51 protein-coding genes and 1 other RNA gene (2 of these 52 only partly in view) are annotated in these 57,671 nt (G+C 52.2%); 14 read left to right on the forward strand and 38 right to left on the reverse strand.

What is annotated here, in order from left to right; translation table 11 throughout:
- A protein-coding gene (locus ACFOUO_RS08505; RefSeq protein WP_380704180.1) for an AAA family ATPase crosses the window boundary here: on the forward strand, positions 1–1,201 show its 3' portion. The gene continues 134 nt to the left of window position 1, outside the view; 1,201 of the gene's 1,335 nt are visible here — the last part of the coding sequence; its start codon lies off the left edge, out of view; the stop codon is at positions 1,199–1,201.
- Between the two features lie 24 nt (positions 1,202–1,225).
- Here the strand turns inward: ACFOUO_RS08505 and ACFOUO_RS08510 are convergent, their stop codons facing one another.
- The 4 genes from ACFOUO_RS08510 to hisS all read right to left on the reverse strand — a co-directional run bounded on the left by ACFOUO_RS08510 (position 1,226) and on the right by hisS (position 5,210).
- Positions 1,226–1,813: a 5' nucleotidase, NT5C type gene (locus tag ACFOUO_RS08510; RefSeq protein WP_380704182.1), complete on the reverse strand. Its 588-nt coding sequence runs from the start codon at positions 1,811–1,813 to the stop codon at positions 1,226–1,228.
- A gap of 75 nt (positions 1,814–1,888) precedes the next feature.
- Positions 1,889–2,068: non-coding RNA, 6S RNA (gene ssrS / locus ACFOUO_RS08515), on the reverse strand.
- 75 nt (positions 2,069–2,143) lie between these two features.
- The gene (gene aspS / locus ACFOUO_RS08520) at positions 2,144–3,922 is read right to left on the reverse strand and encodes an aspartate--tRNA ligase (protein ID WP_380704184.1); all 1,779 of its coding nucleotides are present in this window, start codon (positions 3,920–3,922) and stop codon (positions 2,144–2,146) included.
- 19 nt (positions 3,923–3,941) lie between these two features.
- Positions 3,942–5,210, reverse strand: coding sequence for a histidine--tRNA ligase (gene hisS, locus ACFOUO_RS08525; RefSeq protein ID WP_380704186.1), 1,269 nt, complete (start codon positions 5,208–5,210; stop codon positions 3,942–3,944).
- Between the two features lie 480 nt (positions 5,211–5,690).
- Between hisS and ACFOUO_RS08530 the strand changes: the two genes are divergently transcribed.
- Positions 5,691–5,816, forward strand: a complete 126-nt coding sequence (locus tag ACFOUO_RS08530) for a hypothetical protein (RefSeq protein ID WP_380704188.1) — start codon at positions 5,691–5,693, stop codon at positions 5,814–5,816.
- 336 nt (positions 5,817–6,152) lie between these two features.
- Here the strand turns inward: ACFOUO_RS08530 and ACFOUO_RS08535 are convergent, their stop codons facing one another.
- Both ACFOUO_RS08535 and ACFOUO_RS08540 read right to left on the reverse strand, forming a co-directional pair.
- Complete coding sequence (locus tag ACFOUO_RS08535) at positions 6,153–6,917, reverse strand: YheC/YheD family protein (protein ID WP_380704190.1); 765 nt, start codon at positions 6,915–6,917, stop codon at positions 6,153–6,155.
- A gap of 222 nt (positions 6,918–7,139) precedes the next feature.
- Positions 7,140–8,360 (reverse strand): threonine synthase, encoded by a 1,221-nt coding sequence (locus tag ACFOUO_RS08540; protein WP_380704192.1) that lies wholly within the window; start codon positions 8,358–8,360, stop codon positions 7,140–7,142.
- A gap of 237 nt (positions 8,361–8,597) precedes the next feature.
- On the opposite strand from ACFOUO_RS08540, the gene ACFOUO_RS08545 reads away from it, so the two are divergent.
- On the forward strand, positions 8,598–9,467 hold the full coding sequence (locus tag ACFOUO_RS08545; RefSeq protein WP_380704194.1) for a glycerophosphodiester phosphodiesterase: 870 nt from the start codon (positions 8,598–8,600) through the stop codon (positions 9,465–9,467).
- A 155-nt stretch (positions 9,468–9,622) separates the two neighbouring features.
- Here ACFOUO_RS08545 and ACFOUO_RS08550 read toward each other — a convergent pair whose 3' ends face one another.
- On the reverse strand, positions 9,623–10,786 hold the full coding sequence (locus tag ACFOUO_RS08550) for a cation:proton antiporter (protein WP_380704806.1): 1,164 nt from the start codon (positions 10,784–10,786) through the stop codon (positions 9,623–9,625).
- A 351-nt stretch (positions 10,787–11,137) separates the two neighbouring features.
- Positions 11,138–12,673, reverse strand: coding sequence for a coproporphyrinogen III oxidase (locus ACFOUO_RS08555; protein ID WP_380704196.1), 1,536 nt, complete (start codon positions 12,671–12,673; stop codon positions 11,138–11,140).
- A gap of 717 nt (positions 12,674–13,390) precedes the next feature.
- Here ACFOUO_RS08555 and ACFOUO_RS08560 point away from each other — a divergent pair.
- Positions 13,391–14,746 carry a YjiH family protein gene (locus ACFOUO_RS08560; protein WP_380704198.1) on the forward strand — a complete coding sequence of 452 codons (1,356 nt, stop codon included), beginning with the start codon at positions 13,391–13,393 and terminating at the stop codon, positions 14,744–14,746.
- A gap of 59 nt (positions 14,747–14,805) precedes the next feature.
- Here the strand turns inward: ACFOUO_RS08560 and tkt are convergent, their stop codons facing one another.
- The 7 genes from tkt to ACFOUO_RS08595 form a co-directional block, all read right to left on the reverse strand.
- Positions 14,806–16,824: a transketolase gene (gene tkt / locus ACFOUO_RS08565; protein ID WP_380704200.1), complete on the reverse strand. Its 2,019-nt coding sequence runs from the start codon at positions 16,822–16,824 to the stop codon at positions 14,806–14,808.
- Positions 16,825–16,908: 84 nt separating this feature from the next.
- The gene (dtd, locus tag ACFOUO_RS08570; protein WP_380704202.1) at positions 16,909–17,355 is read right to left on the reverse strand and encodes a D-aminoacyl-tRNA deacylase; all 447 of its coding nucleotides are present in this window, start codon (positions 17,353–17,355) and stop codon (positions 16,909–16,911) included.
- A 25-nt stretch (positions 17,356–17,380) separates the two neighbouring features.
- Positions 17,381–19,531 (reverse strand): RelA/SpoT family protein, encoded by a 2,151-nt coding sequence (locus ACFOUO_RS08575; RefSeq protein WP_380704204.1) that lies wholly within the window; start codon positions 19,529–19,531, stop codon positions 17,381–17,383.
- Between the two features lie 168 nt (positions 19,532–19,699).
- Positions 19,700–20,065, reverse strand: coding sequence for a hypothetical protein (locus ACFOUO_RS08580; RefSeq protein WP_380704206.1), 366 nt, complete (start codon positions 20,063–20,065; stop codon positions 19,700–19,702).
- A 73-nt stretch (positions 20,066–20,138) separates the two neighbouring features.
- On the reverse strand, positions 20,139–22,205 hold the full coding sequence (locus tag ACFOUO_RS08585; protein WP_380704208.1) for a transglycosylase domain-containing protein: 2,067 nt from the start codon (positions 22,203–22,205) through the stop codon (positions 20,139–20,141).
- Positions 22,206–22,335: 130 nt separating this feature from the next.
- A complete protein-coding gene (locus ACFOUO_RS08590; RefSeq protein WP_380704210.1) occupies positions 22,336–25,902 on the reverse strand; it encodes a UvrD-helicase domain-containing protein in 3,567 nt (1,188 codons plus the stop codon).
- A complete protein-coding gene (locus ACFOUO_RS08595; protein WP_380704212.1) occupies positions 25,902–29,162 on the reverse strand; it encodes a PD-(D/E)XK nuclease family protein in 3,261 nt (1,086 codons plus the stop codon). The genes ACFOUO_RS08590 and ACFOUO_RS08595 overlap by 1 nt, the downstream gene beginning before the upstream one ends.
- A gap of 118 nt (positions 29,163–29,280) precedes the next feature.
- On the opposite strand from ACFOUO_RS08595, the gene ACFOUO_RS08600 reads away from it, so the two are divergent.
- Positions 29,281–29,469: a hypothetical protein gene (locus ACFOUO_RS08600; RefSeq protein WP_380704214.1), complete on the forward strand. Its 189-nt coding sequence runs from the start codon at positions 29,281–29,283 to the stop codon at positions 29,467–29,469.
- A 75-nt stretch (positions 29,470–29,544) separates the two neighbouring features.
- On the opposite strand, the gene ACFOUO_RS08605 is transcribed toward ACFOUO_RS08600, so the two are convergent.
- From ACFOUO_RS08605 to ACFOUO_RS08615, 3 genes are all read right to left on the reverse strand, one after another.
- The gene (locus tag ACFOUO_RS08605; protein ID WP_380704216.1) at positions 29,545–29,979 is read right to left on the reverse strand and encodes an NUDIX hydrolase; all 435 of its coding nucleotides are present in this window, start codon (positions 29,977–29,979) and stop codon (positions 29,545–29,547) included.
- Positions 29,980–30,071: 92 nt separating this feature from the next.
- Positions 30,072–32,987: an AAA family ATPase gene (locus ACFOUO_RS08610; RefSeq protein WP_380704218.1), complete on the reverse strand. Its 2,916-nt coding sequence runs from the start codon at positions 32,985–32,987 to the stop codon at positions 30,072–30,074.
- Entirely contained in the window at positions 32,987–34,123 is a 1,137-nt protein-coding gene (locus tag ACFOUO_RS08615) for a metallophosphoesterase family protein (protein ID WP_380704220.1), read from the reverse strand. The genes ACFOUO_RS08610 and ACFOUO_RS08615 overlap by 1 nt, the downstream gene beginning before the upstream one ends.
- A 124-nt stretch (positions 34,124–34,247) precedes the next feature.
- Between ACFOUO_RS08615 and ACFOUO_RS08620 the strand changes: the two genes are divergently transcribed.
- A complete protein-coding gene (locus ACFOUO_RS08620; RefSeq protein WP_380704222.1) occupies positions 34,248–34,691 on the forward strand; it encodes a hypothetical protein in 444 nt (147 codons plus the stop codon).
- Between the two features lie 51 nt (positions 34,692–34,742).
- Here ACFOUO_RS08620 and ACFOUO_RS08625 read toward each other — a convergent pair whose 3' ends face one another.
- Both ACFOUO_RS08625 and greA read right to left on the reverse strand, forming a co-directional pair.
- On the reverse strand, positions 34,743–35,120 hold the full coding sequence (locus ACFOUO_RS08625; RefSeq protein WP_380704224.1) for a hypothetical protein: 378 nt from the start codon (positions 35,118–35,120) through the stop codon (positions 34,743–34,745).
- Positions 35,121–35,270: 150 nt separating this feature from the next.
- Complete coding sequence (greA, locus tag ACFOUO_RS08630; RefSeq protein ID WP_380704226.1) at positions 35,271–35,750, reverse strand: transcription elongation factor GreA; 480 nt, start codon at positions 35,748–35,750, stop codon at positions 35,271–35,273.
- A 506-nt stretch (positions 35,751–36,256) separates the two neighbouring features.
- Here greA and ACFOUO_RS08635 point away from each other — a divergent pair.
- On the forward strand, positions 36,257–37,078 hold the full coding sequence (locus ACFOUO_RS08635) for a CPBP family intramembrane glutamic endopeptidase (RefSeq protein ID WP_380704228.1): 822 nt from the start codon (positions 36,257–36,259) through the stop codon (positions 37,076–37,078).
- Between the two features lie 19 nt (positions 37,079–37,097).
- Here the strand turns inward: ACFOUO_RS08635 and ACFOUO_RS08640 are convergent, their stop codons facing one another.
- Positions 37,098–38,072 (reverse strand): 2-hydroxyacid dehydrogenase, encoded by a 975-nt coding sequence (locus ACFOUO_RS08640; RefSeq protein WP_380704230.1) that lies wholly within the window; start codon positions 38,070–38,072, stop codon positions 37,098–37,100.
- 245 nt (positions 38,073–38,317) lie between these two features.
- On the opposite strand from ACFOUO_RS08640, the gene ACFOUO_RS08645 reads away from it, so the two are divergent.
- Positions 38,318–38,488: a hypothetical protein gene (locus ACFOUO_RS08645; protein ID WP_380704232.1), complete on the forward strand. Its 171-nt coding sequence runs from the start codon at positions 38,318–38,320 to the stop codon at positions 38,486–38,488.
- A 63-nt stretch (positions 38,489–38,551) separates the two neighbouring features.
- Here the strand turns inward: ACFOUO_RS08645 and ACFOUO_RS08650 are convergent, their stop codons facing one another.
- The 3 genes from ACFOUO_RS08650 to asd all read right to left on the reverse strand — a co-directional run bounded on the left by ACFOUO_RS08650 (position 38,552) and on the right by asd (position 41,312).
- On the reverse strand, positions 38,552–39,766 hold the full coding sequence (locus ACFOUO_RS08650; protein ID WP_380704234.1) for an MFS transporter: 1,215 nt from the start codon (positions 39,764–39,766) through the stop codon (positions 38,552–38,554).
- Between the two features lie 75 nt (positions 39,767–39,841).
- Positions 39,842–40,444, reverse strand: coding sequence for a rhomboid family intramembrane serine protease (locus ACFOUO_RS08655; RefSeq protein ID WP_380704236.1), 603 nt, complete (start codon positions 40,442–40,444; stop codon positions 39,842–39,844).
- Between the two features lie 22 nt (positions 40,445–40,466).
- Entirely contained in the window at positions 40,467–41,312 is an 846-nt protein-coding gene (asd, locus tag ACFOUO_RS08660) for an archaetidylserine decarboxylase (RefSeq protein ID WP_380704238.1), read from the reverse strand.
- An 87-nt stretch (positions 41,313–41,399) separates the two neighbouring features.
- Between asd and ACFOUO_RS08665 the strand changes: the two genes are divergently transcribed.
- Entirely contained in the window at positions 41,400–41,702 is a 303-nt protein-coding gene (locus ACFOUO_RS08665) for a gamma-type small acid-soluble spore protein (RefSeq protein ID WP_380704240.1), read from the forward strand.
- Positions 41,703–41,747: 45 nt separating this feature from the next.
- On the opposite strand, the gene ACFOUO_RS08670 is transcribed toward ACFOUO_RS08665, so the two are convergent.
- Both ACFOUO_RS08670 and ACFOUO_RS08675 read right to left on the reverse strand, forming a co-directional pair.
- Positions 41,748–42,353, reverse strand: coding sequence for a DUF502 domain-containing protein (locus ACFOUO_RS08670; RefSeq protein WP_380704242.1), 606 nt, complete (start codon positions 42,351–42,353; stop codon positions 41,748–41,750).
- 15 nt (positions 42,354–42,368) lie between these two features.
- Positions 42,369–44,354, reverse strand: coding sequence for a peptidoglycan D,D-transpeptidase FtsI family protein (locus ACFOUO_RS08675; protein ID WP_380704244.1), 1,986 nt, complete (start codon positions 44,352–44,354; stop codon positions 42,369–42,371).
- 188 nt (positions 44,355–44,542) lie between these two features.
- On the opposite strand from ACFOUO_RS08675, the gene ACFOUO_RS08680 reads away from it, so the two are divergent.
- A complete protein-coding gene (locus ACFOUO_RS08680) occupies positions 44,543–45,835 on the forward strand; it encodes a S8 family peptidase (protein WP_380704246.1) in 1,293 nt (430 codons plus the stop codon).
- Between the two features lie 77 nt (positions 45,836–45,912).
- On the opposite strand, the gene ACFOUO_RS08685 is transcribed toward ACFOUO_RS08680, so the two are convergent.
- Complete coding sequence (locus ACFOUO_RS08685; RefSeq protein ID WP_380704248.1) at positions 45,913–47,049, reverse strand: S8 family peptidase; 1,137 nt, start codon at positions 47,047–47,049, stop codon at positions 45,913–45,915.
- Positions 47,050–47,139: 90 nt separating this feature from the next.
- On the opposite strand from ACFOUO_RS08685, the gene ACFOUO_RS08690 reads away from it, so the two are divergent.
- Positions 47,140–47,673: a hypothetical protein gene (locus tag ACFOUO_RS08690; protein ID WP_380704250.1), complete on the forward strand. Its 534-nt coding sequence runs from the start codon at positions 47,140–47,142 to the stop codon at positions 47,671–47,673.
- 43 nt (positions 47,674–47,716) lie between these two features.
- On the opposite strand, the gene ACFOUO_RS08695 is transcribed toward ACFOUO_RS08690, so the two are convergent.
- From ACFOUO_RS08695 to ACFOUO_RS08725, 7 genes are all read right to left on the reverse strand, one after another.
- Entirely contained in the window at positions 47,717–48,082 is a 366-nt protein-coding gene (locus ACFOUO_RS08695; RefSeq protein WP_380704252.1) for a hypothetical protein, read from the reverse strand.
- 218 nt (positions 48,083–48,300) lie between these two features.
- Positions 48,301–48,933, reverse strand: coding sequence for a cyclase family protein (locus ACFOUO_RS08700; RefSeq protein WP_380704254.1), 633 nt, complete (start codon positions 48,931–48,933; stop codon positions 48,301–48,303).
- Between the two features lie 74 nt (positions 48,934–49,007).
- Positions 49,008–50,510: a glucose-6-phosphate dehydrogenase gene (gene zwf / locus ACFOUO_RS08705; protein ID WP_380704808.1), complete on the reverse strand. Its 1,503-nt coding sequence runs from the start codon at positions 50,508–50,510 to the stop codon at positions 49,008–49,010.
- Between the two features lie 433 nt (positions 50,511–50,943).
- Complete coding sequence (locus tag ACFOUO_RS08710) at positions 50,944–51,474, reverse strand: hypothetical protein (protein WP_380704256.1); 531 nt, start codon at positions 51,472–51,474, stop codon at positions 50,944–50,946.
- A 59-nt stretch (positions 51,475–51,533) separates the two neighbouring features.
- Positions 51,534–53,087 carry an acyl-CoA synthetase gene (locus tag ACFOUO_RS08715; RefSeq protein WP_380704810.1) on the reverse strand — a complete coding sequence of 518 codons (1,554 nt, stop codon included), beginning with the start codon at positions 53,085–53,087 and terminating at the stop codon, positions 51,534–51,536.
- A 160-nt stretch (positions 53,088–53,247) separates the two neighbouring features.
- Complete coding sequence (locus ACFOUO_RS08720) at positions 53,248–53,460, reverse strand: small, acid-soluble spore protein, alpha/beta type (RefSeq protein WP_380704258.1); 213 nt, start codon at positions 53,458–53,460, stop codon at positions 53,248–53,250.
- Positions 53,461–53,648: 188 nt separating this feature from the next.
- A complete protein-coding gene (locus tag ACFOUO_RS08725) occupies positions 53,649–53,801 on the reverse strand; it encodes a hypothetical protein (RefSeq protein ID WP_380704260.1) in 153 nt (50 codons plus the stop codon).
- A gap of 281 nt (positions 53,802–54,082) precedes the next feature.
- On the opposite strand from ACFOUO_RS08725, the gene ACFOUO_RS08730 reads away from it, so the two are divergent.
- Positions 54,083–54,238, forward strand: coding sequence for a hypothetical protein (locus tag ACFOUO_RS08730; protein WP_380704262.1), 156 nt, complete (start codon positions 54,083–54,085; stop codon positions 54,236–54,238).
- An 8-nt stretch (positions 54,239–54,246) separates the two neighbouring features.
- Positions 54,247–54,468: a hypothetical protein gene (locus ACFOUO_RS08735; RefSeq protein WP_380704264.1), complete on the forward strand. Its 222-nt coding sequence runs from the start codon at positions 54,247–54,249 to the stop codon at positions 54,466–54,468.
- 142 nt (positions 54,469–54,610) lie between these two features.
- Here the strand turns inward: ACFOUO_RS08735 and ACFOUO_RS08740 are convergent, their stop codons facing one another.
- On the reverse strand, positions 54,611–55,054 hold the full coding sequence (locus ACFOUO_RS08740) for a hypothetical protein (RefSeq protein WP_380704266.1): 444 nt from the start codon (positions 55,052–55,054) through the stop codon (positions 54,611–54,613).
- Positions 55,055–55,365: 311 nt separating this feature from the next.
- Between ACFOUO_RS08740 and ACFOUO_RS08745 the strand changes: the two genes are divergently transcribed.
- Positions 55,366–56,193 (forward strand): hypothetical protein, encoded by an 828-nt coding sequence (locus tag ACFOUO_RS08745; RefSeq protein WP_380704268.1) that lies wholly within the window; start codon positions 55,366–55,368, stop codon positions 56,191–56,193.
- Between the two features lie 20 nt (positions 56,194–56,213).
- Here the strand turns inward: ACFOUO_RS08745 and ACFOUO_RS08750 are convergent, their stop codons facing one another.
- The 3 genes from ACFOUO_RS08750 to ACFOUO_RS08760 all read right to left on the reverse strand — a co-directional run.
- Positions 56,214–56,504 carry a cell division topological specificity factor MinE gene (locus tag ACFOUO_RS08750; RefSeq protein ID WP_380704270.1) on the reverse strand — a complete coding sequence of 97 codons (291 nt, stop codon included), beginning with the start codon at positions 56,502–56,504 and terminating at the stop codon, positions 56,214–56,216.
- A 23-nt stretch (positions 56,505–56,527) separates the two neighbouring features.
- Positions 56,528–57,328 carry a septum site-determining protein MinD gene (gene minD, locus ACFOUO_RS08755; protein WP_380704272.1) on the reverse strand — a complete coding sequence of 267 codons (801 nt, stop codon included), beginning with the start codon at positions 57,326–57,328 and terminating at the stop codon, positions 56,528–56,530.
- A 302-nt stretch (positions 57,329–57,630) separates the two neighbouring features.
- Positions 57,631–57,671: the 3' portion of a YkvA family protein gene (locus ACFOUO_RS08760; protein ID WP_380704274.1), read on the reverse strand. Its footprint extends 352 nt past the window's final position; only the last 41 of its 393 coding nucleotides appear in the window; its start codon lies off the right edge, out of view — the gene reads right to left on this strand; it ends in the stop codon at positions 57,631–57,633.

Consider the following 57,671-nt stretch of genomic DNA (forward strand, 5'->3'; position numbering starts at 1 on the left):
TTCCATCGAGGCAGACCAGCTTTCCTCCATTATCCTGTATGGACCTCCTGGGACCGGCAAAACCACGTTGGCCAAGGTGATCGCCGGTACAACCAAGGCCCACTTTGAACAACTGAATGCCGTTACATCCGGGGTAGCCGACATTCGACGCCTTACCCAAGAAGCGAAAGAACGTCTCGGAATGTACGGCACGCGAACCCTCCTCTTCATCGACGAAATCCACCGCTTCAACAAATCCCAGCAAGATGCCCTCCTCCCCTATGTCGAGGATGGGACCATCATCCTGATCGGCGCGACGACGGAAAACCCTTCCTTCGAGGTTAATTCCGCCTTGCTCTCCCGCTCCCGTATCTTCCAGCTGCAACCCCTTTCCGAGAAGGAGCTGACCGGTCTGGCGGAACGTGCTCTTGCAGACGAAGAACGAGGCCTCGGTTTATACGGGGCGAAGGTTGACCGAGAAGCTTTGGAGCATATAGTCCGAATTGCCGGGGGAGATGCTCGCAATGTTCTCAACGCCCTGGAACTAGCAGTCGTCACTACCCCTCCGGATGAAGACGGAACCCGCCACATTACCTTAGAGGTGGCAGAAGAATCGATTCAACAGAAAGTAATCCGTTATGATAAAGGCGGCGATCAGCACTATGACATCGTTTCCGCCTTCATCAAGAGCATGCGCGGTTCCGATCCCGATGCCGCCCTCTACTACTTGGCTAAGATGATCCACGCCGGTGAAGATCCCCGCTTCATCGCCCGCCGGGTTTTCATCCATGCAGCTGAAGACGTAGGCATGGCAGACCCTAGGGCGCTGTTGGTCGCTTCTGCCGCTGCACAAGCCGTGGAACACATCGGTCTCCCTGAAGCGCAGATTCCGCTCGCGGAAGCCGTCATCTATATTGCTACCGCTCCTAAGTCCAATGCCGTCGTCCAGGGAATATCCGAAGCGATGGAAGCCGTAAAACGGGAATCCCGCGCGGAGGTTCCTCCTCACCTGCGGGACGCCCATTTCCCAGGGGCCAAAGACCAGGGACGGGGCCAAGGCTATCGATACCCCCACCATTATCCACGGGGCTGGGTAGATCAACAGTACCTCCCCGACGAACACGGCGACAAGTCCTTTTATCACCCCACAGACCACGGATACGAAGGAAAGCTGAAAGAGTACATGGCCTGGGTGAAACAACCCGGTGAAAAAAAACCGTAAACCATCATTTAAGACCGCAGCCCCTTAATGGAGCTGCGGTTTTTCGACTTTCTCGTATTTTTCCACCCATTGATAAGCCTCGTTCCAACTGGTGATACGGGGAACATCACCGGGATAATCCCGATTATACACGGCATCCATGATGACCGTCGGAACCCCGGCCCTGATCAGCCGGTCCAGGTGCTGGGGAGCATCTTCAAAGAAAAGGCCAACACCCAAACGTTGTGCCACCTTGGCTTTATCCTGGGAATTCATATGAAGGTTTTCGCCGTCGTAGGGGAAGTTGTGTTTTTTCAACCACGTCTTGGTTACCTCGGTAATGTGAGGCATTCCCGGTCGGGCGGTAATGAAGATGATATCGTGTCCTCGCTCTCTGAGATCGGTCAACACCGTAGATGCATTCTCCAGGGGGACACCCAAGGAGTATATTTTCGGCTCCAGCTTTCGCCATAAACGGCGTCCCTCTTTTCGGTCCAATCCGAAAGCGGTATCCAAATGAAATTCTCGCAGATCTTCACATTGTACCGTTCGACCCAGCTCATCATTGAAGCAACGAACCGCCGCTTCCTGAGTGTTCTTGATGGTTCCGTCAATATCCACGCCGATAATCATAGCAGACTCCTTTGATATGGACTTCCGATTCCCATCTATTATCCCACAGAGGAGCTGATTTTTTCATACAAAAAAAAGAGCCCCAATTATGCCGTGGTTCTCCTTAGTTTTGAACCTGCTCTCGCAGGTGGGTGCCCTGCACCGATGTTAACAGGTCCCTTCAAAGGGGCATCTGCGCTCATCGGTGACTCAGGCTCCCGCAGTAAAAGGTGTTGGCTCAAAACTGTCGGTGGATCACGAACATCTTAGGGCTCTCTTTTGTGTTTTTATGTTACCACAGCGCTCTCCCGATTATCAAGGGGAAAGATCGTGGCAGAACCGTCCATTTTCTTAATCTTTCGTCGTTTTTTCTTTCCGAAGCGAAATGTGCAATTCGGCAAGCTGACTCTCCTCCACCCGTGACGGGGCTTGTGTTAACAAGCAACTGGCACTGGCCGTTTTAGGGAAAGCGATGGTTTCCCGCAGGTTGGTACGACCCGCCAACAGCATGACGATCCGGTCGAAGCCGAAGGCAACACCGCCATGAGGGGGAGCTCCGTATTCAAAAGCATCCAACAGGAACCCGAATTTCTCCTTCGCTTCTTTCATGGTGAACCCCAGTGCCTCAAACATCGCCTCCTGGACTTCTCGCCGATGAATACGTTGGCTGCCACCTCCGATCTCATAGCCGTTAAGTACCATATCGTAAGCTTTGGCCCGAACCTTACCGGGGTCCGTTTTCAATAAGGGGATATCTTCCTCTACCGGGCTGGTAAAGGGGTGATGTTCCGCAAACCAACGACCGGCATCCTCGTCATAAGAAAGGAGCGGGAATTCAGTCACCCAGACGAAGCGGAATTCTCCCTCCGGGATGAGACCCAGTGTCTTCGCCAAGCGTAAGCGGAGCTCGCCCAGCACTTCAGCGGATTTTTTCGGGGCATCGGCGACAAAGAAAAGAAGATCGCCTGTTTCCGCCTGTGTCGCATTCATGATGTCGTGCCACTCGGCTTCATCGAGGAACTTGGCCACCGGACCTTTGGCTCCTTCTTCTTTAACGGCAATCCAGGCCAACCCCTTGGCGCCCAACTCCTGTGCTTGGGAGCCCCACTCATCAATCTGTTTCCGACTCCAGCCGGCCTGGCCCTTGACGTTGATTGCCCGAACGCGTCCTCCGTTGGCCACGGTGGAAGCAAAAACCTTGAATCCACTCTCTTTGGCGACATCGGACAAATCGACCAGCTCCATGCCAAACCGAAGATCGGGGCGGTCGGTACCAAACCGTTCCATCGCTTCCCTATAGGTGAGGCGTTGGAAGGGACGTTCCACTTTGTGCCCGATTGTTTCTTCGAACAGGGTAGCTACCATCTCCTCCATCATGGACAAGAACGTTTCCGGCTCCAGAAAAGAGGCTTCAATATCGATCTGAGTAAATTCTGGTTGCCGATCCGCCCGGAGGTCTTCGTCCCGGAAACAACGTACAATCTGAAAATACCGTTCCATTCCGGAAACCATCAATAGCTGCTTAAAGATCTGCGGGGATTGAGGAAGGGCATAGAATTCCCCGTCGTGAACCCGGCTCGGGACGAGATAATCCCGAGCGCCTTCAGGGGTGCTTTTGGTTAACATCGGAGTCTCCACTTCGATAAACCCATGATCAGACAGATATCGGCGCGCAATCTGCATCGCCTGGTGCCGAAGCAACAGGGTCCGCTGCATCACCGGCCGTCTGAGGTCGATATAGCGATGTTTCAGGCGGGTCGTTTCATCCACTTCCACCTCATTCTCGACAGCAAAGGGCGGGGTCTTGGCCTCATTGATGATCTCCAGCTCTGAAGCCTGAACTTCAATCTCTCCCGTCTTCATCTTGGGGTTGACCGTGCTTTCAGCCCGAGCCATTACACGTCCCCGGACGGCGACTACGTATTCACTCCGTACCTTATCCGCGATTGCAGCCGCCTCCCCTGACATTTCGGGGTTGCACACCACCTGAACAAGGCCTGAGCGATCCCGCAGATCTAAGAAAATAAGTCCTCCCAGATCCCGCCGCTTCTGCACCCAACCGTTTAGTATGATGGTCTCTCCCACGTGTTCTGTAGTTAGTTCCCCGCAGGGATGGGTACGGTACAACATTTCGGTTCCTCCTTTGCCTCTAACCCTTACGCACCTGGCGCACGTATTCCACTAGCTTGTTAAGCTGGATCGCCTCTTGTTCCCCTGTCGCCATCTCCTTGACGACAATACGGTTTTCCTTTAGTTCGTTCTCACCTAGGATAGCCACAAATCGGGCATGGGCTCGGTCCGCCGCTTTCAGTTGTCCTTTCATCTTCCGGTCCAAATAATCCCGTTCAGCGGAACAGCCAGCCTGGCGTAGCTCCTTTAGGAGCGTGATAGAACATTTTTTCGCCTCTTCCCCGAGGGTAACCAGAAAACAGTCTACTTCCTTGGAGAGGGGGAGTTCTACTTTCTGGGATTCCAATGCCAGCATCACGCGTTCCAAACCGAGGCCAAAACCGATCGCCGGCATCTCAGGCCCTCCGATCTCTTCCACGAGACCATTATAGCGGCCGCCCCCTCCGACAGATCCAGCTTGACCACCCTGTCCTTCTAGAATGAATTCAAAAGCCGTCTGGGTGTAATAATCCAGGCCCCGCACTAAACGAGTATTCAGTCGATAATCCACCCCGAGCAAATCCAGGCTTTCTTTTACTGACTCGAAGTGAGGACGACAATTTTCACAGAGATGATCCACCATTCGAGGAGCGTGCTCCGTTACCCGTTGACAGCTTTCGTTTTTGCAATCCAGGATGCGCATAGGATTTCGGTCCAGGCGGGACAGACAATCCTTGCATAGCGCTTCCTTGTGAGGGGTGAGGTACTCGATCAGCCTCGTCCGGTGAACCGGGCGGCACTCGGGGCAGCCGACGCTGTTCAGATCCACCTTTACCCCTTCTAGCCCCACAGAACGGTAAAATTGCCAGCCCAGATCGATCAACTCCGCATCCAGAGCCGGATCCGTCGTACCGAAGACTTCAATACCAAACTGATGGAATTGGCGCTGCCGTCCGGCTTGAGGACGCTCATAACGATACATCGGACCAATATAAAACCATTTTGTCGGCTGGGGTTCCCCAAATATTTTCTTTTCTACGAAGGATCGAACCACCCCAGCAGTTCCCTCCGGTCTCAGCGTAAGACTGCGCCCTCCCCGATCCGTAAAGGTGTACATTTCCTTCTCCACGATATCGGTGGTTTCCCCCACACCCCGTTGGAACAATTCCGTCTGCTCGAAGATCGGGGTACGAATCTCAGAGAAATGGTAACGACGGCATAGATCTCGCGCTTTTTCTTCGATGTACTGCCATTTTTCCACTTCACCTGGCATCAGATCCACTGTGCCCCGGGGAATACGAAAATTCACCCTCTACGCCTCCTTTTTATCCGTGAATATAAAAAATCTCCCGCCACTGACCTTATTGTCAGGGACGAGAGATTGGGTTCACAATTCCCGTGGTACCACCCTTGTTGAAGGCGCCGATGTTGACGCCTCCCGCTCAATATAACCGGGTATCGTCCGGTTGACGTCCAGGTCTACTGTCCCCTTAAAGGGAGTTCGGCCCGGAACCTCCGGGTGTCTTTCCCCAGTCCGGTACAGAAAGGCGCTTGCAGCCGACGGCGCCTTCTCTCTAACTGCCCTTGGATCGGGTACTTTTCCCATCATTGGCTTCCTGAATCGGTAAAAAACTTGTTAAGTCAGCATTCTACGGGAAAGAGGGAGAAAAGTCAAGCCTTTAAGTACCAAAAGGTGCCGCCCGGTTTTGCAAATTTGTATTAGTACACTGTTTACATATCAGAACTGTTATAATATAATGTGTACTAACACAGACGGGAGGGATGCCTGATGCACACCAAACAGGAAGTTTGCCAAGTGTGCGGTGAACCTATCGAAGAAAACCGCGAAACCAAACTGAACGATTGTTGTTCCAATCAGTGGATCATGCAGCAAATCAACAACAGTTACCTCTGAGCCACTCTCGCCCACTCTTTGATCATCGCCCTGTTTCGCTTCTCTGATTTCCCTTATATGGACTCATCCACCTCCGGGGACGGGGGTTTTTTCTTGTATTAGTACACAATTGACCACTCCCCATGCGAAAACGCAGGGGATTCTTGGGTAATCTCCAGTAACCCGGAGAAATGGACCAAGCGAACCCCGTGGGCCCCACGGTTAAAAAAGAGTTTCGTTGCCATGTCTCAGGCTGAAATGACGTTCTAAGTATCCCTGCAGGGGGATACCGAACGACGCTCGCTTTCATCCATCTAAGGGTTTTCCCGCTCGCAAAATATAAAAAAACAGCCTCGCTTATGCAAGGCTCTGCCGCCTAGATAAAGGAGACGGCTTTTTCCTATTGGCGAGAATCCGATAGTAGTTGCTTTTGTCCTTGAGATTCCAGAAAATAGCCACACCAGGGGTAATGTTCACTTCATAGATCCATAGCTTCCCTTTTTTGTCCACTCCGATATCCACTCCGTACTCCAAAAGGTGTGGATAGCCTTTGCTCATCCCAATCGCTGCGGCGATGGCAGCTTGGCCCAAGGATTTTTTCACACGGTTGGCTTTTTTCGTATCCATTTTGACATATCGGGTAAGGAGCTTTCCCACCTCTATCGGCAAGCCTCCCCCGTGCCGGTTGGTGATTGCTTCCCCCGGTTTCCCCAGTTTGCCGGCCATCCCGCCTACCACCCATCCCCCCCTTACAAGCTGGACGTGGACACGAATATCAAAGGGGCGGTGATCAGGGGTCACACTCTGGATTCCCTGCTGAATGATATGTTTTTTCCCCTGGGTCAGCTTCTTGAGAACCTTTTGCAAAACCGAAGCGTTACAGGCAAACATGTTTTTTTTATCACATTGAACGCGGAACCCTCCCTTAGGCAATCGATCCACCCGGATAATTCCCCGTCCCTGCCCTCCGCTGTCGGGTTTGACGTAGACTATGGAATAATACTTGACGAAACGGGCCAAGCTTTTTTCCGTGTAAAGAGACGTCACGGGGAGCAAAGATGCCGTTTTTTTGTTCTTAGCCAACAATCCCACCTGTAACCATTTACTTTTCGGGTACCTCATTAGTGATGGTTTCCCCCTCCTGTGCTCTGAGAAAAACTTACCTATAGTAATCTACGTCATCAGCGACTGGAGAGTGCTAGGTAGATGAAACCCTTCGCTAAAATGGACGGGAAGACGGGCAGTTAAAACCTCTTGGTTTTTCAAATACAAAAAAACCGGAGTCCATGGAATGGTCGCCGGTTAATGACCCGATGGATGTAGGGATGCCCGTGCTTTGAAGGATCATCCCTTGTTTCGATTCACAGCGAATTCCTGGTAATTCCGGGCCACAGGAACAGAGGCCGGTGCCGGCCAAGGCAGGTATTTAAGGGCGTGAGCCGTGTTAAAGAGAAGGACCCGCTCTCCAGCCTGGACATCCCCCGATTCCCGCAACCGGATCAATCCGGCCCAAGTTGCGGCGCCTTCCGGGGAGGCGGAAATCCCCTGAAGCCCCATGGCCCGTTGAGCTAATCTGATCTCTTCTCTGGTCACCGCGACCGCAGTGCCGCCGGTCTCCCGCAAGATCGAAAGGATCAAATCTCCGGCAGGCGGATTGGGGACCCGGACACCGATCGGGCTCGCAGTGGTCGATTCACCATAAGGAACCAGCCTTTCCGCTCCGGAATGCATGGCATCAACCACGGGCGTGCAACCGGTCTCCTGTACGCTGACAAAGCGAGGCAAATCCCCCTCGATCATACCCAACTCCTTCAGTTCGCAAAGAGCCTTCCAGATTCCGATCAGGCCGGAGCCCCCGCCTGTGGGATAAACAATCACATGAGGAACCTTCCAGCCCAACTGTTCCGCCAGCTCCAGGCCCATCGTTTTCTTTCCTTCCACTCGCCCGGGCTCCTTGGCGGTTCCGACGTTAAACCAACCCTCTTTCTGTTTACCGTCCTCGATCAGCTTCCCGGCATCATGGATCAGGCCATCCACACGACAGGTCTCGGCACCGTAGCGAAGGGCTTCCTCCACGATCATCCCCGGGCAATCCATCGGCACAAAAACAAAAGCTTCCATTCCTGCCCGGGCCGCATAGGCGGCAAGTGCCGATGCGGCATTCCCATTAGAAGGGACCGCAGCCCGCCGGATGCCTCGACTTTTTAACAGAGAGACCGCAACGGAAAACCCTCGTGCTTTAAAACTGCCTGTGGGGTTTTGCTCTTCTCTTTTCACCCACAGCCGGCCCAGCGATAATTTTTTCTCCCACTCGGGAAAGCGGAGAACAGGCGTCCACCCTTCCCCTAAAGAAACAATGTCGTTCTCCCGCTGTATAGGTAAGAGCTCCTTATAACGCCACATCGTTGCTGATCTTCGTGCAATCTCCTCTTTCGACCACACACGTTGGATTCGCTCCAGGTCGTAAACAACCAGAAATGCTCCGCCGCAACTGCAGATTCCATCTTCATGGTGGAATGGTACGTTACTCGAACAGTTCGAACAAACCAACTGTCCTTCGACCATCGCTTCCTCCCCCTTATCAGGCCCAATCCTATACGCAATATCCTCCGGCCCTGCATTGTATGATGGGAGAGGTTCAGAGATGAAGGGCTAGCGGGGAATTATGGATGACCCTCCCGGAAACCGGATTGTACAACCAATGAACGAGGATTAGCATAAACTTTTGTTGTATTTCAAATAACCTTTACATTCGGACACTACAATGAGCCTTGACTCTATAAATAAGGAGAGGTTGCATTCATGGGTCGGATCGGGAAACTGTTGGCCGCCTTTACACTGACATTAGCGATTACTGGGACTCCGCTGATGGATGGATTTACCGCAGGCACGGTTTTTGCGGAGACGAATCAGCAACGGAAGGTAAAAGTGCAGGAGAAGGCAGGATTTATCAACGTTGCCCATCGAGGGGCATCCGGGTACGCTCCGGAAAATACCCTCGCGGCTTTTGACAAGGCGGTTAAAATGAGAGCCGATTATTTTGAACTGGATGTTCAACGCACCAAAGACGGCCATCTCGTTCTGATGCATGATAATACCGTGGATCGGACCACCAACGGTTCCGGTGAAGTCAAAGACCTCACCTTGAAAGAAATCCGCCAATTGGACGCCGGCAGCTGGTTTAGCTCCCAATATGCCGGAGAAAAAGTTCCCACCCTGGAGGAAGTCCTAGATCGCTACCGCTACCAACCGATCAATATCCTCATCGAACTAAAAAAACCGGAACTGTATCCAGGGATTGAGAAACAAGTAGCCTTGATGCTTCTTAAAAAGGGCGTTAGCTTCCGACCCGGAAAAATCATCGTTCAATCCTTTAACCACGACTCTCTCCGCACCTATCACCGGCTGCAGCCCTGGGTTCAAACCGGTGTACTGGTTAGCCTGACAGAATATCGGAAGGGGGTTTCCGATGAAAAGCTTCGAGAATGGAAGGAATTCTCGGACTATGTTAACCCCAATTATAAGCTGGTAGATGACCGGCTCGTGAACAGGGTTCATCAGAATAGGATGAAAATCCTCCCCTACACGATCCGAAGCAAAGCGACTGCTGACGAGGTGCGGGCAACCGGCGTCGACGGATTTATCACCGATTATCCCGAACTGGGATACTGACTCCCCTTCTCTCCACCGCGGAACTTCCGCGGTTTTTTGTTTGGCTTTCTTCTCCCTTCGCTTTCACTCGTATGAAAAAGAGCTACCGGGAGGGTCCGGTAACTCCAGTTGTAGGACTCATCAGAGAAGGGTTACCTATAATGGGCCACTGGTTTTCATGATTCGGCGGTAGATTTCCGGCGATCTTTGTTCTCGCCAAAGATTATCTTCAATAGAGGCGGGGTAACCAAGGTTGTTATGATAATGACGATAATCGAGGCGGTAAAGTACTCCTGAGATAAGAGTTCCGACTCCAACCCGATGGCAGCGATGATAAGCGCCACTTCTCCTCGGGAAATCATGCCCGAACCGATCCCCAGGGAAGACTTGTTATTAAAGCCGGTAAGACGGGCGCCCAAACCACTCCCGATCAGCTTGCTAAAAATCGCGATAATCGTGAGCATTACCATGAATCCGATCTGGTTGCCCAACCCCTCAAAACTGACATTTAACCCGATACTGACAAAAAAGACGGGCACAAATATCGCGTAGGCAATGGGTTCTACCTTGTGTTCCACTTCTTCCTTGTAGTTGGTAGTGGAGATTGCGACACCGGCTGCAAATGCACCGATGATGGCGGCCACACCCAGTCCTTCAGCCATGAAAGCGAAGAAAAACGTAACAATAAGTGCAGCGCTGACCACCGTTTCAGTCACCCGAAGCGGGGAAAAGCGTCGCATTAGCCAGGGAACCAATTTCCAACCAACCAGGATGATTACACCGAAAAAGAGCACTTTTTTCCCGATCACCAACAGGATCGGGTCTCCCCCTGAGCCAAGGAAACTCATCATGAAAGCGAGCAAAATGACAACGAGGACGTCATCCACCACTGCAGCTCCCAGAATGGTAACCGCTTCACGTGTTCGGAGCTGCCCCAAATCCCGCAGGGTTTGAACCGTAATGCTGACCGAGGTGGCTGAAAGCAGAAGTCCTAGGAAGAGTGCGTCCGTGGAATCCATTCCAAAAACGAGGCCCCCGAAATATCCGCCCACCAACGGCAGGATGATCCCCCCCACAGCGACGGCTAACGAGGAATTCCGGTTCCGATTCAGCTCCTTCACATCCGTTTCCAGGCCGGCGATAAACATCAAGAGAACCACGCCAATTTCGCTGAAAACTTTGATGGTATCAGAGTCCTGCACCCAGCCGAGAACGGCGGGACCAATGACGATCCCGACAATCAGCTTTCCCAAAACGGCAGGTTGACCCAACCGGACACTCAGATCCCCAGCCAGCTTCGTGCTCAACAGGATGATAAGGAGTGTCAGGAAGATCTCCATATTATCCAATGGCATCACCTTTCCTTTTATCATGAATCCGATCACTTTGATGGGATATTCCAACCCAACCCTTATGATACCGAAGAGTTAGATCTTTCGGGGGATCGAAAACGTGATCATTTTGTTACAACCCTTTTTCGGGCAAATTCCCTGTCTATTGGCGGTATTATCCGGAAATATCCCGATTCCACAGATTTACTCCGAATTTATCCCTTATTGTTTCCATAGTTCCCTTCCTTCTTTCCAACCCCTTACATCGTACCCTTTTCACGGGTTCTTCATGCTTGCGCTGAACCGGTAACCTACTCTTATACACCAACAAAAAAGCAACCGGCAAACCCGATCGCAATTTTATACCCGGCCTCGGGTCCCAACTCCGTAAGCCTCATCGAAGGCAGCCAACTTCTTCTCTGTCTGTTCCCGATAGGTGTCAATATACGCTTGAGGTTCTTTCGGGTTGGGCCAGCGATTGATGCGCCCGGTGCCCGGCGAAATAATCTTGCTGACGGCCCCGCATCCCAATCCGATGATCGACTGTCTCTCTTCCATGATAATAATATTGTATAAGCTTTCCTCACCGGGAAAAGCATAACCGACGTTTTCCTGATTGCCCAAGATATTTTTTTGCCGGTAAAGGTAGTAAGGAACATACCCCATGGATTGAGTCCACTCTCTGGCTTCCTGGACCATACGACCGATTTCCTCTCCATCTGCTACCCGGTACTTGTCAGGATTGCGGGTCATATGGGAGCCCCGCTTAAAGGAAAGCGTATGGACCGTGAGGGACTCAGGACGTAATTCCTCCATGACAGCCAAGGATTGGCGGAAAGTATCCAAACCCTCATTAGGCAGCCCGATAATCAGGTCCATATTGATATTGTGCAACCCCATTTCCCGAGCAAGCCGGTACTTGCCCAAAGTCTCTTCCACGGTATGGTGACGGCCAATCAGCTTCAGGGTATCCTCCTCAAAACTCTGGGGATTGATACTGATCCGATCCACCTTCCATCGCTTCAAAAGGTCAAGCTTCTCCTTATCCAGAGTGTCGGGGCGACCCGCCTCCACAGTCAATTCCCGCACGCCATCGTACGAAGGAATAGCAGCCTTCATGCGTATAAACAGTTCCTCCAGCTGTTCAGCCGTGATGGAAGTGGGTGTCCCCCCTCCGAAATAGATCGTTGTAACCGGCAGGTTGTGACGATCCAGCCAGGCCCCGACCGCCTCTATCTCTTCGTGGAGACCGGCCAAAAATTCCTCGACAGACCCGTTTTTCCCCCGGATCGCATAGGCGGGAAATGTACAATACGCACATTTTGTCGGGCAAAAAGGTATCCCGATATACAGACTAACCGCCTGATCTAACGTATACAGATCCGGCAAAGCGATTTTCTGACGTCGAATAATCTCCTCTAAAAGGTCGATCTTATAGGGCATTAGGGAATAATCCCGCTCCAGAACCCGTTTTGCTTCGACCAGCGGAACATCTTCCAAAAGCATCCCATGTAAAAGCTTGGTCGGTCGAACTCCAGTCAGGATACCCCAAGGCTGGCGAACCCCCGTCGCTTTCTCCAGCACCTGGAGGAGCGCGTGGTTGACAGCGCGTTTCACCTGTTTCCGCCGTTGTGAGGGTACTCCCTCCCGATAGAGAGCATCTTCATGGGTAGCGTGCCAGGTTTGATCGCGTTCCGGGTCGGTCAGGGTAACCCGTACACCAACCCGTTCCCCCTCCTGTACAGTAAAGTGGACCGTAGCCTCCGCCTGATGTGGCTCTATGGACACTTTTATTTTTGGGAAAAAGAGCCCCGAGATCAGTTCGATATCACGATGAAAGGCCGGATCTACTCCCGACACCTGGATCTTTCTCATCAGTAAACCGCGGTGCACCATCCTGGCGCCCGCGTCCCCCCTCACATCCCATGCTTGTAATCCACTCCCAGTCTAGCTCAGCCGCCGCCGGAAATCAATGAGAGATCCCGGCTCAGCACCTCTCCGGAGAGGGAGCCCGAAATATGAAGGAGTGACCTGTACTGAAACCGAATCCTCCGTTTTCAACGAATCCCGATGGTCTACCCAGCCGTGCAGAACCATACGGACAGCCGTTTCCCGTACCTGCTTCGATCGTCGCATCGGAAACACTTCCCTTCCAGGGTTCCAGCCCTATCCATGGACAACCCTAGTCTGCCCAAGATATCTGGGGACTAGAAGGGAACTAGAAGTGGAGCGAATCTCTTGAGCAACGCTCCGCGGGTTTCATTTCCAATATAGGGTTATATATGAATTCATCTGCTAGAAGGAACGAGCCCCGCCGATATCGAATCTAAAACAATGCGTCTAAATAGCGAAAGGAGGGCCTGTTTTTTTGCGTTCTCCGTCAATCGGCCGCCCCTGAACCCCTGTATCTGCCTCTTCTTCCCGGCAGACCGGATCGTAACCGCTTTCAAATGAAACGTGGAGAAGAGCATGCCAACCACTCAGCCGGAGAACCAGGCGCACGCATCATCGAAGGAAATAAGTGTTGATTGCCCTTTCCCGCCAAAAGTTATAAAATTGCATTGTTATGCATGAAAAACCGTTTCCTTGAAATAGACATCTTGAGGTGAGCCTATGAAAAACCCGAACCTTCCTTCTTTCTCTGCTGCAGACTACCTGAAATTTATCTTGCCTTCCCTCATCGGTATCTTTTTGTTCATGATTCCCATCCCTTATAAAAAGGATATAACGATTCCCGTCGCCTTACTGGCGGATTGGGTGGAACAACAATTTATCGATGTTCTGCCGACAGTGGGGACCGGTATCATCCTGCTGACGGTACTCGGTTCCCTCCTGACCAAAATGGTAAAACCCTCCTTCATTATGAAGAGCCCGTTTTTCAAAGCGCTTTTCGATGTGTCCCCCGCCTGGTTGGTCACGAGAGTGTTGGGCTTGATTTTCGCGGTGATGACGCTCTTTCAAGTCGGACCGGAGTGGGTCTGGTCAGAAAATACCGGCCAACTTCTCCTTTTTGATCTAATTCCCGTCCTTTTTTCCGTTTTTCTTTTTGCGGGTCTGTTCTTGCCCTTGTTGATGGATTTTGGGTTGCTGGAACTATGCGGAGCGCTATTGACGCGTATCATGCGCCCGGTCTTCACTCTGCCGGGACGTTCTTCCATCGACTGTATCGCTTCCTGGTTGGGGGACGGAACCATCGGGGTACTCCTGACCAGCAAACAATACGAAGAAGGCTTCTATAACAAACGGGAAGCGATCGTGATCGGTACCACCTTTTCCGTTGTATCGATTACCTTTACCATCGTTGTGCTGAAAGAGATGGACTTAAGCCATCTCTTTCTCCCCTACTACCTCACCATTGTGCTGGCAGGTTTGGCCGCCGCCTTGATCATGCCCCGGATCCCTCCCCTCTCCCGCAAACCGAACAGCTTCTATCCCGGGGCGGAAGCGAAAGCGGACGAAACGATTCCCGAAGGAACGTCCGCCTTCCGCTGGGGGATGATCCAGGCAGCCGGACGGGCCAAAGGAAACCGGTTTACTCGTGTTTTGAAAGGCGGCCTTCAAAACGTACTGGATATGTGGATGGGTGTGGTTCCTGTCGTGATGGCGCTGGGAACCGTCGCCCTCATCGTAGCGGAATATACGCCTTTCTTCCGCTGGCTGGGAGCTCCCTTTATTCCCCTCTTGTCCCTGCTGCAGATCCCAGAAGCGGCAGAGGCGGCCCAAACCATGGTGATTGGCTTTGCCGACATGTTCCTTCCCGCTATCATCGGGAGCGGAATTGAAAGCGACATGACTCGATTTGTCATCGCCTGTGTTTCGGTTACCCAGCTGATCTATATGTCTGAAGTGGGCGGTTTGCTATTGGGATCCAAGATTCCCGTTAACTTTAAAGACCTGATTCTCATCTTCCTCCTGCGGACGCTGATCTCCCTGCCGATCGTTGCTCTCATGGCCCACCTGATATTTTAGAGCATAACAAAAAGGCCCGTCTTCCTTTCGGAGACGGGCCTTTTTGTTTACGGAAAGCGTTATTTGTTTAGAACCTGCTTGACCTTCTCAATGACGTTTTCCACGTGGAAGCCGTATTTCTCCATCACAAGGCCACCAGGAGCAGAAGCGCCAAACGTATCGATCCCGATAATGGTCCCTGCGCTTCCCACGGCTTTCTCCCAACCAGCGGGGTGGGCCGCTTCGATGGCGACACGGGCACCGACGGAAGAGGGAAGAACCGTTTCCCGGTAAACTTCGGACTGTTCGTAGAAGAGCTCACGGCAAGGCATGCTGACAACCCGGGCATTTACGCCCTGTTCCTTCAGTTTCCCCTTGGCTTCTACCGCCAGACTGAGCTCGGAACCGGTAGCGATCAGGATCACATCTGGATTGCCCCCGTCGGCATCAGCGAGGATATAACCGCCTTTCTGAGCACCTTCTTTGATTTGCTCTGCCGTTCCCTCTAAGATGGGCAGATTCTGACGGGAGAGAGCAAGCGCCACAGGCCCCTCGTTATGATTCATGGCGAATCGGTAAGCGGCGACCGTCTCATTGGCGTCACCGGGGCGGAACACCTTCAGGTTGGGTATCAGACGCAGGGCGGGCACCTGTTCCACGGGTTCGTGAGTAGGGCCGTCTTCACCGACGGAAATGCTGTCATGGGTGAAGACATACAGCACCGGAAGCTTGCTCAACGCGGCTAGACGGACCGCGGGGCGCAGATAGTCGGAGAAGACGAGGAAGGTGGCGCCGAAGGCACGTACCCCACCATGGAGCATTAGCCCATTAAGAGCAGCACCCATCGCGTGTTCCCTCACTCCGAACCAGACGTTGCGCCCGGCATAATTCTCCGCGTGGAAAACCTCTTCCCCGTTCAGATTCGTCTTGTTGGAGGAGGCTAGATCGGCGGAGCCGCCGAACAAAGCAGGCACTTTTTCTGCTAGAGCATTCAGAGCCTCACCGGAAGCGGCTCGGGTAGCGATCGCTTTATCTCCTGCTCGATAAGCGGGCAGTTTTTCATCCCAGTCCTTCGGGAGCTTTCCAGAAATAGCTTCTTCAAGTTGACGGGCCAGTTCTGGATGCTCCTTTTTGTATCCTTCGAAAAGAGCGTTCCATTCTTTTTCCGCACGATCGCCTTCTTCCTTGAACCGGTTGAAGTGCTCTCGGGCTTCCTGGGGTACATGGAAAGCTTCTTCCCCTTCCCAACCATAAGCCCTTCGCACTTCTTCCCGCTCCTCAGGCCCAAAGGGAGCTCCGTGAATCTTGTGAGTCCCGGCTAGATTGGGGCTGCCGTATCCGATAACGGTTTTTACTTCGATCAGCGTGGGCTTGGTCGTCTCCGCCCGGGCTTTCTGGATGGCTCCCTGGATTGCTTCCAGGTTATTGCCGTCCTCGACACGGATCACTTCCCAACCGTAGGACTCGAAGCGTTTCTGCACATCCTCGGTGAAGGCTTCCGCCAGCTGACCGTCCAGGGAGATATCGTTCGAATCATAGAGGGCGATCAGTTTCCCCAATTGGAGGTGACCCGCCAAAGAGGCAGCTTCGGCGGAGACCCCTTCCATCAGATCTCCATCGGAACAAATCGTGTAGGTGTAATGGTCGATAACCGGGAATCCGTCCCGATTGAAACGGGCCGCCAAGTGAGCTTCCGCCATCGCCATCCCTACGGCGTTGGAGATTCCCTGTCCCAGGGGGCCGGTGGTCGCCTCCACACCGGGGGTGCCGTGATTAGCCTCCGGGTGTCCCGGCGTCTTGCTTCCCCACTGGCGGAAGTTTTTCAACTCCTCCATGGAAAGACCGTAGCCAAACAAATGCAACAGGCTATACAGCAAAGCAGAGCCATGACCAGCAGATAAGATGAAGCGGTCGCGGTCGAACCAATCCGGGTTAGTCGGGTTGTGCTTCATGAATCGGGCCCATAAGGCGTACGCCATCGGTGCTGCCCCCATCGGCATTCCGGGGTGGCCGGATTTGGCCTTCTCCACCGCATCGATGGATAACATTCGGATCGTGTTAACTGCCAGTTGATCGATAGGTTGGCTGTGATTAGACATCTGACAAGTCCTCCTTGTTCCAAATGCATACGTTTTTTAGACACGTCGCGATTATAACATAGCCACAATGAGAAACCTTTTTTCCTATCCCTCTTTGCTTTCCAGGGTCAGGGTGACGGGACCGTCATTGGTGAGACTCACTTCCATCATCGCCCCGAAAATGCCTGTCTCAACAGGTACTCCTCGGCATCTCAATTCCTCGTTGAACCGATGATACAGATCTTTCGCAATCCCTGGTTCAGCTGCTGCCATGAAATTGGGACGGCGCCCTTTCCGGCAGTCTCCATACAAGGTGAACTGGGAAACAGAGAGGATGGCCCCTCCCGTTTCCAGAAGAGAACGGTTCATCCTGCCCTCCTCATCTTCGAAGATTCGAAGATGAATCAGCTTATCTGCCATCCAGCGAATCTCTAGCTCCCCGTCACCTTCGGTGAAGCCTACGAGGCAGACCAGGCCGTGGGCGATTTCGCCGACACTTCGACCATCCACGGTGACACGGGCGTTTTTGGCCCGCTGAAGTACGATACGCACAGTTTTCCCCCTCAGCGATCGACGCTTATTGCATAATGCGCCGGACACTATAGATGTCTCGTACACTCTTGATTTTATCCACAACGGACTGCAAATGGCTGATGTTCCGGATCGAAATACTCATATCGATCCTGGCCAAGCCTCGACGGTCCGCCCTGCCGCTGACTGCAGAAATCTCCACTTTTGTAGCGGCTACCACCTGAAGTACCTCATTCAAGAGGCCGCTTCGGTCCAGACCGGAAATTTCGATATCCACGTTATAGGATTGATCCGGAACCCCTTCCCACTCGACGGGGACCATCCGCTCCTTTACGACACCGTTCAGGTTGGGGCAATCTGAACGGTGTACCGATACCCCACGACCCTGCGTGACGAAACCCTTAATCTCATCCCCCGGGACTGGATTACAACAACGGGAAAGGCGGACTAGCAGGTTGTCCACGCCTTTGACCTGAACACCATATCCGGTCCGGCGCGGAGCCGGCATCGACTTCACGTCAGGCAGAACGAGCGGTTTCTCCTCTTCCGGTCGAAGTCCCTCCGTCAATCGGTTGACAACCTGGGCGGTGGAGATACCGCCATAACCCACGGCGGCGTACATATCCGTTTCATCGGGAAAGTTAAACTTGCTTGCCACTTCCTTCACCCGATCGCTATTGAGGATCTGGGAACTATCATAATCCTGCTTTTTCAGAGCAGATTCGATCATTTCCTGCCCTTTGGCGACACTCTCCTCCCGGCGCTCTTTCTTAAACCAGTTACGAATCTTGCTGCGAGCTTGGGAAGATTGGACGATCTTCAGCCAGTCGCGACTCGGTCCATAGCTGTGCTTGGAAGTGAGAATTTCCACAATATCCCCGGTCTTCAATTGGTGGTCCAGAGGGACGATTTTGTTGTTTACCTTGGCCCCGATGCAGCGGTTCCCCACTTCCGTATGGATGCGGTAAGCAAAATCCAAAGGCACAGAACCCGCCGGCAACTCCAAAACATCCCCTTTCGGGGTAAAGACGAAGACCGCATCGGAAAACCAGTCCATCTTTAAATTCTCCACGAATTCCTGAGCATCGTGGGCATCCTGTTGCAACTCCAGGATTTCGCGGAAAAACTTCAGTTTGTCATTGAAAGAAGCCCCATCGGAGGGGGGCCCTTCCTTATAGGCCCAGTGAGCGGCGATTCCATACTCGGCAATCTTGTGCATCTCCTTTGTCCGGATCTGCACTTCAATCGGTTCACCCTTAGGGCCGATGACAGTCGTATGAAGCGACTGGTACATATTGGTCTTCGGCATAGCGATGTAATCTTTAAAGCGACCAGGCATAGGCTTCCAAATGGTATGAATGATCCCCAACACCGCATAGCAGTCCCGGATCGAATCAACGATCACTCGCACTGCCAACAAGTCGTAAATCTCATTAAACTGCTTATGTTGCTTGACCATTTTTCGATAAATACTGTAGATATGTTTCGGGCGGCCGGAAATATCAGCCGCCAGATTCATCGATTCCAATCTCTCTCGGAGAGTATCGGTCACCTGATGCAGATATTGTTCCCTTTCCGCCCGTTTCTTCTTCATCAGGTTAACAATCCGATAGTATTGCTGGGGATTCATGTTGCGAAGGGCGATATCTTCTAGTTCCCATTTGATGGTCGAAATCCCGAGCCGATGGGCGAGCGGTGCAAAAATCTCTAAGGTTTCTTTGGCGATCCGGCGCCGTTTCTCCTCAGGCAAGAACTTAAGCGTCCGCATATTGTGTAGACGGTCTGCCAATTTGATAAGGATGACCCGGATGTCCTGGGCCATGGCGACGAACATCTTGCGATGGTTCTCCGCTTGATGTTCGGCGTTGGATTTATATTTCATCCGTTTTTTCAATTTCGTCAAACCATCCACGATCTGGGCCACGGTTTCACCGAATTCCGCTTCCAGCATATCCAAGGTGACTCCAGTGTCTTCGACGACATCGTGAAGGATCGCGGCGGTCAGGGTGGTAGCATCCATCTGAAGGTCAGCGAGGATACCAGCCACCGCTACCGGGTGAAGGATATACTTCTCCCCCGATTTACGGGTCTGCCCTTCGTGGGCCTCCTCAGCGAACAGGTATGCTCTCTCCACCTGCTCCAATTCTTCTTTTTTCAGGTAGCGACCCGCTTTTTCAAGCAATTCCTCAATCGGCATGATTCACTCACCTAAGAGAGATTTGAAAAACTTTTTCCTTATATTATCTCGAAATAGCCCGTCAAAGTAAAGAGGAAATAGGTGAGAGAGATTGGCCGACTCACCTAGCGGACTAGACCATGAAAAACATCCCTCTGCAAGTCAAAATCCACTTGCAGAGGGATGTTTTCAATAATCCCTTGAATCGTTTTTTTTTCGACGGAGACTAACGGTCCGGATACGCAGCCGAATGAACAGCCAGGAAGCCAGGATCGCCATCGTTAGCATGAGACCATATAGGAGGCCCCAGCCTTCCTCTTCCCCGCCCTTTATCAGGAAAAACAACGCCACAAGGACGCCGCCGTAAGCGGTTATTTCAAAAGAAAACAACAGCATACGCCAAACCCTGTATAGATACTCCTTGACCCGTACATCACCGGGAGTAAATAATTCTTTGAAGAACAACAGCACAACAAAAGCCATCCAAATAAGAAATCCTGCGGTAACTAGGCGGGCAAACGCACCAACTAGCTGAGTAAAAAAATCATCAAGCAATGATCGTCTCTCCTTTTTTATCGTAACCAAGACAGGTACCTAAAATCCAGGGAAAAAGCTGTATCCTACCCTTTTATCCTTCTCCCCATTTCTTCCATCTCTTTTCCCATTCCTTTTTCTGCTTTTTCCATTGTTTCTCCCAATGTTTCTTTCTCTTCTTCCACTCTTTCTCCAATTTTTTCCGAAGGTTTTTTTGCTCTTTTTTCGGCTTTTCCTCCCGATGTACCCGGGGAGGCGTCTTCCATTTCACCGTGGAAAGGTTGAAGTTGTGAACCGGCTTTCCCGCCAGGGCCCCGGCCATCATCTGCCTGAAGACCCGTGCGGCGGTCTGACCGCTGGAGGAAGTAAGGAAATGCTGGGCATCGGTTTTATCGTAACCGATCCAGACCGCTCCGACCAGTTCCGGGGTATAGCCGACAAACCAATGATCCTTGGAACCCTTCCGATCGGAGTCGGGGAGTTGGGTAGTTCCTGTCTTGCCGGCAGTGGGCCGACCGGGGATGGCGGCGTTTTTCCCTGTCCCTTCCCGAACAGCTCCCTGCAATAGATAAGTGATATGCTGCGCCGTTTTTGGTTTCATCAGCCGGGTCGTCTTTTTATACCAATGGGCTACCGGCTCACCGTCCACATTTTCCACCTTGCGGATAGCATGAGCATCCACCATCAGCCCGTCATTGGGAAAAGCAGAGTAAGCCTGGGCCATGGCAAGGGGGCTGGTTCCCTCCGTAAGGCCACCCAGGGCTAGACTGAGGCGATGGTCTTCATCCGTCAACGGAATACCGGCAGCTTTGGCGAACCGGTATCCTTTTTCCACTCCGATCTGTTCCAGAAGCCAGACGGCTGGGACATTCTTGGATTCGATCAGGGCCTCATACATGGTTACTTCACCCCGATAGTTTCCATCGTAATTCTTCGGGGCGTAACCCCCGTTAAACTGGGTCGGTTTGTCTTGTAGGTGTGTATCGATCCCGTACCCGCTGGCGATCGCTGGGGCGTAGACGGACAAGGGTTTCATGGAGGAACCCGGTTGCCGCTTCAGTTGGGTGGCATGATTGAACCCGCGAAAAACATGCTCCCCTCGCCCTCCGACAAGCGCGCGTAATCCGCCGGTTTTTGGATCGATCAGCACAGATCCACTCTGTACCTTTCGCTCTCCTCCGCCGTCGGGAAACAGGGCATCCTTTCGGTAAACCGTTTCCGCCGCCCGTTGCATCGTTGGATCCAATTCCGTATAGATGCGGAGTCCTCCGTTTAACACTTCCTTCTCTGTCAGGCCGTAACGCTGAATCGCCTCTTGGATGATAGCGTCGACGTAAGAAGGATACCGCCCCCGGTATTCATCGGTTTCCTGTCCTTCCAGGACGATATTTTCCTTTTTGGCTTTCTCAACCTCTTCATCGGAGAGAAACCCCTGTTCTTTCATCAGTTTTAGCACGATACTCTGCCTTTCCATCGCCCGGTTAAAGTGTTTCACCGGCGACAGAGAAGACGGGGCCTTGATCAACCCGGCCAACATGGCCGATTCACCGGGGGTAAGGTCTTTCACCTCTTTACCAAAGTAGGTGCGGGCTGCCTTTTTCAGCCCCCACGCTCCCTCACCGAAGTAGACCGTGTTGAGATACATCTCCATAATTTCATCTTTGGAATAAGTGCGTTCGATTTTTTTGGCGAGAAGAACTTCCTTTACCTTCCGTTTGTAGGTACGTTCGTGGGTAAGAAATACGTTTTTAGCCAATTGCTGAGTAAGGGTACTGCCGCCCTGAACCGTCCCCCCCGCCCACAGATTAGACAGGGCCGCACGTGTGGTTCCGACATAATCCACCCCGGAGTGACGATAGAAACGCTGATCCTCGACCGAAATCACCGCCTGGATCATGTGAAGGGGAACTTCCTGCAACCGGAGACCTTCTACTTTGGAGGCAGAGATTTTACTGGCTATCCGGCCTTCCCGATCATAAATCAGAGTTGGCTGGGGAACCGCCCGGTCAAGAGCACTTACATCCTGGATTTGAATCAGGATATTGAAGGTAAGGAAAAAAACAGCGAAAAGAGCTGTCAGCGTCCAAACCGTCTTCCTCACCCATCCCTTGGCCCACCAGACGGCCAACTTTTTCCCCGTCTTGCCCGCTTCCACTCCCATCTTCATGCTCTCCTTCTTCTTTTCTCTATCGGCTCTTCCCCAAGTCGCACCGTCAAACAAAAAAATCAAAGGGGATAGCTATTTTTTCATCATACCACACCCACTTGCCAACCGTCGGCGATCCGGAGGGTTAGACCCGAAACCCCGCTTCACAGATCCTCCGGTATCCGCAATAACCACAGCGCTTTCCCGGACGGGGAAAGAAATCTTCTATGGTACTTCCCTGCTTCAGGAGACAGGCTAACTCGTCCAGTGTCGCTTCGGCTTCCCTTAGCCATTCCGATGTAACTTCATGGGAGACCACTTGATCTGGCTTTAAAAAATAGAGGATCGCCCTGTCAACCCGGATTCCCCATTCTTCTTGGGCCGCCAAGGCGTACAAACGCAACTGAGGAAGATACTCCGCTGCCATGCTTGCCACACTATTGGCATCCACATCGTTGGTTTTGTAATCAATCAGCTCCCATTCCCCCTCCGATGTACAGTGGAGCCGATCGATAATCCCTTCAATCTCCAGCCCTTGGGTACGCCCAATAAAGCGAGCTTCCTGTTTTAAACCGGTCAGACGGGGCAACTCCCGGTAAAAGCGGCTACTCAAGTAGGTTTCCACCATCGGCAGCAACTCCGCGAGTGCTTTCTGTCGCTGGCTCGCTGCCACTCCCCACTGATCGAGTGCTTCCCGGCAGAGAAGGTCCAGTTCTTCCGGAGCAGGAGGTACGGATGGGATCACTTCCAACAACTTATGGACGATTTGCCCCTTCATCCGGGGATCCAGCCGATAAGCACCTGTTTCTTCCCCCTGCTTTCCTACAGCTTCTGTTGGGAGTACCTTTTCCTCTTCCAGCGGCGAAAGCCCCAGATGATAAGTGTAATAAAATTTACGAGGACAGTTGGATAAAAGGGTCAAATCTGTGACACTGACTTCCTGATTATCCGCCTCAGTCCAACCTCTGGGAGCGGCGATCGTCAGGCTGGGAAGTGAGGAGCCTCCCTCATCTACCGGCTTCTCCAGCCAACCTTGATCCAACAAGGAAGGGACAACATCTTCCTCGGTAACCTCCGCTTCGCTAAAGGCTTCCACCTGAATACAGGGACCCTCATTCGGAAAGCCCCAGGTCCCTTTTTCCCAATCGATTCGGTCATAGCCTAGGAGGGCATCCAACCATTTGCTCCAAGTGTCGGCGGAAAGGATTCCCTCCCCTTTCTCTACGCCTCGGTGTTTTTGCGGAAGACCGCTCAAAATGATTCGGTCTTCCGCCCGGGTGATCGCAACATAAAAATGACGAACCGATTCTTCTCGGTCGAACCTCTCTTCTTTTTCTTTCACTTCCCGCCAACGGTACGTCTCCACCCGATCCAGCCGTAGATCCGCCAGACGGATGACCAAGCCGCTCTCCCGGTCTACCCGCAGATCCGGCATCTCCCGCGGGGGCCGGCGGGAGAGATCGGGAACGATGACCACGGGAAACTCCAGCCCTTTAGCCTGGTGAATGGTCATCAATTTTACACTATTCCCTTCTTCTGCTTCCACCGCCGCTTCCGTCTCCCTGGCTTGGCGTTGAATCAGGAGGTTGACATTTTGGAGTACGGTGTGCACGGAATAGGGAGCATCTGTCTGCCAGGTGCGAGTGAGACGAAGAAATTTGTCCAGGTTAGCCCTTGCTTGTTCTCCCTGTGGGAGTGCCCATACAACATGACGGTAAGCTGATTCCTCCAGAGCCCGCTCCAGAAGTTCCGCTACGGTAATCCGCCCTTGAAGATAGCGCCAACGGGAGAGGTAAGCGGCGAAGCGCAACAATTTTTCTTGCTCTTCTGGTGCAAGTCCCTCCGTCTCTGCCCAGGCAGAGAGTTCACGCTCCCATCCTTGCTTCGAGCAGATCCGAAGAAGGGTCTCATCTGAAACGGCACAAAAAGGAGAGCGCAGAAGACCCGTCAAGGCCAACCGGTCCGAAGGGTCAGCCAGCAGCCGTAACAAGTGGAGAACATCCGTAATTTCCTGCCGTTCGAAAAATCCGCTCCCCTTTACGACATAACACGGAACCCCCTGAGCTATCAAAGCCTCCTCCAATATTTTCACATGAGTCATGGCTTGAAACAGCACCGCCACGTCCCCTGGAGGGATTCCCTCGTCGACCAGCTGCCGGATACGGCGAGCGATGGCCGCCGTTTCCAGCTCTCGATGCTCCCCCTTTCCCTCTTCCGCCGAAGGAGGCAGGGTAAGCATCTCCACTCGAGTATCCCCTTCGGCTTGCCGGTTGGCGCCTGCTGCTCGATAGTGGTTATCATCCCTGGGATCGTTGGACATCAGACCACTGAAGAGAACATTGACAAAGTTGACGAGGGAACCTTCAGAACGGAAGTTATCCAAAAGCGACACTTCCTTTCCACCTTCCGCCAATATCTCCTCTCGCGTTCGCCGAAAGACAGAGACATCGGCCCCGCGAAAACGATAGATGGACTGTTTCGGATCACCGACCACAAAAAGCTTCCCCGGCACATGTTCTCCGTGGGGGCCGGGACAAAGGAGATCAGTCAACATCTTTTGGGCTTCGTTCGTATCCTGGTATTCGTCCACCATCAGGTAACGGACGCGCTCCCGGACACGGCGGACGACCGCCGGATGGTCCCGTAACAACCGGACCGCTCGGACCTGAAGCTCGTCGAAATCCAACCCTCCTGCTTCCGCCTTCAGACAGAGATAACCGCGATGGATCTCCTCAACAGCGGTAAGCAGCTCCTGTAGGACGATTTTCTCCTCAGGCAGCCAGGCATTCCCACCGGCAGCAGCGAGACATTCTTCGCAGAGGGATTTCAATCGATCCCGCGGCTGTAGGATCTCTTCTTTTCGTCCCCAGTTTCCACCAGTCAGCTTTTTTACCTCCGTTAACGGGCCGATCCGGTCCGCCGCATTCCGTGCTTCCTCGAGTGCTTCCTTGAGTCGCGGCCACTCTTCCTGGAAACGGGTACAACGCTTCCCGCCCGACAGCGAAAGGATTTTATCCCCGGCATCCACGACCTGTCGTAACAGTTCCGCTTCTTTTCGTATCAGCCTCCTTCCCGTCTCCTGAAGATGTTTTCGGGTCCTGAGATCAAGGTCGGCAGGCTCCCATCCGTATGTAGTCATTTCTCGATAGAGTAGGGTAAGACGGTGAATGCTTCCCTGAACGCCCCACAAGGTGACCACTCGTTCCAGGGGAGAAGGGAGCTCCCCGTTGGTTCTTCCCGTCGGCACCACGGCGGGCAATACCCGATGCACCGCCTCGTTAAGTAACCGGTCCGATTGGGGATCGTCGAGGATTCGGAAGTCAGGATCAACATTCGCTTCCACGGGAAAATCCCGCAACAGTCTCGCACAAAAAGAGTGGATCGTGGAAATCCGCGCCCGGTCCATCCCCGATACCATCCGGTACCAGCCTTCACTCTCCTTGATCCGACCGTCTTGCTGAGCTTGTTCCATCCGCTCTGCCGCCCCATTGCGAACCCGCTCTTTCATCTCTGTCGCCGCTTTTTCCGTAAACGTGATGGCGACCACGTTATCCAAAGGGTCCGGTTCATCCAGATGCCGTTCCAGGATGGACAGAAAACGCTCCACCAGGACTCGCGTCTTTCCAGAGCCTGCTCCAGCCGTCACGATGCAATCCTGATCTAGGGAATCAATGGCTTCCCGCTGTTCCGCCGTCAAGTGAAAACGAGCCATCATCCGTCCCTCCTGTCCATTCCCTTCTTTCGGGCCACCCGCCGGGTATCGATGCGACACACGCCTCGATGAGGGCAGTAAACAGGGCAGTCCCAAGTAGGATCTACGGCAAAATCCCCTACCGTCGCCCGTTCCAACTGCTCCGTCACCTGGTGACGAATCTCTCCCAGCACCCTGTCCCAATTCTCTTCATCGAGAAGCCCGGAGATCCGCTTGCTGATCCCCGCGCGCTGGGCTTCTTCCCTTCGCCACAGTCCCTCGTTCCGATTGTTCGTCGGCCCCTGGCCCACCCGCCGCGAACCGGCAGTGTAAAAGGCGGCTCCAACGGCCTTGTCCGGATCAAGGCCGAACTCCTCCTGTAAAACCCATAGATAAAGAGGAAGCTGCAAATGGGCACCAGCCTTAACTTCCGCCCGATCTGGGGCACTGCCGGATTTGTAATCGTACAGGACATAAAACCCCTCTTCATCCGTATCCAAGCGGTCCACCTTTCCTCTGAGGCGGATTCGGCGGCCTTCAGCGAAGGTAAGCTCCGCCGGGTGTTCCCGGGTGGAGGGATCAATCTCCCGCCGGTCGACGAGGGATTCATCCCGCCCCATTCCGAAAACCAACTCCAGGTAACGCGGGCGAAAATCGGATGATTCTTCTTTCCCCCGCCAGCTGTACTCGTGCTCCAATATGGAGAGGAGTCTTCCCTTGAGCCGGTTTTCTTCGATCCTCACAGAAAAGGGGTCCCTCCCTTCAGCGGCTCGTGCAAATTCATCGAAAATGGTCTCCGCCGTTGCCAGCAAGTGTTCCTCCACTTCTTCCCGTGGAAAGGACGTCAGAGGAGAATCTCGGTATCGATCCCAGAAGCGGCATAGGATCCGATGCATGAGCTCTCCCCTCTCCGGTGCAGAAAAACCTTCCACTGCATCCTCCTGGGGAAGTACCTTTAACAGTCGACCGGCGAAGAAGTGAAAGCGACAGCGGGCCAATTCGTTGAGCTGAGTAGCGCTCCAGGTCCGTTCCGTTAAAGAAACGGCGAACTCTTTGGGCAAGCTAGGAGTTAGTACACCGTCAAAGGAAGACCAGCCGCTTCCCCAGCGGGTCCGTTCCACCCTTATTTTTTGTCCTAAGTCCCGGAGGAAGACGGGATCTTTCTCTCGGACATCCCCCAACAGAGGTAGCGCGGAGGTCAACACCTCTTCCTCGACACTCTCCGATTTTGCCTTTCCCAGAACGGATACCACTCGCTCCATTCCTTTGGAAAGAGATGTACACCCTTCCCATGGAAGCGGAAGGGTATCAGCTATCGAAGGCTTATAGTCCTGAACACTTCCTTTCCGAAACACCCGCTGCACTTCTTCCAGATAGGGGGAAGGCAGTTGACGGCGTCCTTCCTCGTCCATGGCTGGATACGAGAGAACGAGCTTCTCCTTTGCCGCACAAACACATTGAAAGAAGGGAAACACCTGGTGTTCTCGTTGTTCCGCAGAAAGCGCCAACCGAACCCCCTCGCTCCGGAGTCTCTCCCTCTCCTGATCGGATACAAGCCAATCCTCTGGAATAGAACGGGGCCACTCTCCTTCCACACATCCGAGAAGAAACACCGCTCCATACCGATCCCCCCGTACCTGGTTGGGCTCTAGCAAACGGACCCCGCCCCTTCTCCCCGGCTTCCGTTCCACCTGCTTTCGATTCGCTGCCTCCTCCAGTGCAGTTGCAAAGGAAGCCCGATCACACATTTGCCGACCGAGATCTGCCTGTCCAAAAATCTCCCGCCACTCGGCGAGAATCGATTTTAGTTCCTCCCAAGCTTTCCACTCTTCCACTGCCAAGGGCAGGAGCTCTCGATCCCTGGCCATCGCCACCCTCAATGCGGAGTCGTCCAAATGATCGACCCAGCTTTCAAACCAGGCGACCCAGTTCATCCAGGGCTGCCGCTCGGGAATTTCTTCCACCCAATGGAACAGTTCGACTAACTGCATGAGAGTTTCTCGGTCCGTCCCCTCCGCTTTCATTTCCTCTTCCGACAAATTTTCCAGCCGATCCGTTAGAGTTTTCGCCTCCCTGGGTGCACCCAACCGATGCCAGATCTTCGGCCAACTTACCCCCCTTTCCATTCCCTTCGTCCAGGGGAGAACTGGGTTCTCCAATAAAACGGGACGCAAATCTTCCCTTCCTTCAGCTAGGAATAAAGCAGTTAGAATCGCCTGCAAGAGGGGATGTTCCTTTAGGGGCCGGGTGTGAGGCCTGCTACAAGGGATCCCCGCTTCCTCCAGTTCCCGAAATAAGAAAGGGTGGTACACTTCCGGTTGGTTGGTGATTAAGACTGCTTCGGAGAGGGGGGCTTCACTCTCCTCCAGCCACCGTTTCAGTCGAGCTACCGTCAGCGCCGCCTCCATGGAAACCCCTGGCGCAGCCAATACTTCCACCTGATTCTCCGCATCGGCTGGACGGGGAGAGAGGGAGAAAACTTCTCTAGTCAGATGGAGAAACACATTCCCTCCTGCGGAGGAACGATCTGGGATCGGTTCGACCTTCCGGAACCCAAATCCCCGTTCTATAAGGCGTTCCGATAACCGGGCCGTCTCACGGAACAAGCGAGGGCGTGACTCATCCCAGGCTAGATGGAAGGTGACCGGCACTCCCGCTGTCACCAATTGCACCAAAAGCTGTTCTTGCAGAAAGGAAAGGTCAGGAAAGTGTTCAGCAACTACCCGGGCGGGCAGTTTGGCCTTCCCTTTCCGGATCGCCTCCATCGCCAGGAAATAGGCTTCTTCATGGTCGAGCAGTCGATTTTCCTTTAACAGTCGGCCATAAGCATGAAAAATACGGGAAAATTCCTCGAGCCCTTCCCCCTTATCTGCCCACAGGGAGGAAAGCCGGGTGGGCCGAACCCCTGCCCGCTTCAATTCGCCGATCCGGGCCTCCACGGTTTTCAACCAGCTATACCGTTCCTTCATGTTACCGAAATAGCCCCCCTCTTCTCCGAGAGCCTCAGCTGTCGCCTGGCGAACCAGCCACTCCTGCTCCACAGGTGTCATGAGGCGCAGGGGGTCGGGGGGTAAGAGCCCTCGTACAAATGAATCGAAGGTTTGAAAAAAAAACCCTGTTTCATCCAGGCCGGCATGATGGAGGATTCGACGGTATTCTTTGATCGATTGGGCTCCAGGAACCAGGCAGACCGTCCGACAGGAATCCCGAGGATCAACACTGGAAAGGGCGATTCCCCGTACCGCTTGCTCTGGCGGATGAACTATCACCCACCCTGACATGATGATCACCTCTTCTCTCTTGGAATAAAGCGGCAATGATAACGATGATACCGCTGTGCCCGCGGTGGAATGCTGACCATAACGATACACGGGCTACCAGCCCGGGGGAGGGACAGCCATGAAGCCGAAAGACCCACAAATGAAACCCAGGATGGAACCAAAAAACCTCACCTCTTTTGTCGGAGAAGATGAACCGGGAACTCAGGTCACAGATGCCATTCAGGAGACATTGGGGCCAACCCCTGATGGGGATGTCCCGGAACAGACAAACCGTGATAAAAAAAAGCAACCCTCCAGGCGGACATGAGAAGCCAACCAAACCTAACTAAGTAAAAAAGACGAAAAAACCGGCACGACCTTTGTGCGCCGGTTTTTTCGTCTCCTACGGTTTGCGCTGCGCGAAAAAATTGCGCACATAGGGCTCCCGGCGCCCAGCCAATGCGTCTGTCAGACGAACGCGCATCCATTCCCAAGTCACTTTGGCCAGTGCTTCCCCTGGAGCCAAGAAGGCCACTTCCGTCGCTTCATTCGATGGCCCCGGTGTCCCGCCGGTAGCCCGGCAAAGGAAGACCAAGCTCACCACGTGAAATCCCTTTTTCCCCACGGTTTTGTAAATCCCGGTCATCCGGGTTACTTCGGCGTCAACCCCGCTTTCTTCCTTTACTTCCCGAACGACAGCTTCTTGTAGGCCCTCAGCCAGTTCCACCACGCCTCCCGGCGGTTCCCACCGTCCGTTGTCGGCACGTCGGATCATCAGCACACGGCCTTTTCCGTCCAATACCACTCCCATCGCCGCTACATAATGTTGCGGAAACATCCCGGTTCCTCCCTTTTTCTGGTCGTCCCGGTTTACACAGTTTCACTGAGAGTGATGGGGCGGATTTTAAAGGATAATACCGGGCTCCATCATTAAAGCATATGCCGGGTAAAAGAGATCCCCAGCTTTTCCAGCATGTCGCCTTCTCTCGGCTGACAGGTGCAAAGGATGACCTGGTGCTCTGTGGAAAGTCTACTCAGGATCCGAAGGGCTTCCCTCAGCCGTTCCCCGTCGAAATGAACCAGACTGTCATCCAAAATCAACGGCAAGGGTGTGGTGTTTTCTGAGAAAAAGCGGATAAGAGCCAGCCTCATGGCGAAATACATCTGATCCACGGTCCCACGTGATAGGCGTTCCACCGGCTGCCGTTCACCGGTTTCAGGTACGAATACACTCATACGTAAGCCATCGGTGGGATCGATCAAGAGGTCTTCATAGCGTCCGGAGGTAACTTCCTGAATCCAGCGTGAAGCATGGGGGCGAAGTTTGGGGGCGATATCTTCCTGCACCTCCCGTGCTGCTTCCAGGAGCACGTCTCGGGCCGTTTCAAGGGCGGTCCGTTCTTTTTCCAACTCTCGTAGCCGGTCCGCCGCCTCTTCTAGCAACGTCTCCCGATCTGCCAATGATGGCAGTCGGTCGAATTGGGTGGAAAGTCTTTCTTCGAGCTTTAGTACCTCCACTTCTTTTTGCCTGCAGACAGCCTCCATCTTTTCGAGAGCGTGCTCTTGTTCCTTCAGACGTTGCTTCAATTCCTCCAGAGAAGTTTCCTCCGCCGGGAAGACATTGAGGGAAGCTAATTCCCTTTCGGTTTCCTCTAGCCTTTGCTCCCAATTCTCTGTCTGCATGGTACGGGTAATCTCTTCCTTCTCCCTGGACAATTCTCTGATTTGTTCATCCAGACGTCGAACGTGATCACTGGCCAGAATCCAGTCGGTCCACAGCTGGGTATCCGAAGTCCCTAGTTCTTCTGTCCATTTAGCCATCCCTTTTTCGGTACGTTCGAGAAGCTCTTGAAGACGGTCTCGGTCTCGGGTGAGAGAGGTCGTTTCCAGCTTCAGACGCTGTAATACTTCTCGAGCCTTCCGCGCCTCATCGGCGACTGCGGATAAGGTCTCATGCCACCCTTTCGCATCATAGGGTCCAAGGCGGTCTTTCAGTTCTGCTTCCGTCGCCCAAGCCTGAACATCCCGGCTGATTTCCGCCAGTCTTTCCCGATTCTGTTGGTCCAGTTTCCTGTTGGCTTCCCTCTCTTGAATTCTCTGGCGCTGACTTTCCACCAGCCGGTAAAGCTCTGCCGCCGAGGGAACATGCCACCGATCCAGGATCGCTTCCTGCTCCTGCATAACCACTGCCAGTTCGTTATAGGTAGCCTTCAGAGCGTTTTTCTCCTCGGAGAGGCGGGAGCGCAAACGTTCCGGATCGAGAGGTTCCCCGTTTTCTTCCGCTTCTTTCCGTTCCCGTCGGGCTTGCTCACGATCTCGTAGCAGGCCCTGTCGTTGCGCCTCCCAATTCTGTTTCACCTGCCGGTCAACGATCCGCAAGCGATTATAACGGTAGAGAACCACTCCGCTTCCCAAGAGAAGAAGAACACCGATCCCCGGGGCGTTTTGGAAGGCAAAAAGCGAGAGGAGCAGTCCGATCCCACCCATCCAGAGCCACTTGGAACTTGATTTCCCCGGTGGGATCTGAGATTTCACCACCTGGGTGAGAAATTTTTCCCGATCCAGGAGATCGAGGCGCCGAGTCAATTGGCCCGCGGCATCCTCCAGGTCCCCTCTCTTCCGACGGCATCGTTCCTCCCGTTCCTGGAGCTCCACCAGCTGGTTATAGTCTTTTTCCAACTGGATCCCTTTGAGCCGGTCATCCATGGTTCCTTTGCCATCAGGGGGTTGCAATTTCTCCTCCAGGCGGGACGCTTCATCCAATCGATGCAGATGGCGTTGAAGAAGCGCTTCGTCGATCTCAAGGAGCGGCCTTTTCTCTTCTTCCAGCTCCCGGGTCTCTTTCTCCAGGCTTTCCAACCGCTCTCTAATTTCCCCGATCCGGGCCGCCGGCGATTCATGCTTATGGATCAATTGCCGCAATTCATCGGCTTCCTCCTCGGAAAGAAGGCGGGGGGGTAACACCTCTCGGCGCTCCCCTTCCAGTTGTCTCAACTTAGAGGCAACACTCTCCCAACGGGACAGCCGAAAACGAAGGTTTTTCTCTTGTTCTCGGAGGGTTTCCCTTCGTTCGGCCTGCTGGACCTCCTTTGCGATTTGGGCAACCTGTCCTCGTATATCTTCCCGATCCCGGTCAAGACGGACTCGTTCTTCTTTCAAGTGGGCTAGGCGAGCCTGTTCCCCCCGCAGATTTTGGTAGACGTCGCGCAGCTCTTCCACTTCTTCTTCCAGTTCTCTCGCCCGGCTATGAGCGGCACCGAAAGGCTTACCGCGAGATTGAGTCGTTTTACCGATTCGCTGAATCTCTTGCTCCAGCTGTTCGAGAACCGGCTTCAGGTCCTTTTCCTCCCCCTGGGTGATAATCTGGCGCACTCGCTCCACCACCTGATGGTCCCCGGCGAAAGAACGGGAGCTAAGGTGAGCGACTCGGGTGAACAGACTGCTGGATAACCCGGTCAACTCCTCCAGGAAACAACGGTCTTTTCTGCGATCCATCCCGAATTCCTCCGTCAGGTCGCGACCGGTTTTTTTGTCCACCAATTGTTCCCGATCCTCATCCCACCGCAGGCTTCGTATCAACCGGTATTCCCTTCCATCAAGAGTAAAATCGACCTCTCCTCCGTATTCAGAGCGGTCCCATGGTTGGTAATCATCATACCAGTCCTCCCGCTGTCGCCGGGACACCCCTTCTTTTTTTGCTCCATAGAGCAGGGCTGTTATCCCCTGGATCAGCGTGGACTTACCCGCTTCATTGGGGGCCTCCACCAGGTTGATACCATCTTGAAAAAGAAACTCCCGATCCGCCCAACGACCAAACCCGCGGAAATAGACACGATCGATCTTCATCAACGGTTCACCCCCGGAGTCAAGAGGGCGTCCAATCCTTTGGAAAGCGCGCGTTCCAAGACATCACGCCCCTCAGGTGATGCCTCCTCCAAACGCCTCTGCATCCGACGTACAAAGCTGCCGGTGAGTCCCTCCGTCGCCGCTAGTTGATCCACTTGATAATCAGGAACCGTCTGGTCAACAATGTCCACGTAGAAAAAGTTCTCCTTACTGAGGTGAAGAGTGAGCCACTCCGGTGAAATAGGGAGATCAGAGGGCCGCCGGCCTTTCAGAAGAACCTTACGGCAGGCTTTCCTCGCATCTCCTGCTGGATACCGGTCCAAGATCCGATTCAGGACTTCCTCTTCCGTTCCACATCCGGTTAAGTCGATTTCATCCTTTTCATAACAGCGGCTCTGTATCGACACCATTTCCAATTGCAGACCTTGCTCGTCAAAACGGCCCAAAGTCACGGTTCGCTCCCCGGTCTCCTTCCACTGTAATGCTTCGGGGGAACCGGGATATCGAACACAAGTTTTTCGTTGGTTCTTTAAATAGTGGCTGGATGGCCGATGGATATGCCCCAGAGCAATGTAATCCATCTCCAAGGGCGCGAGGCTCTCTTCCGTAAGGGGGTAGTAGGGACAGTTCTCGCTCCGGGAGTTAAAGGTACCGTGAACCAACATCATGCGGCGTTCATCCGGTGCTCCAGACGGATGGGGCAGAGAGACCTCTCTTTCTTCATATTGCGTGAAGCCCCGGCCAAAGACTCTGAGGCCGAATTCGGGATAATAACGCTCTTCCCATTCTCCAGAAAAGATATGGACGTTCTCCGGCCATTGTACTGTACGGTAAAACGAATTCTCCTGAAGGGGATCGTGGTTGCCCGGAGCGATCAGCACCTGAGTGGACGGGATCCGCTCCAGGGTGTCAATCACCCACTCCACCGTCGATCGGCGAACCGTCTCATGTTCCAGGAAATCCCCTGCAATCAGGAGGAAATCCGCTTCGCGCGACCCGGCTAAGTCGACGATGCGCCGGAATGTACGACGATAGTCGTCCCGGCGGGTGAGCAACTGTTCCTCGCTTCCTTTCCAGCCCCGGACAGGTAGATCCAGGTGGAGGTCAGCTGTATGTATAAACGTTACGGGTTTCATGTCACGTACCACCTTCTGTGCGCACGAAGTTCCGGCCATCCCCTTCCTTTGAACAAGAGGAAGGTATGGTTTTTTGCCCGGTTCCCAACACTAGAAAGGAAACCGATAATAAGGAGAGGTTTCCATGCATCAACGTCTTTGGTTCTCCCTGTTCGTTATCTTTTTATCTGGAACGGTACTCCTGTCTGCCATCCCGGCGGAAGCCAATCCGCCTGCCAGAATCGCAGAGGTGAAAGGATACCAGATCCAACACCTAAAAAAAACCCCTTTTCCCGTCGATCAAGCGACCCAGGCCGAGTTGGAACAGATCCTGGGCGATATCAACCAAATGGCCGGTATGCGTTCCCAGATGCTTCCTGATCAATATGTGCTGTTTCGTTTTCCCAAACCGGTCGTCTTGATGGCTACCCCTGTGGGCCACCCCGTACGGGAATTAATCCTTACTCGTCCGGCCAAAGCATGGACTCCTCCCCGGCTGTTAATCAAAAACGGGCAAAATCAATGGGTGGAATACCGGAGCAATCACCCTATCGCTCCTATGCTCGACCGGGTGAAAGCCGGCACGTGATCGAAAAGGCTCTTGTACGCAAGGGCCTTTTATCATGCCGCTAAAAAGCGATCAGTCCGACACGTTTACTGTCACCCGCTCCCCCGAAAGCCGGAGAACTGGATGCTTGAGGAGCTCTCCGGCAACAGAAACCAAAAGCAGGACATCCTCCCCCTGCCTCCTGTATTCATCGAAAATCCGCCACATCTCATCCTTCCATCCTTCGCCTGTTGCCACTGGCCCCCGATGGTCGGTCACTGTTAAAAAAAGGTCTTCCCCGGGTGCCGAGACAATTCGTACCCCGATATCCTCTGACTCCTCCAACCAGCGGATCGCTTCCGCTGCTTCTGTCTCCGTCTGGAAATCCAAGGAGAAGTACGGATTCGGCTGCTGTTCATCCACTTCATAACCACCGAGCAAAAAGCCGGCGGGAGTAAACGGGGCTGTCATGGAATCCCTCCCTTAACGCGTTCACGTCAAGAATACCACAGCCACAGCATTCCGCCACCCAAAAAGAAGAATGACAGCGGCAAAAGTGAATGGGTTTTCGGGTAAAGAAACTCCCGCCGGATCGTGGGCGGGAGGAAGCGCAATAGCGTTTCAATTGATGGAAACGATCTTAAATTCCAGGGTGCCGGAGGGAGCAGGTACTTTGATAATCTCCCCCTCCCGTTTGCCGATCAATTCTGCTCCGATGGGGGACTCATTGGAAATCTTCCCGGAGATCGGATCGGATTCGGCGCTCCCCACAATCGTGTAAGTTTCCTGATCCCCGTCGGGGACCTCTTGAATGGTTACCTTGGTGCCCACGCTGACAAAGTGTTTGTTCTGGGTATCTTGGTTGATGATTTTGGCATTTCGTATCATGTTTTCCAAGGTGACAATCCGGGATTCAACGAATGCTTGTTCTTCTTTGGCCGCATCATATTCCGCGTTTTCGCTCAGATCCCCCTGAGCGATCGCTTCCTTTAGACGCTGCGCCACCTCCTGACGGCGTTTCGTTCTGTAGGTTTCCAACTCGGCCTTTATCTTGGCCAAGCCTTCTTCCGTCAGCAGCACTTCTTTTTTTTGTTGTGCCATACCGATTCCTCCTTGAAGAAAAAAACCGTATTCTATCTGGTTGCAGCCTCTGGAATGTAAGCCCTTTCACAGATGATGCTGTTTTTACGGCTTATTGGTCCATTATCACAAACCACCCGCTTGGGTTGATTTTATTCAAGCTTGTCGGACTCCATCCCATAATTATTCGAAGCAACCGGTATTTGCGGATCATTAAAGCCATACCGGGGGAAGCTTCTCCCCAATTGGACAACTGTCCTGACCCGTCCGTGACACGGATGGTCACGATAGCCTCCTTCGGCCCAGTCCGTTCTCTTAAAGTGAATTCCCGGAACGGCTAGGATCAAATCCAACCACCAGCAAGCCGTCCGGCCTTCCCGGTCAAAAAAGCCTGTGTTTGGTGGACAAGATTTTCCGGGAAGATTGAGAGTATGGACTGAGTGATATAGTATCACAAATACTTCCACCATAAAAGGGACGCCTGTGAAATTTCCTATCCAGGTGCCCGAAGAAGGAGCCTGAAGTCGATGAAATGGATCATTTTGCTTGCCAAAATCGCCTTAACCTTCCTTCTTGCCTTTTCCGGAACCCTTCTACTCACCCTTCTGCTAGCTCTCTGGTTTGACCCCAAAGCCTCTCTGATTCCGCTTATCTTCGCCCAGAACGCAGCTTTCGCCATAGCTGCCTGCTTGGCCTGGCGCTGGTTTGAAAAGGAGCCGCTGGAACGCATGGGGTTCTTCGATCCCTTTCCTTTGCGTGCCTTTTTCCGTGGCACCGCCGCCGGTGTAGGGTTGATTGGGGGAGTCTTTCTCCTCCTTTGGCTCACCCCTTGGATGGAAGTGACCGGGATCCGTATAGACAAGGCTTCTCTTTCCTCAATCCTGTATGCTGCTGCCGGTTTTCTGGTTGTGGCTACGGGGGAGGAGATTTTTACACGTGGATGGCTTCAGACGCTTTTACAAAAACATCTGGGAGCGATTGGAGGAATGCTGACTGCCTCGCTATTTTTTTCTGCCCTCCACCTGGACAATCCCCATATATCCAACTTATCCCTTATCAACCTTTTCGCGGCAGGGGTACTGCTGGGGGCAGCCCGTTTGGCCAGTGGCAGTCTTTGGCTTCCGATCGGGCTCCATTTTTCCTGGAATTGGACCCAGGAGATCGTTTCCCTGCCCGTATCCGGTCTGCACATGACGAAAGCCCCTCCTGTGAAGGCAGCGGAAACAGGGCCGGATTGGATCACGGGTGGACCTTTCGGCTTGGAAGGCGGGCTCGGAGCCTTTCTCGTGCTGGTGATGGGCTGTTGGTATTTTACCCGGCTGTACCGGAAAAAAAATCCGCAAATCTAGCTCCGCTACATTCGGTGGATTACGCATGAACGCGGTGGGCCTTTCCTTTCCCCAGAAGGATCGACAGAACATTTTCAGCAGCCGTCGCCGCCATTTGATCCCGTGTTTCTCGCGTGGCGCTTCCCAAGTGAGGAGCCAACACGACCTGTTCCAAATCCGATAAACCCGGAGCCATCTTCGGCTCCTTTTCGTACACATCCAAACCTGCTCCGGCGATTTCTCTCTTTCTGATTGCCTCCACCAGCGCTTCCTCATCGACGAGGGCTCCTCGGGCTGTATTGATGAGGTAGGCGGTCGGCTTCATAGCGGTCAGTTCTTTTCGTCCGATTAAGTGATGGGTTTCTGCCGTATAGGGAGCATGGAGGGAGACAAAATCCGCCGTCGCCAAGAGTTCTTCCAGAGACAGAAACTGAGACCCTAGAGAACGTTCCTCCTCTTCCGGTAAGCGTGTACGGGAAAAGTAGCAGATCTTCATATCAAAGCCCTTAGCGCGGCGGGCCACCGCCCGTCCGATCCGGCCCATCCCGACGATGCCCAGGGTTGAACCCGTCACTTCTTTTCCGAGATGAAAAAGGGGAGCCCACTCCGTCCAACCCCCTGCCCGATTGAGACGGTCACCCTCTGTCACACGGCGGGCAACGTCCATCAGAAGGGCCCAGGCCATGTCTGCTGTGGAATCGGTTAACACGTCAGGAGTATTGGTGACAGCGATTCCCCGACGGGTCGCCTCCTCCACGTCGATATTGTCATAACCAACCGCGTAATTGCTAATCACTTTTAGACGAGGGGACGCATCCATGACGGGACGATCCACCTGGTCAGTGAGGAGGGAAACGAGGCCGTCCTTATCCGCAAGCTTTCCGATCAATTCCCGTCGGCTGAGTCCGCGATTTGCTCCGCCCGTCTCTACTTCACAATACTGTTCCAAAAGCTTCATCCCTGCTGCGGGCAGCTCACGCGTTACCAGGATGCGGGGACGCATACCATCAGCCAAGAAAGTTCCTCCTTCCACCTTTTTTGTTTTTTCCGATTATGTAGGGAATCGGCCCCCGGTATCCTTAACCATAGGGGCCTTTTGATTGTTCCACCAGTCGCTCCCCTTTAAACCTGTCCCGGTATTTTTCAAAGGCGATGCGAAGATAACGATCCGATTCCTTTAGAGGAAAAGAAACCGCTGGAATCGAAAGTTCATGGGAGAAACTCACCATCCCAAGCAGAGAATAAGGAGCGACAGGCTTAATGGACCAAACAGATCTAACAGAACAATACGAAAGAGAAAAAGCCAAACTGGAAGGGCTAAAACAAGCCAAGAGAAGTAGCGCATTTCCCTTTGGCTTTCGCAAAGCGATTCGGGAGCAAAAACAAGTGGTTAAACAACTGAAAAAGCAACTCGGTGATATCGAAGGCTGATCCAAATCACCAGACGCCTATATACAGACGTCTGGTGATTGTTTGCATATTGGTTTTTCCCTCTTATTCCTGTTCCAAAAGCGGAATGTTCCGGATCGCTGCCCAGGCCAGCAACTGGACAAACCCGACCGGCAATACCAGCCACCGCAGTTGGGAAATGTCCGGTGTGCGGGTAATCCACCATAAGAAGGCGGTAACGGATAATAAACGACCGATATTGAGAGACAACTCCCGCGCAACAACATATTCCACCCGAAGACTTGCCGTCTCGTGGTTCTCTCCGATCACATCGAAAACGGCGGAAGTCAGAGGAACCATGTAGACGGGGTAAAAAAGGGCTGCACCCACACCCAAAATGACAAGGGTCCAAGTGTTAACGTCCCAAATAAGGGGAAGAACGACGATTCCCAACATCGCTGCGCCCAAGAAAATACTCTCGTCTCTCCAGGTCATCCGCATAAAACGCCCCACGACAAAGTAAGAGATCAGAGCCATCCCGGAGGCAGCGGTCAGATAACTTCCCAAAGTCAGCTCATTCCCTGTCGCTACATAGATGAGCAGGCTGATCAGAAAAGCAAACAACCCTTCCCGTGCTCCATGGGCGATCATCGCCAGGTTCACCCAGTACCAATGGCTCCCTCGTTTGAGGGTGAGATCCAGCACTTCCCAAATACGATACTCTCCGTGGGCACTGCGCCGCCGCAGGAGAAAGCTGACCACGACCGCCGCCAGAAAAACAACTAAAGACAAGGTAAAAATAATCCGGTAGCCGGTGAAATGATCCACCTGTGTAATGACCAATCCGGAAATCAAAGGGGCAACGATTCCAGCGACAGAGGTCAACAACCCGTTAATCCCGTTGAAAATGTCCCGGTTATACCGCTCCGTGATTTCAAAGTAAAGAACATTGTAAGCCAGCCAAAAAAACCCGGAACCTACACCGAGAAAACTGCCCAACAACGGAACAAATCGAACGGATTGGGTCCCTAACAGCAACACAGACAAATAAAAAGCGGCCTGTAAAGCTACGCCGATCCGAATCGCGATCACACGATCCACTTGCTTGGCCAATCGACCGGCGAAAATAAAGGTGATCCCCAATGCCAGATAATTGGCCAGGTTAAAACGCCCGATCACCGCAAAATTGTGCTGTAGCTTCCATAGATAAACATTGACAAAGGTATTGGACAAAGCTGACGAGACAGCAAACAACCCACTGATCACCAGTAAGAGCCACGCCGCCCGGTCAAGCCGGTCCATCTCTCCTAATATACGCATGGAGCCTCACCACGCATAGCTTAACCCAACAGCCCGATGTTTACAGAAAAAAGGGGGAGGTAAATCCTTCACCCTTTACCCAGCTTTTTTCATTCGAAGCAAAGGACCGGCCAAGAGCATACCGGCAAAAAGTCCACCTAAGTGGGCAATCAGATCAATATTTGGCACAAGAATACTGATGACGATATTAACCCCAACCAGAGCAAGGATGCTTTTTCCCGTCTCCGGGTCCATCGAGCCACGCCGGAACAGGAACAAGTAAACATATACACCAAACAACCCGTAGATGGCTCCAGAAGCCCCCGCCTTAATCCCTAACTCATCAATGTAAATGGAGGCCAGATTGCCGCTGATCCCAGTTAGTATATAAAGGAGGGAAAAAAGCCATCTCCCAAAAAGCCACTCCAACTGAGGGCCGAGCAAATAAAGAGCAAAACTGTTGAACAGAAAATGCATAACCCCGATATGAAGGAAAATCGGGATGATCAATCGCCACCAATCCCCCCCTGAAAGCAAACGGCTCTCCAATGCACCGAAACGCAACAAGGTCTCTGGGTTAGTCGAGCCACCGCTGACAGTCATCAGAAGGAAAAAAACCGTTTGTAACAGCAGGATGGTCGTGACAACAGGAAAATAGGAGCGAAATCGGCGTAAAGGCAGCTGCGTATGGTTGAACAAAGGGGTTCCCTCCTTCCTCTACTTATGTAGAATAATGGGCGATCGGTTCCCCCATCCGTACCGTAGTCCCGGCATTCAAATGATCGACCCATTCGATCCGATTGGATTCAAAGAGGAGGATCACGGTTGACCCGAACTCGAAGCGACCCATCTCCTCACCTTTTCCTAGTGTTTTCTCATTCGGATAATCCCGTTTCACTACTTGCTTTTTCCGGGGCCGGTTGGTTCCGATTCCGGGATCGTACGTTACCCGGATACTCCCAACATTCGTGGCTCCCACTTTTACCACAGCAACTCTCCCCGCATCCGTTTCCAGATAGGTAATCAGCCGTTCATTTCGTGCGAAAATCCCTTTAATGCGCTGGACCCCCAGAGCATTGACAGGAAACAGTGTACCCGGAATGTAAGTAAGGCCGATAACTTTTCCTTGGATAGGCGTGTGGATGCGGTGGTAATCCCGGGGGCTCAAATACAAGGTAATGAAATGGCCTCCGTTGTAACGAGCAGCCTTTTCCTGATCCCTTCCAAGAAGATCTTCCAATCGGTATGTGATCCCTTTCGCTTGCAGAAGAGTGCCATTGTCAATCTTTCCTTTTTGGGAGACCGTTCCATCGACCGGACTGGTAATTATTGAAGGATCGGGGTCGACAGGGCGGGCTCCCTCTTTTAAACCTCGCACAAAAAAATCCAACAAGGTCGGATATTGAGCGGTGGGCTTTTCCACTTCACTCAGATCCACGTCAAAGCGGCGGATATAATAAGGAATTAAACGACGGCTGGCGCTAGTACGGGCAAATCGCCCCATCCAGCGAGATACCGTTTTTCTTGGCAGCGCCTTTAAAAGCGCGAGCAGCATCTGGTCTTTCATGGTTGCCTCCTCAGGCAATAAATAGTCAACATTCCAGGGAGTGATTCGTTTTTTTCGGGACACAATACTTACCACGGAGGTGATACAATGGCTTATCAACCCAAAGGGGCTTCCAAAACCAACGCCCAACAAGTTCGTCAGCAAAATCAGCAAGCCGCTCAGCAAGGCGCTCAGCAAGGCGCTCAACAACAACGCTTTGCTAATGAGTTTGCTTCTGAGACGAACGCTCAACAAGTTCGCCAGCAAAATCAGCAAGCCGCTCAGCGAGGCGCTCAGCAAGGAGCTCAACAACAACGCTTTGCTAACGAGTTTGCTTCTGAGACGAACGCTCAACAAGTTCGTCAAAAGAACCAACAGGCAGAAGCCCAAAAGCAGCAACGTCAGCAGTAACTTGAATGAACTGGATCCCATCCTGCTAAAGCAGGATGGGATCTTTTATTTACCGGCAACTCCCGCAGACAAAACCATACGGAGGGCTTCATCCACAGATAGATTCAATACTTCCACCTGTTCAGCTTTATACCAGTGAAGGTCACCAGCGAACTGCATACTCTGAGGAAAATAGACGCCCAGGTACTCATTTCCGTCTGCGGTAGTAAACCGGGGTTCTTTTACTGTCAAAAATCCAATCCGCTTCGAATTGGCCACCGTAACGAAGACAACAGTGTCAAAGGATTTTTTTTCTCCAATGAAAGAATGAATCGTGTCCTTCAGCGTGCCGTACAATCCCTTAACCAGCGGGATATGGTGGATAAGGGCCTCTACCCGTTCCAACAGCTTTTTAACAAACAACCAGCGGGCCAGCATCCCGATCAAGGTGATGATCACCAAGATTAGAACCAATCCTGCACCAGGAAAAGCAAGCGCCTCCGATAACCAGGAGATATTTTCTACGCCTTTAGGAAGCCATCCGATCCCCCAATTGTTGAGAAGATGATAGACATATTGAAGCAGGTAGATGGTCCCCGCCAATGGCAGAACGACCAACAGCCCGTTAAGGAAGAAAAGGGTAAGACGCTTGACGACCCTGGAGCGTTTCAACTGGGACACCCGCCTTTACTGTTTCTTCTTCATGAATCGTTCATAGTAATTCGTGATGAGGTTTTCGGCGATAGGACCCGCCCCTCTCCCACCGTATCCCCCTTCGGGGACGATGACCGCGACAGCGATTTCCGGGTCGTCCGCAGGGGCATAGGCGATAAAAACAGAGTTTTCCACCCGACCCCGGCCGGGGATGTCCTGTTCTGATGTCCCTGTCTTGGCAGCCACTTGGAAAGGCAGGTTCTTAAACAAATGAGAAGCGGTCCCGCCGGGTTGAGTGACAGCTTTCATACCAGCCTGAGCCGTTTGGAAGTAGCGTTTGTCGATGCTGGAATGATTCAGTACTTCCGGCTTTATGTCCTTTACCTGCTTGCTGGTATGATTCTTTACCTTTTCCACCAGTTGGGGTCGCATGCGCTTTCCGTCATTGGCCACCGTGGCGGTAAATTGAGCCAGTTGCATAGCGGTGTAGCGCTGGGCCTGTCCGAAAGAAGCGAGCACCATGCCACTCAAGCCAGAAAAGTTGTCGGCGATGGAGACATAATCCTCCGTCCCGTCCGCTTCTCCTTTCAAGGGGACCCCGGTACGGACGCCCAATCCGAATTCATGGGTGTACTTTTGAAACTCTTTAATGCTCTTCTTCCCCTCCTGTCGGTACCAACGGCTCCCGATCCAAGTGAAGAAAGTGTTGGCCGATTTGGCCAGCGCTTTTTTTGCGTTCAGGATCCCGTAATTATGGCCACCGGAATTGCGAATGGGCGGTGTTGCAGGAGCATAGTAAAAGGTTCCCGGATCACGAAAGGTGGTATAAGGGCTGATCAGCCCTTTATCGAGAGCCATCAGTGCTGTCATCGGTTTGAACGTGGAACCGAGCGGCAAAACCGACAACGGATGGCGACGGTACTCCTTCTCTGGATCCGAGGCGTACCTTGCATCATAGGGAGCTTCAGTGATCGTGCCGTTTCGGATGGTATAGGTCAGCTTTTTATAATCATCTGCAGTAACGGCACCGTTCCAAATATCCGGATCGTAATCCGGATAACTGATCATCGATCGGATCCGTCCTGTTTTTACTTCCATCGCCACCGCATAAGCGTTACGGGCATAAGGTGAGCGATCTCTGCCCGGGGCACGGTTACGCAGGTATTCCAAATGCTTCTCGGTAAACCGTTCCCCTTCTAGCTGCATCTTTTCGTCCAAAGTCATATAGAGACTGTTCCCCGGCTTAGGGTTTACTTGCTTAATCACTTCGACCAGTTTGCCGGAAGAGTTGACGCGGACGAGGCGGTAACCGTTATGACCTCGCAGCTGATCCTGATAGCTGTATTCGATTCCGTCCATCCCCACTTGTTCCCAATCCAGGTAACCACCCTCATCCGGTTCTTTCTGAGCCTTTTTATACTTTTCCAGCGCTGTCTTCGCTCCCTGGAACTGGCGAACGTACCCGATTGTTTGAACGGCAAATGTATCGTCCCGGTACTCTCGTAAAGGCTCGAGAATCACATTTACTCCTTTATAATCGGCGGTGTTCTCCGACAAACGGGCCACTTCTTTTTTCGTCAGACGGTCCTTAATTTTTTTAGGATAGTAGGGGGGCTGTTTGCGTGGAACCTGATTACCTTTGGAATCCAGCCCTACATCCATGTTCTTCATTACCTCGGAGAGAGGCATATCGAGTGCTTTGGCCAGTTTTTTTGCAGTGGCCAGTTTCGCCTCCGCTGATTCATCCGTCTCCAGATAGATCGCGGTATAAAGCGTTTGACTCCCGACCAGTAGTTTTCCGTTCCGGTCATAAATATTTCCTCGAGGTGCAACAACAGGAATCTGCTTAAAGTTGTTCTCCGCCGCCAGTTTGTGATATTTGTCCCCGCCGCCCAACTGTACCCAGCTGAGGCGCAAAAGTAAGGCGACAAACAACAGAAACACAATGATCCACAATACGTGGAGGCGGTGGAAGGTCATCTCTTTTTCTCCGACCATGCGGCGTTGGAGTTTCAGCATAGGAAGTGGCTTCAACCTCTCTCATTCTTAAACCGATTTGCCCCTACAGTTTACCACAAAAAAAGACGGATTCAGAGTCGGAACGGATCGAATTTCCATCATAACCTTCGGACATATGCGGTGACCCCCGATCTTTTTAAAACATACCTTGCTAAAGAACGAACTTTATAGATGGGAGATTAAAACGCATGTCTCAAACCCAATATCAGTGGATCCGTGAATTCGGGAAACGAATGGATTCCAACCTCCGCAGCTCTCTAATCCACCGGCTCTCCGTCCTACGATGGATTCCCTGCGTCATGCACCGATCTGCAATCCGTATGATTCACCGACTTAGCCGTCTGCCTGTATTGGTCCAGTTGGAAGATGATGCGGTAGTCGGGAGTGCTTGGCAACAGAGCCTAAGTAACCTTCACACCCCACCCGATTACTATGACAGCATTCGCACCTACCGGATGGACCTCACCCCGAACCAACTTCAGGAAATCCTGACTTATCCGGAAGTCCGCAGGGCTTACCTGGACCGGAAAGTTTATACACTATTGGATGTCGCTTCGAAGACGGTTGAAGCTCCTCTTGCCTGGTCTCTGGACAATGAAGGGCAAGGAGCGACCATCGCCGTCATCGATACAGGTATTCACCCCCACCCCGATCTGACGAGCCCCCGTTCCCGCATCCTCGCCTTCAAAGATTTTGTCAAAGGAAAAAACCAGCCCTATGATGATAACGGTCATGGTACCCACTGCTCCGGGGACGCAGCCGGAAACGGTTTTTCCTCTGATGGAAAGTATAAAGGACCGGCTCCCGCCGCCGGGCTAGTCGGTGTTAAGGTGCTTACGAAAGTGGGATCAGGCAACCTGTCCAATGTAATCGCCGGTATTCAATGGTGTATTGATAATCGGGAGAAATATAATATCCGCATCATCTCGCTTTCCTTAGGCAGTCGAAGCACCACTTCCTACCGGGAAGACCCCGTCGCACAAATCACAGAGAAGGCATGGGAACAGGGGATTGTGGTTGTCGCCGCCGCTGGAAACGACGGCCCGGATGCTGGTACGATCAGCAGCCCGGGTATCCACCCCCGGATTCTCACCGTAGGGGCTACCGACGATAAAGGGACCCCCGAGGAAGCGGATGATATCATCGCCCCATTTTCCAGTCGGGGGCCCACCTCGGATGGAATCAACAAACCCGACCTCGTGGCTCCTGGGACTGCAATCACCAGCTTGCGAGTCAAGGGCTCCTATATTGACAAAACCTCGCCTGACAGCCAGGTGGGTGAACATTATTGCACCCTTTCTGGAACCTCCATGGCCACTCCAATTGTTGCCGGATTAGCAGCCGTTCTCCTTACCAGCCATCCCGATTGGACCCCGGATCAAGTCAAAAAAGCGCTAATCGATAGTGCCCACGATATGGGTCGTCCTCCCGATGAACAAGGTGCCGGATGTGTCCGGTTGGACCGATCTCTCCTGGATTAAAACAAATCGATAGAGGCCAGGGCCATTCTCCCTCTCAGAATGACCCTGGCCTCTGCCTTGGGGTTCCGGCCTCTTCCTCAGGGAACATACTTCCCCATATATCTGGCTAGCAGCTGGACAGAGTGGTGGGCGTTCAAGAGTCCAACCCGAAAACCGCTCTGCAGGGTCACCGTTGATTGGGTGATTAGTTGGCGCACCTGGTCCGGTGTGAGATCCGGCTGTAAATAGAGAAGGAGGGCTACCGCTCCTGCCGCATGGGGAACAGCCATTGAGGTGCCGCTCATTTCGCGTGTCGTGCCGTTTAACCAGGCTGACGATACTTTATCCCCCGGAGCCGCTAGATCCACACCAGGTCCTGTGTTGCTGAAAGTTGCGATTTTATTGGATTTATCGGTAGCCGTCACCCCGATCGTCTCTGTAAAGCGTGCCGGGTAATCAATGTTACCGGATGCCCCCTGATTTCCTGCGGCGGCTACCATGATAATTCCTTTTCGATACGCCGTATTGATCGCTTGACGGAGCGTATCGGAAACTTTCGGCATTCCAAAACTCATGTTAATAACCTGCATACGATTTTCAATGCACCAATTGATGGCCGATAAAAGATCAGAAAGATTTGCGCTTCCTTTTCGGTTAAACGCTTTCACTGCATAAAGATGGGCACGGGGAGCCATACCGATAACCCCCTGCTCCTCAGAACGACCGGCAATTGTCCCGGCAACATGGGTGCCGTGTCCATTGTAATCATAAGGAGTGAACATCGGAGAGAGGATATTAACTCCGCCTTTATAGTTATCCCGAATGGCAGCGTGATCATTGGCGATACCCGTGTCGATCACCGCCACCCGGACCCCCCTTCCCTTCGTATAACGCCAAACCTTTTGGGCGGCAGTCTTTTCAATGCCCCAGGGAAGTTTGCTCTTACGTTCCGATACTTCACCGATATAAGGATCCGTGATGGTAATGCGAAGGTCCGGTTCCCAATAAGCTACATCAGGGTGGCCTTCCAGACTGTAAAGACCATCTCCTCCGTAAAACTCACCGATCACTACTCCCAGGTGGGGAAGAACCCGCAGGGGACGGCCGCCGCATCGGTTCATTTCCCGCAAGCAGTGATTAGGATTCCGATAACTCTTCAGATAGAAAATTTTTCTCACCCGCGGCCTGCGGTTAAAAATCGGCATCGGATCCGGCAGCCAATCGGGCTTCATCATGTCGACTTCAACTCCTTATCACTCACTGATAAACCCACGCCTGAATATATTGAGACGGATTCAAACCACGTATCGAGGAGAGTGCCGCCGGTGAAACCACCCAAGCTGTATACCTCCCGTCCGAAAAGAAAGAAACCGTCTCCCCGCCGTATCCGAGAAAAAACCATTGACCCCGTCCCCCGGGAAGAATTTGTATATTCCACTCTCTCCCAGCGGGTTGAAGAGGCTCGCCATCTATCCAAAACCCTGGAATCTTATGCATCCAAGATGGATCAATGGTTGAGCGCCTTAGCCAACTTATCCTATGCCATGAAAGACAAAACGGCTTTTCAGGAAGTTATGCAAGCCCTATCCCAGCTGAGATCAGAAACATCCGCAAAACCCAGTCCTGGGGGGAAAAAAGGCTCTCCCGGCTCTCAATCGGGAAATTCTTCATCAAAATTAGGTGCCAATATACCTAATCCGAGATCCCTGCTTCCCAAATGGAGCCCCCCCTCCAAAAAAGCCGACCCGTTTCCCCCTTATCCGAAGCCTCACTCCAGAGATGGTGACAGCCTTTACGACCTTCTTAATGCCCCCAGATTTCCAGAACTAGTCGACAAAGTGATGAAGTATAAGAAATAAACAGAATGAATTCCCGCAACGGGCTGCCTATCGCAGCCCGTTTTCAACCACGCCCCTTGTTTTTTTGCCGCTTTCTCTTTCGGGAAGCGCCCTCCCTGCTCATGCTTTCCTCGAGCTGCCGGGCCCGTTTCTTGGGGATCCGTCCTTGGTCTGCCAATCGGCTTACAGCCCGGGACGGGTCTCCCGCATCGATGACGGTATCCATTAATTTTTTCAATTCCTCATTGGAAACCGGGGCCTGCGTCAACTGGCGGATATATTCGAAAAAGCCGTCCAGACCCTGACGGTTATAACTTTCTTTCGCGTCCTGGAGCAATTGGTCCATGAGCTTTTCGTTCACCACGTTACGGCCCACCGTCTGATTGATCCAATCAGCAAATTGTCCCTTTGTCAGCTTGGAATCCGACATAGGATCCCTCCTTCTCTGCGGGGCGTGAGCATCCCCCTTATACCACTACATGTATGTGGGGGTTGGGGGAATGCACACGTCAGATACCCATCCCGGGACGAAAAGGGCGGGCGCCCATCCCAAGCTCGAAGTTACCGATCCACACAAAAAAACCTGCACATATGTGCAGGTGAGTGATTGACAATAGGGAGTTCCGGGGGCGTAAAGCCGGATCAGGATTACCAAGACAGCCCTTCAAAGAGAAGAGCCCGGGCAGGAGCGGCTTCGGTCTCTTTCAGTTTGATCGGGGCCGCTACCATAAAATACTCGCCCTGCGGGACCTCTTTTAGGCGAAGGCCTTCCATAATATAGACATCGGCGTTGAACAAGGTTTTATGCGTGGGGTGGCCGGGCTGACTACGTTCTACACCGAGACCGTCGATCCCCACCCCCCGTACTTTTTTCTCCGCTAAATAACGGGCACCGTCTTCCGCCAAAAAGACAAATTCAAAGTCAAAAGCCTCGGAATATGAATTCTTCGTCTTAAAGAGGAGGAAGTCCCCTTCCACGATATCCAAGCCATCCAGATCCTTTTTCGCGATCCCACCTTGGACAGCGGTAAGGTCCAAGACTTTAACAGGACCGGTTAGACGTGTGATATCCATCGTCTCCATTGTGCCCCCTTCAGGAAGCATATGGAGGGGCGAATCAACGTGGGTTCCGGTATGTACATCGAGGGAGATGCGCGATTCCCGAGCTGGGCTCGTATCGAAATCCTGGACAACCTCAATGTTCGGCTTTTTTTCCGGTTTGTTCTTATATACCTGCATTCCTTCTTCGATGGTCATGGAAATATCGTATACCTTATACATCGTGCATTCCCCTTTTCCGCGAATTTTGACTTCAAACTCTTCGATGAAATGCAAGCGGGAAAGCTTAGCCCTGTTTAATCCCCAATCGGGCTTCCATGAACGACGGAACCGGTCCGAGGGTTGTAGGGGGAGTGCCAGCGGAAACCATCCTGAATCAAGAGGGCATCCGCTTCCTTTGGGCCATTGCTGCCTGCCTCATAAAAGGTGAGCGTGTCGGCTCCCTCCTGATCCCACGCCTGACGGATAGGATCGACGAATTTCCACGCCAAGGAAACTTCGTCCCAACGAGTAAAAAAGGTACGATCCCCTTCCAAGGCGTCATGGATGAGGCTTTCATAGGCCTCTGGGGATTCCTCTTGGCAATTGTTACAAAAGTCCATGACAATCGGCACCACTTCATTATCCGTTCCCGGTTTCTTCGCATTGATCTGCAAAGAGAGGCCTTCTTCGGGATTGATCTTGATTACCAGCAGGTTGGGGCCTAAATCATTGGTCTTGTTAAAATAGAGGTTTTTGGGAACATCCTTAAACTGGATGACCACTTCCGTCGCTTTTTCTTCCATCCGTTTTCCCGTCCGTATATAAAAGGGCACTCCGGACCAACGGAAGTTATCGATATACAGTTTTCCGGCCACAAACGTTTCATTGTCGGAATCCGCCGGTACGTTTTCTTCGTCTCGATAGGCGGGAACTTCTTTTTCTTGGAGATACCCCCCCGTGTATTGTCCCCGTACCATGTATCGTTTCACATCATCCCCTCTCCAACGGCGCAGGGAACGAAGCACTTTCACCTTCTCGTCGTGAATCGCTTCCGGTTTAAGGCGACTGGGGGGCTCCATCGCCACCATCATCAGGATTTGTAGGATATGGTTTTGTACCATATCCCGAAGAGCGCCAGCACGGTCGTAGTAGGAAGCCCGATCTTCTACACCCACCGTCTCCGACGCCGTGATCTGAACATTGCTGATGTAACGGTTGTTCCACATATTTTCAAATAGCGTGTTTGCGAATCGAATCACCTCGATGTTCTGCACCATTTCTTTACCGAGGTAATGATCGATACGATATATTTCTTCTTCTTTAAAAGAACCTGCAATCTGGGCCTGAAGATCTTCGGCGGAGGGATAGTCTCTGCCGAAAGGTTTCTCAATCAACAGACGTTTCCAGCCATCGGACTCCGTCAAGCCCCCTTCTTTCAAACGAGCGGCTACAGGCCCGAAAAGTTCAGGAGCAACAGCAAGGTAAAAAAGCCGATTGCCAGGGATCGTATACCGACGTTCCCGTTCTTCCACGGCTTCCCTTAACCTCTGGTAACCGGCGGGAGTCTTCACATCCAAGGAAACAAAGTCGAATTTCTCCACAAAGGAAGACCATTCCTCTTCATCTTCCACATCGACCCGGGCATAACGATTGATGGAATCCCGCACGATTTCCCGGTATTCATCGGCACTGCGCTCGGAACGCCCTACACCCAGTACAGAAAATCGTTGATCGATCAATTGGTTTCTGTGCAGGCTGTAAAGGGCAGGGAAAAGTTTCCTCCTCGCCAGATCCCCAGCTCCTCCGAAAATCACCATTACAAAGGGTTCTTTTTTCTTTGACTGAGCGTTAGTCAAATTGCTTTCACTCCTATTCCGTCAGTGCCCTATCTGTCGGTTCGTATAGGCCGCTCGATCTTCCTCGAGACTCTGCCCTTCCTATATCCCTTCATCTCTTTCTTCATGCTTCCCGTCTTCCTTCTCCCCCATGAATTTCTACCTGTAAGAGGACTTTATAGAAAAAAGCTGCTGACTTAAGAAGCCTTGTCAACAGCTTACCTGGGAATCCCGAAAAACACTCCAGCCCTTAAGAAGGCAAAGTGGGCGTCCGGCTTAAAAGGACCGGAACTTGCGGGGGCCCGTCCCGCTGGATGGAAACGGAGCATGAACGGAAAGGGAACGATCCGAGGCATGGCTTGTACGCAGTGAGTGACACCCGTTTAATTTGTCCATAACTTCAAGCTCAACGCGATCATTCGTTGTTCAGACAGGCTTTAAAATCGAGGGGGATGGAACAACTGCCCGGGTGAAATTGCGCATCTCTTCCACTTTCTCCAGCTTGGCTCCAGTATTCGACGACATAATGGAGTGGCTCCGATACCCGATCCCTCCCGGCAAAGAAGAGGGTGATTTCCTCCTTTTCGCCAGCCCCGAAGGTGACATAGTAAACCGGATAGCGGAAGGCCTCCCCTTCCTCCCCCTCTACCACATCAAAGTGCATTTCATGGCTGATGATCAAATCATCGAAAGGGTAAGTTTCCCGATGTGTCTCCCCCTCCGCTGTGCGAGCAGTGACGATCACCACCCCGTTTTCCTCATCCGCCCGGAAGCTCTCCGCCGTACCGTAAAGGTAGACCGCTTCCTTTTTCATGTCGAGTATACCCGTCAAAACCGGTGGGCGAACAGCGAGGACATCTGTAATCAGCCTCTCCAATTCGGGGGCCGTCATCTCTCTGACGGAAGCCTCAAAATTAACCACATTACCGTGGGGGAATACGCGCATAAATCATCCGGCTCCTTCTTTGCAAGTCAGAGAAATTATACCCCAAGCACCCCCAGGGATCAAGGAGCCGACTTTTTCCGCTTCTCTTCCTTTGCCCGTAGTTCCACTCGCCTGATCTTTCCGCTGGTGGTTTTAGGAAGATCCGTAACAAATTCGATCTCTCGGGGATACTTATAAGGTGCCGTTTCGCGTTTTACATGTTCCTGCAAGGCTGTAACCAGTTCTTTAGAGGGCGGTCGGCCCGCTTTCAGGACCACGAAGGCTTTGACAATCGCCCCCCGAATGGCATCAGGGCTGGCAACAACTGCACATTCCTGAACATCGCCATGTTTTACTATCGCATCCTCTACTTCAAAGGGGCCGATGGTGTAGCCAGCACTGATAATGATATCGTCGGACCGCCCTTCAAACCAAAAATAACCGTCTTCATCCCGCCGAGCCTGGTCGCCTGTCAGATACCAATCGCCCCGGAAAGCTTGTAACGTTCTCTCCGGATCCCGATAATATCCCTTAAAAAGAGCAGGGGCATCCTTGTGGACAGCTATATCTCCCACAACACCAGGGGGAACGGTGTTTCCCTCCCGATCAATGATAGCCACACGATTGCCTGTAGTCGGCCTTCCCATAGAACCTGCTTTTACTTCGATTCCTTTTACCGTGGCTATCAAGAGCGTATTTTCCGTTTGTCCGTAGCCATCTCTTACTTCCACTCCAAAATGGCGCCGGAAGATATCGATTACCTCTCGGTTCAAGGGTTCTCCCGCACTAACGGCACTTCTCAAAGCCGAGAGGTCATACCGATCCAATCCATCAACCTTTGCCATCATACGGTATTCCGTCGGTGTACAACACAAAACGTTCACCCTATACTTTTCCATCAACGTTAGGTACTTGTCCGGTTGAAAACGGCCTTGATATACGAAAGTCTCCGCACCCGAACCAAGGCTAGAAATAAACGGACTCCATACCCACTTAGCCCAACCCGGACCTGCCGTAGCCCAAACGGTGTCTTTCTCACGCACGTCCATCCATTCCTTTGCAGCTACTGCCTGATGCGGAATAGCCCAGCCATGTTGGTGAATAACTCCTTTCGGTCCACCCGTGGTCCCCGAGGTATAGGATATAAAAGCGACATCATCACTTTGCGTAACGGGCAGTTGTGCCACGCCATCTATCTCTCGCAATACTTCTAAAGGAAGGAACCCCCCCATCCTTCCTTGGCCATGGATAAACCCAGCCTCCACTGACGGACAATTCTTCATTGCATAAAAGACCCTTTCTTCCAATGCCGCGTCAAAAACCACCGCTTTTGCCTCTGAATGACGCAAACGGTATTGGATATCCGCAAGTTGCAGCATTTCCGACCCGGGCAGTACTGCTAGTCCCGCTTTTAAAGCCCCCATGTAAACCGTGTGTGCCTCAGGAATCCGGGGAAGCAGAACCATCACTCGATCTCCTTTTTTTAACCCTTGAGTGATAAATCCCCTCGCCATCCTATCCGAATCTTCTTTCAATTGTTCATAAGTTAAAGTCCGCTTTTCTCCTGTTTCGTTTTCCCAACGAAGAGCGATTTTCCCTGATTTTATAGCATGTCGGTCGATATCCTGCGTCATGTTGTAATATTTTGGTATGGTTAAGCCCAATCCATATCCCTCCAACCGTAAGAAATTCCCTTTTCTGAAACTTCGACAAAAACGCTTTCTTTTCCTTGCAAAGAAAACAAAGACAGCGGGAATTCCCGCTGTCTCGGTAAAACCAGATTATGAACTTTAGTTACCGGGCGCCGCCACCCAGTTGTTGTTCGGCCAAAGCGACCAGACGTTTCGTGATTTCCCCACCTACAGAACCGTTGGCACGAGAAGTGGTTTCAGCACCCAGTTGAACGCCAAACTCAGAAGCGATTTCGAATTTCAGTTGATCCAGAGCTTGAGCGGCGCCGGGTACCAGCAGTTGGTTGGTGTTGCGCTCGCGATTTTGTTGTTGCATCCTCGGTTTCACCTCCTTGCAGATGGTACTTATAGAATGCGGATCAAGGCCTCCTTGAATGCGTGTGAATTTCTGGGAAAATGCTTGCCCAACATCCATGGTGATAGGATTTTCCCGAATCCTTCCATGAAAAAGAGCGCGGAATACGTCCGCGTCCTTTTTCCTTTATCCTTTTTCGGAGGATGGACCTATTTAGACAATTGATGCCATTGAACCCTCAGTTGTTCAATCTCCTCCTTGATTTCATAAAGCTCTAGAAACTCATGGCGTTCCACAGCCTGCTTGTACTCTTCTTTTTTGGCAAGCAGTTTATTTTTAATTTCCCGAAGTTGTTCTTGCATCGGAACAACACCTCACTTGCTGTGAAATGGAGACGAAGGGTTGGAAGGTGAGAGAGACATTACTCTTTACCCTAACCCGTTCCTTTGCAAACCTAAAACATTGGGGAAGAAAAAATGGTGTCGATAGCGTGGCAAAAAACGGCGTATAAAACGGATTCGATGCGGGAAAGTGACAATTTCAGCGCAAAAGCCCTCCGTCTCGTCATTGACCGCCACCGAAATTTTGATAAAATGGAACTCTCCCCGCCGTTAATCTATGGCGATGGAAAGGAGTGTTCCCCTTGTCGGTGAACTATCAAACCATGCCTTCCTTTTTGAAGGAATTTCGCTTGATGAAGTTAAAAGCGATGATCCGGGATTTACAAAAAATGAACCCCGACGAGCTCCTGCACATACAAAAGGAGATCGATCACTTGCTCCATTCTTCCAAAAAGTAGGGGTAATGATGAACTCTCCCACAGAAAAACTGTTGATCCAAAGTTACAAACAATTGGACGAAGCCCGCACTCTCCTTGAAGAAGTGATTAATCGTCTGGGGCAACACCAGGCCTATTCCGACTCACAGCTTCCCGAAGATATCCGACAGTTGGTCCAAATCGCTCTTCAACTATCCCCGGAACAACGAAAAACCCTCCGCCTTTTTCTCGAATCCATCCGTGAACTGTGAAGAACAACCCACGCAAATTGTTTCTGAATCCATGAACTGCACCTCATGTTTATGCCTGATCGTATCCGATTTTTCCTCAAAGCGATAAATAATGAAAAGGCTGCCTTCGTTGATAGAGGCAGCCTGTTTGTCGTCTGGGGCTTCACAGACCCTCCTCTTTTTCGGACAAGTTCATTTTCCGTACTAGAACCGATGTCCGAAAAAGGTGATACATTTTGGAAGCATCCACGGCTGTCCACAACCTTGTCCCAGCTGTGATCGTCTCCTCTGTAGGGAAACGGATATAATCGTGTTTCTTCAAACGGGCTACCACTTGGCTCCAATCTTTCTCGGAACCCAAATGTTCCCCGAAGAGTTGGTATATCCTGTTCACAGAGATTGTCCGCTCCCGGTTTTTCTTCATATCAGGATCAAGACGGGGATAAACCAACAGCCCCCATAGAATGACAAGGGATGCCTTTGATTCCGCATCCCAACTCCTGTGTACATCGGGTTCCATGCTCCAAGGGTTTGCATAGTTTTTCTTGGCAACCGACAATCGCGAGGTCAAAAGTGAACTGATTTCCTGAAGGGATCGATTGGCCATGTCCGCTCCCCCTTTCCATTAGCTCCCTGGTAAAATTGGGTTAATCAGGGTTGGTTGTTACTTTTATCCCCAGAGTAAGGTTTTTTTATACTAATATCATCAACAAGATGAATGAGAATATCCGTTTTAATATGGTTGATTTTTCTTTTTCTTTTGCTTGAGTTAGGAGCGAATCGCTTGTCCCTGCACGGTTAGGGAGCTGTATGATCCCATTTTCCTAAGGATGCTTTTTCTAACATTTTGGTGGAAATCGGGATTTCTTTTCTGTTATATTAATAAATAAAGAAGGTCCAAACGGGGTGAGGGATGGCATGTTTGATACAAAAAAAGGGAAATACTCAGACGAAGAAAATGAGCAAATTATCCGAATGGTCAACGAAGGCTGGGAACGGGGCGCACGGGAACGAGAAATCCTCAAAGAGATCTCCTCAGAGTTAAACCGGGGATTCGCTGGGATCATGTCTCATGTGAGGAAGCTGCGGAATGAATATCCTGAACGTTTCCTATCGAAAGGAAATTCCGGCGAAGAAGGCAGGGAAAGCCGTCTAAATAGCTGGTCGGAGAAAGAGGAAGATCTAGTCATTCATCGGGTCAACCAGTATATGGATCAGGGAAGATCCCTCTCCTCTGCCATTGCCAACCTGGAAAAGGAATTGAACCGGACCCAAGGAGCGATTTATCAACGGATTTATACACTCCGGCGGAAATACCCCGAGCGTTTCAATCGAATGCCCGAGCCACGCCCCCGGCGCCGTCGTAAACTTGAACATTGGCAGATTCAGCGCCCCGTCATTCGAGATCTGGACGGCAGCGCCCCAGCCTTTCAGCCAACAGCGGAAGATCACCACGAGACAGCAGCTACCCTGGAAAAAATACACCAACAGGACACAACCGCCCTGATCGAAGAACAAGCTGCCCCCGCTCAAGATCTTTCAGAAGAAGACATGGTTATGAAGGCGTTCGAAAACCGATATGGGCGGCCCAATTCCGCCACGCGCAACAAATTGAAAAAGCTGATGGAGAAATACGGCCATACGCGGGTTTCTATCGCCCTGTTCACTCTGCGGGATGACAAAGAATTCCCTGCCATGATTACCCGATTCCTTGAGCAATGCCTTGATCGGAACAAACTATTATAATAAGAAAAGCGCAGGCTCTGTTAGAGACCTGCGCTTTCTTCATCTTCGGAGTTCTCCCGTAGCCGAACGGGAATGCTAGCATTCAATACCGTTGTATTGTCTCTTTGGCGAGACTGGGGTCTGATCTCCACCTGACCGACTACGTCGTAGCCAAAATCATCGCATAGATCGATCAACCGAGCCTGGAATTGTTTTAGTTTCCGCTCATCGATATCGGATCGCTGATAGCTGAGCACGAGGGATAAACGGTCATCTGCCGTTGCAGCAGTGGGACGTTCTTTCTCTTTACCGAACAGATTCGAAAAAACCACAACATTCACCTCGACAGTTTAAATCAGGCGATGTGAAAGATTCGCTTGATCCGATTGATGAGACTGGGTTCCTCCAGATCCAAAAAGGGAACTTCTTCTCCGTTAATACGGCGGGCTATATTGTTAAAAGCACGTCCGGCGAGAGATTTGTCATCTAATACAACGGGTTCGCCCGTATTGGATGAGCGAATGATGCGTCGATCCTCAGGAACGATCCCCAACAAATTGATCGCCAAATGGTTCTGCACGCGTTCCACACTGAGCATATCCCCATCCCTCACCATGCCAGGCTGAACCCGGTTGACCACCAGATCAATCTGATCGAGATCCGCCGATTCCAGCAACCCAATTACCCGGTCGGAATCTCGAACGGAAGGGATTTCGGGGTTGACGACAAGGATGGCTCTATCCGCAGGCCCGATCGCGTTGCGGAATCCTCCTTCGATTCCAGCGGGGGAATCAATCAGGATAATTTCAAATTCTGATTTCAACTCGTCAACCAGTTGTTTTACCTGTGCAGGAGTCACTTCTTCTTTGTAGCGGGTTTGTGCAGCCGGCAATAATCCCAGGTTGGGGAACTCCTTATGCCGGACGAGGGATTGCCGAAGCTTGCTCGTCCCCTCGATCACATCCACCAAGTCGTAGACAATCCTGTTTTCCAGCCCCAGCATCAAATCCAATTTTCGGAGGCCGATATCCGTGTCCATCACACAAACCTGCCGACCCAGCTGTGCCAATGCCAAGCCGACAGAAGCGACGGTAGTGGATTTTCCCACCCCACCCTTTCCGCTGGTCACGGTAATCGCCACGGATTTCTGCTTCATAACTCGTTACCCCTTTCCCTAGCCCTTCTATCTGTAGACGCTTCCCGGGATTCTGACCACAACCCCGTTGGACAAACAAGACCCCGGAACCCGTTTGTCTCCTCCTGGCGTTATGTAACGTACAGGTCCCAAGGTCTCTATCACCCAAACCAATCCGTTAGGGTTGTCCAAATTCCCACCAATACACGGATTCAGTCATTCTGTTTGCAAATAAAATTCCAATGATTTTGTCATATTGACATACCCCAACAAGATTCCCTATTATTGTATCAAATTTGGCTCGCCAAAAGAAGAGCGTCCGTTTAATTTCTATCCGGTTCCACATCCACTACAGGCTGCACTC

This window comes from Salinithrix halophila, from assembly GCF_042650125.1.
Classification (GTDB): Bacteria; Bacillota; Bacilli; order Thermoactinomycetales; family DSM-45169; genus Salinithrix; species Salinithrix halophila.

What these genes read in the sequence shown, in the direction of transcription:
- ACFOUO_RS08510 (WP_380704182.1), bottom strand. Translation starts at nt 1,813, where the DNA reads ATGATTATCGGCGTGGATATTGACGGAACCATCAAGAACACTCAGGAA.
- aspS (WP_380704184.1), bottom strand. Translation starts at nt 3,922, where the DNA reads ATGTTGTACCGTACCCATCCCTGCGGGGAACTAACTACAGAACACGTG.
- ACFOUO_RS08530 (WP_380704188.1), top strand. Translation starts at nt 5,691, where the DNA reads ATGCACACCAAACAGGAAGTTTGCCAAGTGTGCGGTGAACCTATCGAA.
- ACFOUO_RS08535 (WP_380704190.1), bottom strand. Translation starts at nt 6,917, where the DNA reads ATGAGGTACCCGAAAAGTAAATGGTTACAGGTGGGATTGTTGGCTAAG.
- ACFOUO_RS08540 (WP_380704192.1), bottom strand. Translation starts at nt 8,360, where the DNA reads ATGGTCGAAGGACAGTTGGTTTGTTCGAACTGTTCGAGTAACGTACCA.
- ACFOUO_RS08545 (WP_380704194.1), top strand. Translation starts at nt 8,598, where the DNA reads ATGGGTCGGATCGGGAAACTGTTGGCCGCCTTTACACTGACATTAGCG.
- ACFOUO_RS08550 (WP_380704806.1), bottom strand. Translation starts at nt 10,786, where the DNA reads ATGGAGATCTTCCTGACACTCCTTATCATCCTGTTGAGCACGAAGCTG.
- ACFOUO_RS08555 (WP_380704196.1), bottom strand. Translation starts at nt 12,673, where the DNA reads ATGGTGCACCGCGGTTTACTGATGAGAAAGATCCAGGTGTCGGGAGTA.
- ACFOUO_RS08560 (WP_380704198.1), top strand. Translation starts at nt 13,391, where the DNA reads ATGAAAAACCCGAACCTTCCTTCTTTCTCTGCTGCAGACTACCTGAAA.
- tkt (WP_380704200.1), bottom strand. Translation starts at nt 16,824, where the DNA reads ATGTCTAATCACAGCCAACCTATCGATCAACTGGCAGTTAACACGATC.
- ACFOUO_RS08575 (WP_380704204.1), bottom strand. Translation starts at nt 19,531, where the DNA reads ATGCCGATTGAGGAATTGCTTGAAAAAGCGGGTCGCTACCTGAAAAAA.
- ACFOUO_RS08585 (WP_380704208.1), bottom strand. Translation starts at nt 22,205, where the DNA reads ATGGGAGTGGAAGCGGGCAAGACGGGGAAAAAGTTGGCCGTCTGGTGG.
- ACFOUO_RS08590 (WP_380704210.1), bottom strand. Translation starts at nt 25,902, where the DNA reads ATGGCTCGTTTTCACTTGACGGCGGAACAGCGGGAAGCCATTGATTCC.
- ACFOUO_RS08595 (WP_380704212.1), bottom strand. Translation starts at nt 29,162, where the DNA reads ATGTCAGGGTGGGTGATAGTTCATCCGCCAGAGCAAGCGGTACGGGGA.
- ACFOUO_RS08600 (WP_380704214.1), top strand. Translation starts at nt 29,281, where the DNA reads ATGAAGCCGAAAGACCCACAAATGAAACCCAGGATGGAACCAAAAAAC.
- ACFOUO_RS08605 (WP_380704216.1), bottom strand. Translation starts at nt 29,979, where the DNA reads ATGTTTCCGCAACATTATGTAGCGGCGATGGGAGTGGTATTGGACGGA.
- ACFOUO_RS08610 (WP_380704218.1), bottom strand. Translation starts at nt 32,987, where the DNA reads ATGAAGATCGATCGTGTCTATTTCCGCGGGTTTGGTCGTTGGGCGGAT.
- ACFOUO_RS08615 (WP_380704220.1), bottom strand. Translation starts at nt 34,123, where the DNA reads ATGAAACCCGTAACGTTTATACATACAGCTGACCTCCACCTGGATCTA.
- ACFOUO_RS08620 (WP_380704222.1), top strand. Translation starts at nt 34,248, where the DNA reads ATGCATCAACGTCTTTGGTTCTCCCTGTTCGTTATCTTTTTATCTGGA.
- ACFOUO_RS08625 (WP_380704224.1), bottom strand. Translation starts at nt 35,120, where the DNA reads ATGACAGCCCCGTTTACTCCCGCCGGCTTTTTGCTCGGTGGTTATGAA.
- greA (WP_380704226.1), bottom strand. Translation starts at nt 35,750, where the DNA reads ATGGCACAACAAAAAAAAGAAGTGCTGCTGACGGAAGAAGGCTTGGCC.
- ACFOUO_RS08635 (WP_380704228.1), top strand. Translation starts at nt 36,257, where the DNA reads ATGAAATGGATCATTTTGCTTGCCAAAATCGCCTTAACCTTCCTTCTT.
- ACFOUO_RS08645 (WP_380704232.1), top strand. Translation starts at nt 38,318, where the DNA reads ATGGACCAAACAGATCTAACAGAACAATACGAAAGAGAAAAAGCCAAA.
- ACFOUO_RS08650 (WP_380704234.1), bottom strand. Translation starts at nt 39,766, where the DNA reads ATGCGTATATTAGGAGAGATGGACCGGCTTGACCGGGCGGCGTGGCTC.
- asd (WP_380704238.1), bottom strand. Translation starts at nt 41,312, where the DNA reads ATGAAAGACCAGATGCTGCTCGCGCTTTTAAAGGCGCTGCCAAGAAAA.
- ACFOUO_RS08665 (WP_380704240.1), top strand. Translation starts at nt 41,400, where the DNA reads ATGGCTTATCAACCCAAAGGGGCTTCCAAAACCAACGCCCAACAAGTT.
- ACFOUO_RS08675 (WP_380704244.1), bottom strand. Translation starts at nt 44,354, where the DNA reads ATGCTGAAACTCCAACGCCGCATGGTCGGAGAAAAAGAGATGACCTTC.
- ACFOUO_RS08680 (WP_380704246.1), top strand. Translation starts at nt 44,543, where the DNA reads ATGTCTCAAACCCAATATCAGTGGATCCGTGAATTCGGGAAACGAATG.
- ACFOUO_RS08685 (WP_380704248.1), bottom strand. Translation starts at nt 47,049, where the DNA reads ATGATGAAGCCCGATTGGCTGCCGGATCCGATGCCGATTTTTAACCGC.
- ACFOUO_RS08695 (WP_380704252.1), bottom strand. Translation starts at nt 48,082, where the DNA reads ATGTCGGATTCCAAGCTGACAAAGGGACAATTTGCTGATTGGATCAAT.
- ACFOUO_RS08700 (WP_380704254.1), bottom strand. Translation starts at nt 48,933, where the DNA reads ATGTATAAGGTATACGATATTTCCATGACCATCGAAGAAGGAATGCAG.
- zwf (WP_380704808.1), bottom strand. Translation starts at nt 50,510, where the DNA reads ATGGTGATTTTCGGAGGAGCTGGGGATCTGGCGAGGAGGAAACTTTTC.
- ACFOUO_RS08710 (WP_380704256.1), bottom strand. Translation starts at nt 51,474, where the DNA reads ATGCGCGTATTCCCCCACGGTAATGTGGTTAATTTTGAGGCTTCCGTC.
- ACFOUO_RS08715 (WP_380704810.1), bottom strand. Translation starts at nt 53,087, where the DNA reads ATGACGCAGGATATCGACCGACATGCTATAAAATCAGGGAAAATCGCT.
- ACFOUO_RS08720 (WP_380704258.1), bottom strand. Translation starts at nt 53,460, where the DNA reads ATGCAACAACAAAATCGCGAGCGCAACACCAACCAACTGCTGGTACCC.
- ACFOUO_RS08725 (WP_380704260.1), bottom strand. Translation starts at nt 53,801, where the DNA reads ATGCAAGAACAACTTCGGGAAATTAAAAATAAACTGCTTGCCAAAAAA.
- ACFOUO_RS08735 (WP_380704264.1), top strand. Translation starts at nt 54,247, where the DNA reads ATGAACTCTCCCACAGAAAAACTGTTGATCCAAAGTTACAAACAATTG.
- ACFOUO_RS08740 (WP_380704266.1), bottom strand. Translation starts at nt 55,054, where the DNA reads ATGGCCAATCGATCCCTTCAGGAAATCAGTTCACTTTTGACCTCGCGA.
- ACFOUO_RS08745 (WP_380704268.1), top strand. Translation starts at nt 55,366, where the DNA reads ATGTTTGATACAAAAAAAGGGAAATACTCAGACGAAGAAAATGAGCAA.
- minD (WP_380704272.1), bottom strand. Translation starts at nt 57,328, where the DNA reads ATGAAGCAGAAATCCGTGGCGATTACCGTGACCAGCGGAAAGGGTGGG.